The organism is Kribbella antibiotica, assembly GCF_004349055.1.
Classification (GTDB): domain Bacteria; phylum Actinomycetota; class Actinomycetes; order Propionibacteriales; family Kribbellaceae; genus Kribbella; species Kribbella antibiotica.
Map to the genome: position 1 here is coordinate 1 of NZ_SMKX01000053.1, position 50,283 is coordinate 50,283.

The following is a 50,283-nucleotide window of genomic DNA, read 5'->3' on the forward strand; positions in this document are numbered from 1 at the left end:
CGGGCCCAGCAGGAACGGGAAGAGCAGGTAGAAGAGCAGCTCACTGCACAGCGACCAGCTCGGCGGGTTCACGCTGATGAAGGTCTCGTGCTGCGGGAACCAGGAGTGGAGCAGGAACAGGTTCCATGACTTTGTCACCGCCTGCTGTTGCCGAGGGCAACACCGCCGAGAGTTTCCGGACCAAACTTCCGTCGCTGACCGGGATCCGCTTCATCGCGGCCGCCCTGGTCTTCTTCTTCCACGCGACCTTCAGCGATCCGCCGATGAATCCCTTTGCCGACAAGGCGTGGGAAGAAGGCTTCCGGACGCTGTTCAGCCAGGCCGGCTGGATGGGTGTGTCGTTCTTCTTCGTGCTCAGTGGTTTCGTGCTGACCTGGTCGGCGCGTCCCGGCGACACGGTGACGGGCTTCTGGCGCCGCCGGGTGCTGAAGATCTTCCCCAACCACATCGTGATGTGGGCGCTGGCGATGATCCTGTTCGCCGGTGCCGTGACGCCGGTCTCGACCTGGCTGCCGAACCTGTTCCTGCTCCACTCCTGGTTCCCGCAGCACGAGACCTTCATCAGCGTGAACCCGCCGAGCTGGTCGCTGTGCAGTGAGCTGCTCTTCTACCTGCTCTTCCCGTTCCTGCTGGGCCCGATCAAGCGGATCAAGGAGCGCACGCTGTGGTTCTGGGCCGGTGGCATGGTCGTCGGCATGCTGGGTGTCCAGCTCGTCACCGACTTCCTGATGCCGCAGAACCCGCCCACCCCGGAGGGCTTCGGCGTCTCGCTGTGGGAGTTCTGGTTCGGGTACAACTTCCCGCCGGTCCGGATGTTCGAGTTCGTCCTCGGCATGATCCTGGCCCGGCTCGTGATGGCCCGGGCCGTGCCGAAGGTCGGGATCATCCCCGCTGCCGTGCTCTGTGTCGTCGGCTACGTGGTCGCCATGGTCGTCCCGTTCCTCTACGGCCTCAACCTGGTCACCGTCATCCCGATCGGCGTTCTGATCTGCGCGATCGCCCGGGCCGACATCGACGGTACGCCGACCTTCCTGCGCAACCGCACCTGGCAGTGGCTCGGCGAAGTCTCGTTCGGGTTCTACCTCGCGCAGTACGTGGTGATGTACACGATCCGCACCCGGCTGATGGACGAGAAGCTGTTCAGTCCGTTCCCGGCGATCTTGGTGCTGATCAGCTTCTTCTTTGCGACCCTGTTGGTGGGCTGGCTCCTGATGGTCTGTGTCGAACGCCCGGTGATGCGTCGCTGGGCGCGGCCGGTCAAGTCCCGCACCAAGGAGCCTGCCGCAGTCTCGCACTGACCCCTGATTTCCCCTGCAGTCCGAAAAACACCGTAGATACAAGGAGATTTCGTGCCCACGATCGACGTCAATGGCACCCCCGTCCACTACACCTCTGAGGGCAGTGGGCCCGGACTGCTGTTCGTGCACGGCACGGCAGCGGACGGCGAGACCAACTGGGGCCACGTCCGCGAGCACTTCACCGAGCGGCACACCGTCATCACCCCCGACTTCTCGGGAAGCGGCAAGACGCCGTTGCACGCCGATGACCTGAGCCTGGACGAGCTGGTCGAGCAGGTGATCAGCGCGGCCGGTGCCGTGACGTCCGAGCCGTTCGACATCGTCGGCTTCTCGCTCGGCGCCGTGGTTGCGGCTGCGGCTGCGGCCAAGTACCCGGAGCGGGTACGCCGGCTGATCGTCATCAACGGTTGGGCACGCAACGACGACGCGCGTCAGCAGCTCGCCGTTGACCTGTGGCGCCGGCTGTCCGACCTCGACGCCGAGGCCTTCGGGGCGTACAGCGCATTGCTGATCTTCTCGCCGCCGTTCCTGGCCAGCTTCGGCGCCGAGGGCGTCAAGGCCACCGTCGCGGGGATCACGGCCGAGGCCGGGACGCTGCGTCAGATCGAGCTCGACCACCGGGTCGACATCACCGACCGGCTGTCGTCGGTCACCGCTCGCACCCTGGTCGTCGGTTCGACCCGGGACCTGCTGATCCCGGTCGAGCACTCGCGGGAGATCCACGAGGCCCTCAAGGACAGCGAGTACGCCGAGCTGGAGAGCGGTCACATGGTCGTCTTCGAGAAGACGCCCGAGCTCGTCCAGCTGATCGTCGAATTCCTCGATCGGGACTAGGACGTGTCTCTTAAGTCCCCGCCTACTGCGCTGCACCCGGCACGGCACCTCGCCGCACTGGAGAAAAGGCCACGATGGAAAAGCATCGAGGCCTCCCCTCCAGCACGCCGAGCTACCGCACCGGGCACATGCTCGCTACGGCGCTGACCTAAGAGACACGCCCTAACCGACCGAGTCACCCGGCCGGAGCGAGCCCGCCCCTTGCTCCGGCTGTGCAGTTCCTCTGCTCCTTTCCGCCTTCTCTGGTGAGGTATTCCGATGTCCGCCGATCACGTTGTGCTGCCCAAAAACAGCGATACACCGCCACAGCCCGCCGTGCACGGCCGGCTTCCCTCACTGACCGGACTACGTTTCATCGCTGCCGTCCTGGTCTTCTGCTACCACTCGTCGCTGGCGCTGCCGGCCCTGAATCCGTTCGCCGATCCGGATCTGGCCAGTGGCTACCGGTGGCTGTCCAGCAACGCCGGCTGGGCCGGTGTCACGTTCTTCTTCATCCTCAGCGGGTTCGTGCTGACCTGGTCCGCGCGAGAGGGCGACAAGCCCCGGCACTTCTGGCGGCGCCGCTTCTTCAAGATCTACCCGAACCACCTCGTCACCTGGATCCTCGCGATCGTGCTGCTGTCCGGCGCGACCACCCAGTGGTGGCAGGCCGTCCCGAACCTCTTCCTGATCCACGCCTGGATCCCGGAGTTCTCGGTCTTCCTCGGGGTGAACCCGCCGAGCTGGTCGCTGGCCTGCGAACTCTTCTTCTACCTGTGCTTCCCGCTGTTCCTGCGCTGGATCAAGAAGATCCCGGCCGCTCACCTGTGGCGCTGGGCGGCCGGAATCGCTGCCGCGATCATCGTCGTACCGGTTCTGTCGTACGTGTTGCTGCCCTCGAACCCTCCGATGCCTGAGGGCTCGCCGGCTTCGGTGTGGCAGTACTGGAGCGTCTACATGCTGCCGCCGGTGCGCTGCCTCGACTTCGTGCTGGGCATCGTGATGGCGCGGATTCTGATGACCGGCCGCAGGTTCCCCGTGCGCCCGCTTCCCGCGGCGCTCGCCTGCGTGGCGACGTACGCGCTGTCGCTGCACGTTCCGTGGCTCTTCACCCTGGACGCGGTCTTCGTCATTCCGATGGCGCTGCTGATTCCGGCCGTGGCGCTGATGGATGTCTCCGGGCGGCCGTCCGTACTGCGCAGCCGGCCGGTGGTCTGGCTGGGTGAAGTGTCCTTCGCCTTCTACATGATTCATCTGATCCTGCTGAACGTTGTCCGTGATGCGCTGAGAGACCAGTACTTCGGGACTGTGGCCGGCGTCGGTGTGCTGCTGGCGCAGATGGTGCTGACGCTTGGCGCAGCCTGGGTGCTGTATGCAGGTGTGGAGAAGCCGGCGATGCGCCGGCTGGGTCGATCTCGTAAGGAGAACGCATGAAAGCCGTCGTCATGGAGAGCTACGGAGCGCCTGAGGTGCTCACGGTGGCCTCGCTTGCCGAGCCGGTGGTTGGGTCAGGGGAGATCCTGATTCAGGTGGCAGCGGCTGCGGTGAATCCGGTCGACGTCGCCGTCCGGCGTGGTGACATCCCGTCGCCGGTGATGCCGGCTGTCGTCGGCTGGGATGTGTCTGGAACGGTCGTCGAGACAGGGCCTGGTACGACGCGCTTCCAGGTCGGCGATCGAGTGATCGCTTCGCGTTCGCAGCTCGGTACCGGTGCCGGAGTGACGGCGGAATTCGTTGCGCTGGATGAGAATCTGGCAGCCGTTGCCCCTAGCAACGTTGAGTTGGTGAATGCGGCAGCGCTCCCGCTCGCAGCTCTAACCGCCGAGCAGGCGCTCCGCGAACTGGAGCCGGGCTTCGACGGCCGGTTGCTGGTGAGCGGGGCGGCGGGTGCGGTCGGTGGGTACCTCGTTCAGTTGGCCGCGGTCCGCGGTTGGAACCCGGCCGGACTGGCTCGTGCCTCCGACGAGCACCTGCTGAAGGAGCTTGGAGCTGCGGAGATCTTCTCGGACGGTGAGGCGGAGGACGGGCCGCCGGCTGGAACGTTCGACGTGGTGATTGATGCGGCCGGCCGGCCGGAGAGCATCGCGGCGGTGCGGGACGGTGGGCAGTTCATTTCCCTTACCCCGTTCGCAGTTCCGGAGCCGGAGCGATCTGTCACTGTCGAGATCTACGGCGTGCATATCGACGATGGCGTCATGCTCGACGGGCTCGCCCGCCGAGTCGAGGTGGGGGAGCTGTCGGTACGGGTTGCGCAGACCTTCGGCTTCGCAGACGCCGCACGTGCGCACGCTCTCGTGGAGGCCGGCGGCACCCGCGGCAAGGTCTTGCTCACGCCCTAGTCCACAACGTCGTACACGGTCACACCGGTCGGCACGTACTTGACCAGGGCAACGTTCTCCCGAACGAGCTCCTCGGCGGTCGTCCGGCCGGTGCGCCGGTCGATCACCGTCCGCCAGATCTCGTTGCGCCGGAAGTAGTCCGTTCCGGCGCGCAGGAACCGCTCGCCCTGCGCAAACACCCGGTACGACGTCGCGGCCGGTACGTCGGTGAAGATCTCGCCCTCGAGATACCGGTCGCTGACGCCAACTCGGAGCTGGAACGTCTGGTCGGTGTCGTTGCGGAACTGCAGGTCCACGTAGTTGTAGACGATGCTGCACCCGACACCCCACGGCAGCACCCGGCCGTTGTCCGGGAACGGATCGAAGCTGTGGGTGGACCGCTGCGTCACCGTCATCGGCGAGTGCAGCACCATCCAGTGCAGCAGGTTCGCGAGCTGGCAGATTCCGCCGCCGATCCCCGGCCGTGCCTGACCGTTCGACAGGCGCATCCCTTTGAGGTAACCCTTGCGGCGCGTTGCGTTGCCGACCACCTGGTTGAAGGAGAACGTCTCACCCGGCCGGATCAGCAGACCGTCGACCTGCTCACACGCGAGCCGCAGGTTGGTCACCTTGTTGTGCTGCATCCACATCTCGGTCTCACCGAGCTGCCGCAGCAACAACGACTTGTGGCGCTTGACCCGCACCGGTAGCGCATCCGCCTGCCGCTCCCGCGCGTACGCCGTACTGGATCGCAGCCAGTCGATGCGTTTACGGGCGCGGTGATAGCGCACGGCCACCGGATACAGCGCCGGCACTCGCTCGCTCCAGCGCTGCCGCCGCACTTCCGGGGCGACTCGGGCGCGCTCTGCCGCACTCAATTCCTCGAGAACCATCTGCATTGTTCGTTCCCCCGAACGACTCGAAGTTGCGCTCTAATGACGCCCATGCTTCACCATTAGTTCGGCCGCAACTCGAACGGCCTCGCGGAACTGCGCGAGAGGCTCAGCCGACTTCCAGGGCCGTGCACACCCAGCGGTTGCGGCGGACCTCCATCCGGAGGGCGACTGCCCGGGAGCGTCCGCCGTGCCGCACGTGCGCAGCAACCTCGGCGACCTCCTCTGTCGGCCGGCACACCCGCACCGATCGCAGCGTGCACCGCTCCTTCGTGCCGCGGCCGATGGCGGTCGTGGTCAGCCCCAGCATGCGCACCTGGCGGTTGAGCTCGAGGAACACGTCCTCGTCGGTGAACCGAACCAGCTGAGCCACCGGACGGTCGCCCGCCAGCACCTCCGACACCGCCTGCGCCAACCGACCACCCCAGGCGCGTGCCTCCGGCAGACCCGGCCGGGTGTCCCGAGCCGGCGGTACGACGTTCAGTTGGCGCAGCTGCTCCTGCCGAAGCAGCAGCGTGTCATTGGTTGGTTCGCTGATCTGCATCTGGCTCATGTCACTGCTCCTGGTGTGTGGGCGGCACTCGGAGAACTTGGCCGGGAAGAATGAGGTTCGGGTCGTCGCCGATCACCTGGCGGTTCGCCGCGTACCACTGGTGCCACCGTGCATCGATCTGCTCACTGGTCGCGCGCGCCCCAAGCTCCTTCGCCGCGAGGTCCCACAGCGTGTCGCCAGGCGTGACCGTCACCCGCTTGGGCACGTTCACTCCACGCCCAGACTGCAGATCCGTGTACCGCGTCGAAGCCCCTGTCTCCGGCCGATCCGGCACCGGTACGCCTTGCGGCGGCAGAGCCGGCTGAGCGGCCCCCGGCTGCACAGTCGACCGGGGCTCAGTCGCACGGAAGGTGGAGTCGGCCTGCGGGGTGTTGCTCTCGGCCGACGAGCGGGGCGCGGCGGCGCGAGTGTCGGGGTGGGCCTGTGCCTCGCCGCCGATCTGTGCTGACGAGCGCGGCTCGGTGGCGCGGAAGTCGGAGGCGGACTTTGTGGTGGGGGAGTCCGGGCGGGCCTGTGGCTTGGTGCCGGTCTCCTTCGACGAGCGTGCCGCGGCGGCGTGGGTGTCGGGGTGGGCCTGGCCCTCGCCGCCGATCTGCGCCGATGAGCGCGGCTCGGTAGCGCGGAAGTTGGAGTCGGCCTGCGCCGCAGGGCGAGCCTGCGGCTGGGCGTTGGTCTCGGCCGACGAGCGGGCGGCAGCGGCGCGAGTGTCGGGTTGAGCCTGTGCCTCGCCGCCGATCTGGGCCGATGAGCGCGGCTCGGTAGCGCGGAAGTTGGAATCGGCCTGGGCTTCGCCGCCGATCTGGGCGGACGAGCGCGGCTCGGTGGTGCGGAAGTCGGCTCCGGTGAACTGGACGGTGGAGCGGGGCTCCGTGGCTCGCCAGTTGGCGGCGGGCTGCGTCGTACCGGTCTCTGGGGCCGTCCAGGTGTGCGGGGCTGCTGCGTTGGCGACACCGACGGTGAGCGGAGTGACGGCTGCGACGCCGAGGGCGGAGCGGAGGAGGGCTCGGGAGGTCGACGAGGTGATGCTGGTGGCGAGGACGCCGGCCACTCGGCCGATTGCGCCGGGGAGCTGCTCGAGGGCGGTGGCGAGCACCGCGAGGACGAGCCAGGCGTAGGCGACCCAGGCGACGGCACCGACCGCGAGCACGGTCAGCGAGTCCAGGTCGTTGGTGTTGAGCGCGGAGAATGTGCCGGCGGTCATCCACCGCAGGGCGAACCCGACGCCGACCAGGGCCCCGATCGACAGCAGGCTCTTGACTCCTCGAAGCATCCGGTTCACCTCGCTTCGCCTCCGACCTATGAGTTTGCGTTAGTTTGCGTTGGCTTGACCACTATAGACCGGAACTAGGCCAGGTTTGCAAGTGGATACGTCACCGAGCGTGCACGGTAGGTTGACCTGCATGCAGTGGGATGCGCTGTTCGAGGACCTGGAGTCGCAGTTCGAGGCGCTCCAGGAGGGTGACCTGTACGGCGAAGTCGCCGACCGGATCCGCGCCGAGGTCGGCAAGATCACGGTGCTCGACCGCCTCCGCGGTGCCGTTGACACAGTCGTCCGAATCGAACTCTCCGGCACCGAGCCTCTCCAGGGCCTGCTCACCCGGGTAGGCAAGGACTGCCTCCTGATCGAGGCCGGCCGCGAGGAATGGCTCATCCCCGTCGGCGCCCTGGTCGCCGTACACCGCCTGGGCCCTTGGGCTGAGCCCGCCGTAGGCGCAGTGGCCGGAAAGCTAGGCCTGGCCCATCTACTCCGAGGCATAGCCCGAGACCGCTCCCCAGTCACAGTCTTCTGCGGCGGCCTGCCCATCACGGGCACGATCGACCGTGTCGGCGCCGACTTCCTAGAGGTAGCCGAGCACCCCCTGGACGCCCCCCGCAGACGCTCAGAGGTCTACAACGTCCGCCTCATCCCCACCCAAGCCCTCCAAGCAGTACGACGGCGCTAGAGCTGCGCGTCCTCGGTCTGCTCCGCCTCTTCGCCGAACGGGTGAGAGTCGATGAACTGCTTGGTCTCGGTGTACAGCCGCTCGATGTACTTCTCGAGCTCGGTCGCCTCGACCCGCCACTGACCACGCCCGCCGATCTTCACCGCGGGAATGTCACCGCGGCGGACCAGTGCGTAAACCTGGTTGGCAGAGATGTTCAGCACCTCGGCGACGTCGGCGAGCTGGAGGAAACGCGGTGCCGGCATCGTGAGACTCCTTCAGGTAGTAGCGGGTTTCATTAGTTTGCCATGGTTCGCCCGAGGATGATCGCGTTTGTCCCCAGGCTGTGACAGCCTGTGGATGACCGCTCACGGTGGACTCGCGGACACGGCAGAATGTCCGCCGGAACGACGGAACAGACTGGGGAGCCGAAAACGTGGTCGACACAGCAGGGCGAGGTGGGTTCGGCGCGCCGTCGATCCCGGCGCAGCGCAACCAGCGGGCACGCTGGAAGGACGGTCGGCTGGTTCTGGGGGTGCTGCTGGTCGCGATCACCGCGCTGGCCGGTGCGAAGTTGCTGTCGTCAGCTGATGACACCACCACGATCTGGGCGGCCAAGCGGGACCTGCCCGCGGGGACGAAGCTGACCGGCGAGGACCTCACCACCGTGCGCGTCCGCTTCACCAGCGGTCAGGACGCCGAGCAGTACGTCGCTGCTGACGCCGAGATGAAGGGCCTGATCGTGGCCCGCGCAGTCGATGCCGGTGAGTTCCTGCCGCGCGACGCGGCCGTGACGCAGGCTGACAGCAGCCGCACTGAGCTGCCGCTGTCGGTGGCGTCCGGCAAGCTGCCGTCGGACACGGCAGATGGCGACCGGGTCGACATCTGGGTGGTGCCGAAGGACGACGAGCAGGCTGCCAAGCTGCTGTGGAGCAATATCCGCGTCCTGCAGATCGATGCGGTCAAGGGTGTCGCAGGCGGCTCGGCCCGGCGGCAGGTGCTCGTCGCGCTGACTCCGAAGGACCTGCAGAAGCTCCCGGCCGCGCTGACCGCGATGAGCCAGGGTGAGCCGACTCTGGTCCGGCGGGCGGCCTGATGGCGATTCCGGTCCTGCTCGCGGTGACCGGTGCACCGTGGGAAGCAGACGTCGTACGGCGGACTGAGCGCGCACCCGGCATTCGCGTCGTACGGCGCTGTGTCGATATCGCCGACGTGATGGCGGCTGCGGCGAGCGGTCAGGCACGCGCGGTCCTGCTCGCCGATGACCTGTCGCGGCTGACCTCGGATGCGGTGTCCGCACTGCACGCGCGCGGCATCGCCGTACTGGCGCTGGTTGACCCGAGTGAGACCGGCGAAGCGTTCGGGCCTGAGGACCGGCTCAGCCGGATGGGCATCGAGCGGATCCTGCCAGCTGACGTCAGTCCGGAGGACCTCGGCCGAGCCATCAGCGACGCGGTCGACGCCGGTCCGCCGATCGCGTTGTCACACTTCGCTGGCGGCTTCGTGCCGACCGGGGGCGAGACGCCGATGCAGACCCACCAGCCGGAGTACGCGGCTGGCACCGGTCGGATCTTCGCCGTCTGGGGCCCAACTGGCGCGCCGGGCCGCACCACTGTCGCCGTGGGCCTCGCCTCCGAGCTCGCAGCGCGCGGCATGCCCACCCTGCTCGCCGACTGCGACGTGTACGGCGGCACTGTCGCCCAGCTGCTCGGAATGCTCGACGAGACCTCCGGCCTGGCCGCTGCGGCACGCTCCGCGTCGAGCGGCACGCTGGACATGATGACTCTGGCCAAGCATGCCCGGCAGGTCGAGCGGCATCTGATGGTGCTGACCGGGCTCAGCCGCGCCGACCGCTGGACCGAGCTGCGCCCAGCCGCCGTGGAGTCGATCTGGTCGTCCGCGCGGCTGCTGTCGCCGTGCACGATCGTCGATCTCGGGTTCTGTATCGAGACCGACGAGGAGATCTCGTTCGACTCGCTCGCGCCGCGACGCAACGGGGCAACGGTCGCCACGCTCGAGGAGGCCGACGAGGTGATCGTCGTCGGCTCGGCCGACCCGGTCGGCCTGACCCGGCTGATCCGCGCGATCCACGAGGTTCGCGGGCTCGTCCCCTCGGTCACCCTGCGCGTGGTCGTGAACCGGATCCGCTCCGGCTCGCTGGGCAGCTCACCATCCGATGCTGTCGCCGAGGCTCTCAGCCAGTACGCCGGTATTCAGGCGTCGGCTCTGCTTCCGTACGACCTGAGCGCGGTGGACGCGGCGATGGCGGTCGGCCGCAGCCTGTCCGAGGCCGCGAAGTCCAGCAAACTCCGCAAGTCCCTGCAGCAGCTCGCCACCTCGATCGACGCAACCTTCGTCAGGTAGCTCAGGGTCAGCCCCAGGGAGATACGGGGGTTATCCCCACCGACAGATGCGAGCCGATCTGTCAGGCTGCTAGGTGTCCGCGAGAGGAGACCGATGTCCGACGTGCAAGGGCGGCCGGCGAGCACGATGAGTGCCGAGCGCCGCTACGGGATTGCGATCTCGGTCGCGCTCATCCTGGGTGGGGTCTACTGGGCGCTCACCGGTCTGACCGAGGGCACCAAGAGTGGGCAGAGCACCTACAAGCTCGCCGAGCATTCGCTGGTCGTCGAGGGCGGTTCGATCAGTGTCGAGATCCGGCCCGGTGACGGCGACGAGCTGAAGATCGATCGGCAGTTCGAGCGGAACGCGTTCGGGTCCGACCCGGAGGACTCGTTCAAGGACGGCACGCTGCGACTCAAGGAAGCCAACTGCGGATTCCTCTCCTTCAACTGCAAAACGTCGTACGTGCTGACCGTCCCGCGGGACGTGAAGCTGACCGTGAAGAACAACAGCGGCTCGGTCAAGGTGTCCGGGATGACCGGCGACACCGAACTGAAGACGAACTCGGGCGACATCGTCGCGCAGAGCCTGGGCGGCTCGCTGCGGATGGAGTCCAGCTCCGGCAGTATCGCGGCCGACGGTCTGACCGCGGGCAAGGTGACGACCAAGAGTAGTTCGGGCAGCGCCGACCTGGAGTTCTCCGAGGCACCGCAGTCGGTGGACGCGAAGTCGAGCTCGGGCGACGTCACGATCATGCTGCCCGCCGGCGACGAGAGCTACCACGTCGAGACCGACACCTCGTCCGGCGACAACGAGCGGAATGTGAAGGTCGACCCCGGCTCGACCCGCAGTCTCAAGGCCAAGACTTCCTCCGGCGACATCGACATCGAGTACAGCCACTGACAGTCACCAGCAGGACCACGTCGGTGAGGCCGGGCTTGTCCTGAGTAGGCTGACCGGCATGGCTGAGGTCGACGCGGTACCCCGTGGACTGCTGGTGGACTGGGGTGGCGTCCTGACGTCCGGTCTCGACACGGCGCTGCGGCGCTGGGCCGAGCTGGACGGTTTCGACTTCGACGCGTACGTCGCTGCCGTGATGGCCTGGTTGCCGGTCGAGACCGCCGAGGCGGCCGAGATCAATCCGGTGCACGCGCTCGAACGCGGACAGATCGCCGTACCGGATTTTGAGCGCAAACTCGCGAAAATCCTGCTCCGCCCGGACGGTACCGAGGTGCCGGCCGAGGGCCTGATGGAGCGGATGTTCGCCCATTTCGAGCATGTCCCCGCGATGAACGCGCTGGTCCGCCGCGCCAAGGGGCTCGGCATCCGGACCGCCCTGCTGTCGAACTCGTGGGGCAACACCTACCCCCGCGACACCTGGGACGGCATGTTCGACGACATCGTCATCTCCGGTGAGGTCGGACTGCGCAAGCCGGAGCCGGAGATCTTCCTGCTCGCGGCCAAGCGCGTGAACCTTCCGCCCGCGGAGTGCGTCTTTGTAGACGACCTCCAAGTGAACGTCGACGGCGCGCGTGCCGTCGGCATGACCGGCATCCTGCACACCTCGTACGACGAGACCCGGCGCGAGCTGGAGTCCCTGTTCGGAGCAGACCTGACGTGAGCACGACGACGACCACCACCCCTGCCTCCCGGCCGATCGATCGGCGCCGCGTACTGCTCTGGATCCTCGCCGCGGCGGCACTCGTTGCCCTGGGCGCCTGGATCGGTGGCAAGTACCACGGAATGATCGACCTGCGCGTGTACCGGCTGGGCGGTGACGCCCTGCTGCACGGACCGGCCCTGTACGACGCGAAACTGCCGGGGATCGGGCTCCCGTTCACCTACCCGCCGTTCGCGGCGATCGCGATGGTGCCGCTCGCGATCGTGCCGTGGGGTGTCGCGCTGGTCGTGTGGACGACTGCGTCCGTGCTCTGCCTGATGCTGATCTGGCGCGCGAGCCTGCCGAAGACCTTCTGGTCTTTCGTCACCCAGCGCAAGCGGACGGCCGTTCTGGTCGCGCTGACCATCTTGTCGCTGGTGCTCGAGCCGGTCTGGGCGACGATCGACTTCGGCCAGATCAACTTGATGCTGGTGGCAATGATCCTGCTGGACCTGATCCGGCCGAACGACGCCCGGCTGCGCGGTTTCTGGCTCGGCGTCACGATCGGGATCAAGCTCACCCCGCTGCCGATCCTCGCGCTGCTCGTGGTCACCAAGCAGTGGAAAGCGTTGCGGAACGCCGTTTTCGGCCTGCTGGCCACGATCGCGGTCGGCTTCGCCTTCGCCCCGAAGCAGTCCTGGCGCTACTGGACCGAGGTCGTCTTCGACGCCAACCGCGTCGGCGGCATCGCCTACTCCGGCAATCAGTCCCTCAACGGCTTCCTGCACCGCCTCGGCAACACCGCGAGCTGGGTGCAGCCGACCTGGTTCGTTGCCTCGGTCATCGTCGGCCTGGCCGTGCTCTGGCTGGCCCGCAAGTACTGGCTGGCCGACGAGCGCGTCACTGCGGTCTCCGTGATGGCACTGGCCGTCCTCTACGCCTCGCCGATCTCGTGGAGCCACCACTGGGTCTGGATCATCCCGCTCGGCATCAGCCTGATCCGCGGCGTCAACCGCGTCTGGGGCCTCAACCCCGCCGTGGTCGCCGGAGTCCTCTGGTACGGCCTGTTCGTCCTGCGCTCGATCTGGTGGGTCCCGTACCGCGACGACCGCGAACTGTCCTGGACCTTCTGGCAGTCGATCCCCGGCAACTCGCACCTGATCCTCGGCCTGATCGCGTTCATCGTCCTCGCCATCACCAGCCGAGGCCTCACGCGCTCCACCTCTCCAGAGAGCGCGTGAGACCCAACAGCTAGCTCGAGAAGAGCAGGAGCAGGCCGCCTGCGGTGTAGCCGACCATGACGATCAGCAGGGGGAGCTGACCGGCCAGGGCCTTGTGGCGGGGGAATAGTGCGACGGCGCGGTCGTGGGCGGAGATGACACCGAGCAGGTGACCGCCTACGACTGCCAGCACCTGGATGACCGAGATTGCTGTGCTGTGGTTGGTGATACCGGTGTTCACAGCCAGCAGTCCGGTGCCGAACACGTTGGCGCCGTTGCTGAGCGGGTCGCTCAGGTAGATGAGCGTCCGCTGGCCTTCCAGGATGAACAGCGTCAGGTAGTGCGCAATCACGTAGCCCAGGGCAATCGGTACGACGGAATGCGCGAACAGGCCAGGCAGCGTCGTACGGGAACTGTCGGACAGCCGTCCTGCGAGCAGGGTGGCACCTGAGTACGTGACGAGTACGAAGAGGATGAACACGATCAGTGCGGCCGTGCCGAGCCAGGTCATCGAGATATCCTGGTTCTGCGCCCAGCCGACCCACGCCGACGAGTTCGAGAAGCCGTCGTACGCCGTCGAGCCCAGGAGCGCGGCCACCATGCCCACGAGTCCCGGCTGAGCCTTCAGACCATCCAGGTTCTCTAGCGGACGCCGTACGACGAGAGAGCCATCGGTACGACGGCCCCAGGGGGACAGACGGGACATGAGCGTCGCGTAGACCTCGAACGGATCGCCGGTCGCGAACCACCGGTCACCGAACAGGACTGCGCCGAACATGGTGATCACCACGTAGAGCGCGAGCCACGCCTCGAGCACTGGGATGGTGGCGCGGTCCGGTGCGACCAGCTCTAGCCAGGTGAACGCGAAGATGCCCAGTGCGGCCGGCCAGAGTCCCAGCCGCGGCGGCAAGGTCAGGAGGCCCTTGGAGGGCGACTGCCGCAGCAGCTTGCAGAGCAGGAGGTGCAGTGTGCGCAGCGGGTTCAGCGTGCGCCAGACCGGGCCGAGGAGGATCGAGACCGGTACCAGCCCGACCCAGAGCAGGATGTAGATGAAGCCGAAGATCGGATTCGTCAGCCGGTCCACACCGAACACCAGCGCGACTCCGGCGTACAGGAAGATCGCCAGGCCGACCAGCCGGACCACCCACCGGAACCAGCCGGCATCGACCGTCCGGGTGATTGCACTCGGCAACGGCTTCCCGGACTCGTTGCCCCGGTACTTCGGGTTCCGCCAGGCGAGCCCGAGGATGACGAACGAGAGCGCGACGGCCACCGCCGCACCGCCGACCGCGAGGCCGAACGGTACGGGAAGGTCCTGCCGGCCGCCGATCCCGTGCAGTGGGAGCAGCAGCGGGGTCACGAAACGACGAGCTTCGCGACCAGCTTGCCGCTCTTGTGCGTCTCGACCTCGAAGGTGCCCTTCATATCGGCCGTGAACTTCACCTGCGCGGGCTTGCCCGGGGTGAGCTCGAGCTCCTTGTCGTAGCCGTGGATGTGCAGCTCTTCGTCGGCGTCGCTGACCGCAGTGACCAGAACGGTCTGACCGGCCTTCACCTTGATGGTCGCGCCGCTCGGGTTGACCTTGCCGTTGGCAACGGTGATGGCGATCGTCACGTCAGCCTGGTCACCGGACGGGTCGGCGGTGTTCGAGGGGCCGGAGTTCGGCTTGCCCGGCGTCGGCGTGTTCGGCGGTACGTCGGAGGTGGCCGTCGTCGGGGCGGTCGTCGGAGTGCTGGGGGAGCCGCCACTGGCAGTTTCGTTCCCGCAGGCGGCCAGGACGAACACGGCCAGAGCGGGCAGGAGAGCGGTGGCGGTACCGCGAGCGATCGTCGAACGCATGGGTCTGAGGGGCCTTTCAAAGGGTCTATTCGGTTCTTGGAGCACGGGACGCGCCCTCTTGCAGTACGAACGCGGAAGACTCAGTGTTCCCGTAGCAAGCAGTGTCGCAGCCCACTGTCCGTGGGTGCGGCTAGGGTGACGGAAAGCTATCCGCCAGAGAGGAAAGGTGACGCTCCATGCCTGATCGGCTGTCATCGCTGGATCTCACCTTTCTCCATGCCGAGTCACCGGCCACCCCGATGCATGTCGGCACCGTCGACATCTTCGAGCCGCCGGTGCACGGTGACGACGAGTTCGACTACGAGAGCCTGGTCGCGCTGATCCGCGACCGGATCGCCTTCGTGCCGCGGTATCGGCAACGGGTGCAGCAAGTGCCCGGGCGGTTCGCCGGGCCGGTCTGGGTGGACGACGAAGAGTTCGACATCACCTTCCACGTCCGGCGCTCGGCGCTGCCCCGGCCGGGCACGCATGCCCAGCTGCTGGAGCTCGTCGCCCGGATCATGTCGCGCCGGCTGGATCGCGCCCGCCCGCTCTGGGAGATGTATCTGGTCGAGGGTCTGCAGGGCGACCGGTTCGCGATCATCTCCAAGTCGCACCAGGCGCTTGTCGACGGCAACAGCACGGTCGACATCGGCCAGGTCGTGCTCGACGCGACTGCGGAGCCGAAGGAGACCCCGACCGATACCTGGCAGCCTGAGCACCCGCCGTCCGCTCTGGAGCTGCTGGCCGGGGTGTTCGCGGATGCCGCCAAGCACCCGACCGCGGCCCTGGAGCTGGCTCGGGCCGAGATCGCCAGTCTGACCGGTTCGACCTCGGTCCGGGAGGTCCTCGGTGGCGTGGTCGGCTCGCTGGCCGCGCGTCAGCACGCTCAGGAGAGCTCGCTGCATGTGAAGACCTCCGGCCAGCGCCGGTTCACCACGGTCGAGACCAACCTCGAGGACTACCGGACCGTCCGCGCCATGCACGGCGGCACGGTCAACGATGTCGTCCTCGCGGTGGTAGCAGGCGCCGTACGGGCCTGGATGATGACGCGGGGCGAAGGTGTCGGCCCGACGCGGCATGTGCGTGCGGTGGTCCCGGTGAGTATTCGCGACGACGATGACGAGGAGCCGACCTCGCTTGGCTCCCGCGTGATCGCCTCCGCGGTGACGCTCCCGGTGGGGGAGAACTCGCCGGTCATGCGGCTGCACCAGATCTCGTATCAGACCAAGGTTCACAAGGACACCGGTCGCGCAGTCAGCGCCCGCTCGCTGGTCGGCATCGCGGGTTTCGCGCCGACCACGCTGCACGCGCTCGCCGCCCGGGTGGCCACGGCCACGGTCCGTCCGATCGACGATGTCGTGATCACGAATGTGCCCGGCCCGCAGTTCCCCCTGTATGCACAGGGCGCTCCGATGCTGGCGTCGTACCCGGTGGTGCCGTTGATGCCCGGGCAGGGCCTGTCCGTGGGCGTCACGTCGTACGACGGCAAGGTGTTCTACGGGCTGAACGCGGATCGCACCGCGATGCCCGATCTGGCTGTTTTCGCCCAATGTGTGACCGATGCCCTCGACGAACTGGTCGACACCACCAAGGGCAGCCACAACCGGGCTTCGCGGGGCCGCAAAAAGCCCCGCAGCACCACTAAGAAGGCAGGTTCATGAGGATCTACATCCCATCCACGCTGCGGCTGCTCGATGACGCCTGCCACGCCGCTGAGTTCGGCCCGCAGCCGCTCACTGTGTACGCCGTCACCCCGGCGCTGCGCGAGTGGTACGCCGAAGCCGAGGACGAGGATCTCGAGTACGCCGCGATGACCCAGGCCGCCCGCGCCTCGGTCGGCCTACTCGCAGACGACCCCGGTACGCCGCGCCGCCGGGTGGTGGTGTCCGCCGAGGTGAGCGCGATTCCGCCGGCCGACGGTGCCGCCGAGCTCGGTGACGCCCGCCTGGAGCTGCACGTAGTCGTGCCGTGGCGCGCTGTGGCGGCCGTCCATCTTGATGCCGCTGACGCTGACGCTGCCGGAACGGTCGGAAAAGCCGCAGAATTGTGGCCAGCTGCGCAGAACGGTGACGACGACGCCCTCTTCGCCCTCGACTCGTGCGAGGCTGAAGATCTGATGTGGTACGCAACCCAGGAGATCCCGGATCTCCTCGCCGCGGAGGGACCCCGCGGCGGACTTTTAGGGAGCTGATGACATGCAGGCGATCTGGAAGGGTGCCATCTCGTTCGGGATGGTGACGATCCCGATCAAGGTGTTCTCGGCGACCGAGGAGAAGGACATCTCGTTCCGTCAGGTGCACGTCGCCGACGGCGGCCGGATCCGCTACAAGCGGATCTGCTCGATCGACGGCGAAGAGGTGCCGTACTCCGACATCGGCAAGGGCTACGAGATGCCCGACGGCCGGATGATCGTCCTCGAACCGGACGACTTCGCCGACCTGCCGCTGACCAGCAAGAAGGTCATCGACGTCCTGGAGTTCGTCCCCGCCGACCAGGTGGACCCGCTCTACCTCGGCAAGTCCTACTATCTGGCCGCCGACGGCGGCCCCGGCGCCAAGCCCTACGTCTTGCTCCGCGACGCCCTCGAAGGCTCCGAGCTCTACGCCCTCGTGAAGGTAGCCCTCCGCTCCCGCGAAAGCCTCGGCCTGCTCCGCACCGTCGACAACATCCTGATCCTCCAGGTCATGCTCTGGCCCGACGAGATCCGCGACGCCGCCTTCGCCGCCCCACCCGAAGACGTCGAGATCCGCTCCCAGGAAAAGGCCATGGCCTCCTCCTACATCGACACCCTCCGCGGCGAGTTCAACCCCGACCAGTACCACGACGAATACCGCACCGCCCTCGAGCAGGTTGTCGAAGCCAAGGCCGCCGGCGTCCCGCTTCCCGCCGAGTCCGACGAGGAAGAGACCGAAGGCGCCGAGGTCGTAGACCTGGTAGCCGCCCTCCGCGCCTCCGTAGAAGCCGCCAAGGCCCGCCGAGCCGCCGCAGGCGAAGCCCCAGCCAAGAAGGCCCCGGCCAAGAAGACCGCCGAAGCCAAATCCCCAGCCAAGAAGACCGCCGCCAAAAAGGCAGCAGCCAAGAAAGCCGAACCCAAAAAGGCCACCAAGAAGTCCGCCTGAGCAGCGTGGGGGTATCACCATGACCGAACGCACCGAGGTCCCCAAGGACCTCGCCGACATCCCCGTGGACCCGGCGCATCCGCTGGTGGTGCCGGGAGCGTTTCTGCTCGAACTGTTGCCGATGCCGGTTGCGGATGTCGACCGAGCCAAGGCCTTCTACGCCGACAAACTCGGCTGGACCTGCGACGTCGACATCAGCCCCACCGACGGCGTACGGATCGCGCAGTTCACTCCGCCCGGCTCGTACTGCTCGATCTTGCTCTCCACCGGTCTCCCGCAGGTCGACATGCCGGTCGGCTCCCAGCGCGGCCTGCACCTGGTCGTCAAAGACCTCGAAGCAGCACGGCAACAACTCGTCGACCGTGGCGTCGAGGTCAGCGAGATCGAGGACCTGGGCGGCGTCTACTACGCCTGGTTCGCCGACCCGGACGGCAACACCTGGGCCCTCCAGCACATGCCCTGGCGGGCTTAGGGCTGGGAGGGGGTTGGGGGTGCACTGCGGCGGCGCTCAAGGAGCTTCAGGGCGGCGACCAGAGCCAGGAGCCCCGCCAAGGCGGCGGCTCCGGCTAGGAGGCCAAGCCGCAGGCCAGCTGGGCGGTAGACGCATGCAACGCCGGTCGCCTGATCGCTGACCGGCACGGCCATCAAGCCCGCCACCTGGGTTGGTTTGCGGGCCGCCTGACCATCGACCTGACACTGCCAGCCCGGTGACAGGACCGTTCCCATCACTACCCGGCCCTGTGTGCCAGGCGTCAGCTTGACGTCGATGTTGTGGCCACCGACGCGGACCTCGGCCGGTTGGCTCTGCCCGAGCCGGGAGACGGCGAGCTCGAGTTTGCTGCGGTCGAGACAGCCGATGGCTCCGACCGGCAACTGAGTCGAGACCGCCGTCCGGAGTCGTACGCCGAAGGCACCGTTCGCGTCGGGTGAGCCGACCGGAAGCAGCGCGCCGCCGCTGTAGATCCCCGGCCGCTTCGCCATCGGCGGCAGGATCGGCGTCCACCGCCCGTCCAGCAGCGCTTCACCGGCGAACTCGCGGCCGGACAGATAGAGCTGGGATCCAGGTTGGCAGCGCCCGGAGAGCCGGAACTCCGCTGGGGTCGGCGCTGCCGCAGGCAACTTGATCGTTAGCAGGCGAGGGCGCCGGTTGCTGATCGCGAGCTGGGATCCGGCGGCGGGCAGGACCGTCAGCTTCGGGATCGCGTAGACGTCGCCACCGAGTGCGGTCTCCTGCAATCCGAACGGCCCGGGATCGGCCGAGATCCAGGGCTTGCCCGGTCGGACCGTGACGAATGGCGACACCGAGCTCCGCACCAACTGCAGTCCACCCTGGTCGTCGCTCCGGACGCGTGCACCGACCGAGAAGATCGCATCGATCACGGGGTTGGCCGGATCGATGACAGCCCGTCCGAACGCCCAGTACCCGAAGCCGAGGTTGATCAGCTCTTCCGACAGCTCGTCCGGGATCGTCGAACTGTAGTACTCCGGGCCCTCGCCGCCGATCAGCATCGGATCGTTCACGGTGCTGACTGCACCCGCCGACACCCGCTGCCGCGGCCAGTCTTGCGCTGACTGCACCAGTGCTCGAGCCTGTTCCTGACGCGCACCCCAGGCCGGCGTGACGGTGTACTTCTCCGCCCGTGCCTTGTCGATCGCGTACGTCGAAGCAGCCCCCTCGCCGAGGACCGCCACCACGAGCACGGCTGCGGCCACTCGAACGACCAGGAGCGACGGTCGCCAACGCCAAGCCGCCCAGACCAGAACTGCCACGATCAGCATGACCGGCACGACGACCTGCGTGACTGGAGTCGTCGACCACGCGCCGAAGGCGGCGCCATACAGGGCACCAACGAGCACCACCGGTACGGCGATCGCCAGGACGTTCCGCAATCCGGCGGCCAGCGACAGCCAGCCGATGGTCACTAGCATCCCGGCGACGATGAACGCCTGCCGGAACGGGTTTCCGTTCGGCGAGTCGAAGCCGTGCCAGATCTCGTGCGTGATGCGGACCTGCATGCTGACGAGCGTCAGCATGACGACGACCGACCAGACGATCCGCTCGCGTCGAGCGATCCGCCGGTTGAACGGAAAGCTGAGCGCGGCGAGCAGCAGTACTGTCCCGATCGCGAGTCCTGGCGTCCGCCCGACGCCTTCGGACGCGGGCAGCAGCCGGCCCAGGAACGACAGCCAGCCGATCGGGTGGAAGGTCTCGTCCGGGCTCGGCCGGGCGTACCCAACGGACTTGAAGGTTGGCACCAGCAGCGGTGCGGACAAGCCGATTCCGACGACGACCACCACCAGGCAGCGCACGGAACCGGTGAACCGATGCCGCCACGAGCCGCCGTCGGGATCTGACAGCACGCGGGCGATCAGGACCAATGCGGCACCTAGCGTGGCCATATAGACCGTGTAGAAGTGCGAGTACCAGAACAGGGCGATCACGAACGGCGCCACCAGCAGCGGCATGACGGTGCGCCTCTGCCGGACCCACTCGCAGAGCAGGCAGATCAGCGGGAACGCGATCAGTCCGTAGAGCCAGCCCGTCATGTAGCCGCCGTCGTCGAGTGCCCAGCCGCAGGTGGCGTACGAGACGCCGGCCAGCGCGGCTAGCCAGCTCGGCGCGCTCGGGCGCAGCATCCGCAGGTAGGCCGTCATCGCGGCGGCCGCGGCTGCAATCGCCGCGAGCATGATCACGTAGAGCGCGAGGTCGATCTTGTTCCGCGGGAACAACAGGACGATCCAGGACAGCGCAGCCCCGTTGTACGCCATGAAGTCGCCGAGGTATGGGACGCCGTACCCGCTGGACCAATTGAAGAGGAAGTCGCCCGGCGCGGCCCCGGTGAGCAGGTCGCGCAGATGGGCATGCATCGGGATGAACTGATGGCCCAGGTCGAGAATGTTGCGACCGTGCGAACCGAACGGGTAGGTGCCACGGAGCACGCCTCCGAGGATCACCGCAGCCACCGCAGCCACCGCGGCCAGTGCGGCCCCCGGCACCGCCATCCGCCCTCGAACTACCACTCTCACACCAACCCTCTGCTCGTTCCGCGGTCCGACCGTACCGGAGTTCGGCAGCCGGTGAGCGCTCCAACACATGCCCTGGCTCGCCTGTGCCGCTACGGGGAGAGCGTCCAGATGAAGGCCAGGTAGCCCGCGAAGGTCACTGAGGTGGCAGCAAGGAACGTGAAGATCAGCGCGGCCTTGGTGGTCTGCGTTCGGGCCAGGGCTCGGGCGGCGGGGAGTAACAGCAGGAAGGCCGGGAGGATGAGGCGGCCCTTGGCGTTGTAGTAGTTCGAGGCGCCGATCGAGGAGATCAAGATGAGGGCGCAGTAGAGCAACAACGGCCAGGGGAGGCGGTCGACCGCGTTCAGGGCCAGCAATAGGATCGCGGCGACCAGGACGAAGGTGACAACCGTGAAGTCCAGGGCCGACGCGGTGGTGAGGGCCTTCTTGGCAACTCGGTACGCCGAGGTGCCGTAGTCGAAGGACGATCGCCAGATGGTCTTCTGGATATGGAACCAGCCGTCGATGCGACCGGTCTGGTTGCCGACCCAGAGGATGTAGCCCAGCCACCCCAGGGGAGCGGTCACCCCGGCGATCCACGGTCGCCACCCGTCCTGGCGACGGACAACCGCTATCAGCGCAACCAGCCCGACCACTCCCACCAATGCGATCGCGGATGGCCGTGTCAGACCCGCCAGTGCGGTCAGCACGCCCGCAGCGACCCAGTTGCGGCGCAGCATTGCCAGTAAGGCAAAGGCGCTCAGTGCCGTGAAGAGCGATTCGGTGTACGCCATCGACTCGACCAACGCGTGCGGTACAACGCCCCACAGCCCCGCAAGCAAGATCCCAGTACGCCGGTCCGCCAAGTGGTTGCCGACGGCAAAAATCCCCCAGGCCGCGACCAGCGAGGCCGCCACACTGATCAGAATCGCGTTCTGGGCGGTGGAGAACGGAGATACCCAGCCGACCCCCCGCACCAGCATCGGATAGAGGGGAAAGAGTGCCATTTCCTTCCCGCCCGCCACGGCGTCGTATCCCTGGTCGGCGATCAGCACATAATGTGTGCCGTCGAAGTCGCCAAGCACCTTGCCGAGGCTTTCCGGCGTGCTCCTGCTCCAGATGGCCAGTACGACGAATGTCAGCACGCGGGTGGCGGCGTACAGGGCAACGGCCGGCCAGGCAAACCGGGCTGCGACCGCCCACGTGCGACCGTTCGGCGCCGACGCGGCGTGTGCATGCATGTCCGGTTGCCTTCCTCGAGTGCCGCGACCGCTCGCGGACGCCGGGAGCCTATCGGACGGGCCTGCAGGGCGTGGCGCGCGTCGGCTGCCGCGCACCCCTCGCTGCAACAGCGAGGGGCGCGTCGTCTTCGGCCCGCATCCAGAATTGATCAGAGCCAGTACGACGATGCCGGGCTGGCGAACGCTACGGGAGCGGATTCACGGTAAAGGCCGGGTCCGCTTCGGCTGTGGTGGCAGCCCCCTTGCTGACGCCTGCGGACTTGGCCGGCGTCGACGAGGTAACGGTGCTCGCAGTGATCACGCGGACCTGGAAGTCCTGGTTGTAGGTCGCGAACGCCCACTTCGGATCGCCGCTGTCGGTGTAGACGAACGGTGTCGGGTCAGGGGCGTACTGCTCGGTGAACTTTGTGACGATCTTCTTGAACTGCGGCCAGGTTCCGCTGCCCTGGGCAACTTCCTGCGCGAAATAGTTGTTGCCGTCAGACCCACGGACGAGGACCTCGACCAGGCCGGTGTCCGGAGAAATGATGGCCCCCGGCGAACCTTGCCAGGTTTGGCCCGCGTCACCGATCTGTTCCCAGGTTCCCGGGAAGGCGGTACCGGCAGCGCTCTGCTTCTGCGTTGCGATCCGGCCGTCGGCGTCCCGGGCAAAGACTCGGAGCAGGTCGCCGGGGTAGCGGACGATCGCCGGCTTACCGGTGAAGCCCGAGCCCCCGAGACTGCTGAAGGCCGACAGTGTTGTGCCGTTCCAAGCCGCTGCCCAGAAGGTTCCGTCGGCGTCCTTGCCGATAACCGTCAGGGTGTTGTTGGGGCCAGGACCGACGACAGGTGTGCCGGTCAGGACCGGAGTGCTGCTGCGCTTTTGCCAGGCAAGGAAGCCATCGACGCCCTCGACCTTGGTCCAGAGGCCGCCGGCATCGTCTACCGAGAACAGAACCATCTTGTTCGTTACTGGACTCTTGCGTGCTGCGACGCCGGTGGCCATCAGACCAGCGCGGTCGACAGTGACCAGCGGAGCATTGGGCGTGGTGGGGATGAAGCCCAGGGCACGGCTGTTCGCGGCGCGCACAGTGATGTCGAGCTTGCCGTCGGCGCCTTGGACCAGGGCCGGCGCACCCACATAGGCGCTGGTATCGGGGAGCGGGGTCCAAGCCGTGCCGCCGAAGTCGGTCGGATCGGTCTGTCGGCCCCACTTCGCGCGGCCGATGTTGTCGGTGTAGCCGTACTCCAGTGATCCATTGCTGGACTGCAGGACGGTCACTGGAGAGTTGTTCTCGGTCGGTGCCGGCGGAGTGGCGGGGACGAACGACTTCGTCAGCTTGCAGGCGTTCGAGGTCCCGGCTACATCGATGAATCCGTCCCAGCCTCCGCCTTGATCGTTGGCCTCGAACACCCAGCCCGCCGGTACCGGATCGATCCGGTACCGGTAGTGAAGTAGCGTCTTGCCTGCCCGAATGCCGAGGATCGTGTCTCCTCCGACGGTGAAGAAGCTACCGAAGGTGTCCCAGGACGTCTCGCCGATCACACGGTGACTGATGTAGCGATCACTGGTGGGTTCGAAGTGATAGCGGTGCAGGACCCCGGCAGGAGTGCGGGCGTAGATGACGCCGTCGCCAACGGCCGTGATTGCGTTGTAGACGCCCCAGCCGCTAGCCACGGGCTGATGTGTGAAGGTGCCGTCGGCCGCGTTGTACTTGGATCGGCGCAGAGTTCCGTCGTCTTGCAGGTAGTAGAAGTCGCCGCGCGCGTCGATGGTGATCTTATTCACTCGGGACTGCACGGCATAGATGTTGAACAGCGTTCCACCGATCGGCTTGGCGAACACGTCGAATGCGGTGCCGTTCCAGTGGTAGGCGAACATCCCGCTGCCGTTCTCGGCCGGCCTGATGCCGTAGATCCATCCGTCCGGCCCGGCCAACAGCTTGGAAAAGGTGTTGAAGCCGGTCGCGATCTGAGCCGGGTTGCCGGTGAATGCCGGGGTAGTCGTGCTGCTCAGGTCGTTGAACTTGTAGAGCATCAGTTGGCCGGTGGGTTTGATGGCGAAGACGTTCTGCGTTGGTGTGCAGGTGATGTTCGCGTCCTCGGCGAGCGCCCGGGTCGGGGCGGTGAGCGTGATGACGGCCGTCGAGAGAGCGACGGTGAGCGTAGCGGCGGTGATTTTCCGGCGCCATCGAGCCCCGGTAGCGCGTGCGGACCGAGCAGTGAACATGGGTACCCCCAGGATTGCGGCGATGCATGCGAGAAGCCCGCCCCGAGCCGCATGCTCCAACAGACCGGCGGATGTACACCCGTAGCCGGTCGGAGAGCAGTCTATGGCCGATTTGTCGATGCGTCGGATGTCAATACGTGCAATCTCGTCGGGCTCGATGGTGCGTTGAGTGACCAACTGTTACCGTCTGGCTGTTTGTGGTGCTCGGGGGAGCAACATGACTTTCACCTGGGGGTAGTTCCACATGGCCGGATCGCTGTCGCGCGCCCAAAGACGACGTCGCCGATCGTGGGGCAAGGGTCTCGCGCTACTGCTGGTGGCAGCAGTGCCGATGAGCACCATTGACTTCACCCCCGCGGTAGCCGCGGACAATCCCGCCGGCGCCAAGCCCGGGAAGCACAAGCCGCAGCCGGCTCCGCAGCAGCGCGAGGGCTCGGCTGCAGGTCAGCCGCAGGTGATCGGGAACGAGGTCAACAAGACCGTTCCGGCCAGCCTCAAGTCGCGTTATCCCGAGCGGCAGTTGAGCACGGCGCAGCCGAAGGCCACGAACGGCATCAAGGTCGTCTCGGCACCGGTCAAGCCTGTCCTCGGTTTCGATCGCAAGACCAGCCGGGAGATTTCGAACGAGCGCACGCGGTTCCGGACCACCTACGCGAATGCGGACGGTACTGAGACCACGGCGATCTCCGACACCCCGGTCAACTACCAGCGGCCGGATGGAACCTGGGCCCCGATCAAGGTCGCGCTCGACCGGCTGCCCGCCGTCGAGGGCGACGGGTGGCGTTCGTCGGGTGACACCGTTCGGTCGATGCTGGCGGGAAGCCTCATCCCGGATCGGCCGGTAGCCGAGGTGACGCTGAGCGGCGGCGAGAAGATCGGCTGGGGTGTGCAGCAGACCGGCCGGATTGCCGGCACTCCGGTCGGCACGGACACAGTCCGGTACGCCGGGTTCCAGCGCGGCGCCGATCTGGAACTGACTGTGCAACCGGCTGGCCTCAAGGAGACGATCGTCCTCCGATCGAAGGCCTCCGAACGCTCCTTCGTGTTCCCCCTGTATCTGCAGGGCCTGACCGCCACACTCAGCGGTGCGGACGTCGTCCTGACTGATGCCCAGGGCAACCAGAAGGCCCGGATTCCGGCCGGTTTCATGGTGGATGGCGTCTCCGCGACCTCGAGTGCGGTCACCTACAGCCTGGTCGAGAGCAACGGTCGCCAGGCCCTGAAGGTGGACGTCGACGGCCGGTGGCTGGATGATCGGGCGCGGGTCTACCCGGTGCGGATCGATCCGCCGGTCCAGGAGGTTAACGCCGACGGTGACGGTGGCATGACCGTCCGAGACTCCGGCAGCTATCTGAGCAACAGTGACTTCATGGTCGGCCGGCGAGACGGTAACCGATCAGCGGCTTACCTCAAGTTCACGCTGCCCGACGCCCTGAAGTACCACACGGTCTACGGAGCGCAGCTCCAGGTCAACAGCTACTTAGCGCCGTCCTGTGCGCCGCGACCGGTCACTGTTCACGGGGTCACCCAGCCGTGGACGGCGAGCACCGGCCTGAGCTACCCCGGCCCGGCGGTCGGCGCCGCGCTGGCGAGCAGGTCGTTCGCGCAGGGCTACATCGCGGGCGGGACGACCACCACGAAGTGCGCGCCGGTCGCGACCCTGTTCAACCTCGGCGCGCCGGGCGCCGCATTGGTGCAGCGCTGGGCCAACGACTCGAGCACGAACTACGGTCTGTCGCTGCGTGCGCCGGTGAACGACGACAGTTCGTGGAAGGAGTTCGCCGGAACCAAGTCCGCGAACAAGCCGATCCTCTTCGTCACCCACACGCCGTACAACGCGAAGTACACGATCGGTGGTGCCCCGAACCCGCCGGTCATGCAGAGCACCGACGGCAAGATCAAGATCACAGTCAAGAACCTCGGTGCCGAGGACTGGGCACCGTCGCAGTACTACCTGAAGACCGTCGTGCTGAACATGAGCGGCCAGCAGCTCTACCAGTACCGCGGTGCCGACCTTCCGAAGACCTTGGCCCGGGGCGCGAGTGTGACGCTCGACGCGACGATCAAGAAGATGACTGCCGGTACGACGTCGCGGCAGTACCAGGTCTACTTCACTATGGTCCGGGTCAAGGGTCCGGACTTCAGCACCGAGAACGTGAGCCCGGCCAAGATCATCATCGAGGTCCGGAACCAGCCGCCTGTGGTCGACGGGCTGTCACCCGACAACGGGTACCGGACTCAGACGCTCACCCCGCAACTGTGGGGCCGGGCCTTCGACATCGACGCATCGACGGCGGGGATCACCTACAGCTTCGAGGTCTGCGAGAAGACCGCTCTCGGGACGTACACCCCCTGCTTCAGTTCGGGCTATCAAGCCGCCGGCAATTGGGACATTCCCGCCGGCAAGCTGGCGTGGAACAAGGAGTACGGCTGGCGGTTGTCTGCCAAGGACAGCCAAGGCGCCGTGACGGTTTCGCCGGCGGGAACCGACCGGATGGCACTGCTCACCGACATCCCGCAGCCGGCAATCACGTCGCGGCTGGCGAACGCGCCGTACGGCACCGACGATCAGCCCTTCGACGCGAACCTCGGAAACCACCTGAGCTCGGCGATCGATGCCTCGATCCCGGTCGCCGGCCCCGAACTCGACGTCGTTCGTACCTACAACAGCCTGGACCCGCGCCGTACCGGTGTCTTCGGTGCCGGGTGGTCCAGCAAGTACGACCTCAAGCTCGTGGTCGAGAGCGACAACAACGTCCTGGTGACCTACCCGGACGGCCAGCAGGTCCGGTTCGGGAAGAACCCGGACGGGACCTATGTCGGTCCCGCGAACCGCCAGGCCCGCCTGACCTTCGACAGCACGATCAACAACTGGATGCTGAAGGACGGTGGCGCGAACAGCTACACCTTCTCGCTGTCGGGCAAATTGACGCAGATCAAGGGCCGCTGGGGCAAGCCGATGCTGTTCGAGTACGGCAGCGACGGCAAGCTCTCCAGAGTTGTCAGCCAGCAAGGTAACAACCGCTCGCTGTCCTTCAGCTGGGAAGGCACACACATCGCGTCGGTCAGCACTCAGCCGATCGACGGCGCACCGCTGACCTGGACCTACAGCTATGAAGGCGATCTGCTCAAGTCGGTGTGCGAGCCGGATGGTAAATGCACGACATATGGCGCGTCCCAGGGTTCGCACTACCGGACTGCGGTGCTGGATACCCAGCCTGACTCCTACTACCGCCTCTCCGAGGAGAGCGACGGGCCGGCCGCCAGCGAGGTCACGCTGAACTTCGGCAAGGACAACGGGACGTACAAGGGCGTCGACCACAACGTCGCGGGTGCGCTGGCCGGATCCAGCGACACCTCGACCCGGTTCAAGGGTGCGCTGGGACCGTCGTACGTCGAGCTTCCCAACGGCATGGTCCGGCGGAACCGTAACCAGTCGATCGAGATGTGGTTCCGGATTACCGAGAAGGGCGTCACGAACCCCTTACTCGGCTACCAGAACAAGAACGTGGAGGGCGACTCTGCGGCCGGACTGCCGATTCTGTACGTCGGAACCGACGGCCTGCTCCGCGGACAGTTCTGGGGCGGTGCGGCCGCACCGATCACCACGGCGGGCCCGGTCGACGAGGGCCGCTGGCATCACGTCGTACTGTCGGCGGCCGGTTCGACCCAGACGCTGTACCTCGACGGTCTCGTCGCAGGGACGGCGACCGGGCGGACGATCGATCACCTCGGCATGGTCTACAACCAGCTTGGGGCCGCTTTCGCGAAGGCTCCGGGCGCCTGGCCGGGCTGGGGATCCGCGACGCGGAACTATCTGCGGGGCGGGATCGACGAGGTCGCGGTGTACTCCCGGCCGCTGACGGCCGACGTCGTCGCGGCGCACTACAAGTTGGGCAAGAACCCGTCGGACCAGTTGACGACCGTCACGATCCCCAGCGGGAAGGTCGTGTCCGCCGCCGTTTACGACACGGCCACCGAGCGGGTGAAGGAGGTCACCGACGACAACGGTGGGCTGTGGAAGATCGGCGAGCCGGTCATCAGCGGCGGCGCGAAGGATCTTCGCCGGACCGTCGTGGTCCGGGACCCGGCCGATCGCCGGTACCTCTACGAGTACGACGGGATCGGCGGCTGGCTGCTGCGTTCCGGCGTACCGAACGGGCTTGGTACGCGTGACGAAGACCTGCCGAGAGCGCCGACCCCGACGCCGACTCCATCGAACTGCAACACGCCGGATCCGGGCGACCCCGACTTCTGTGTGGTCACACCCGGCTCCGGGTCGCAGGATCCGATCTTCGACTGGCATGGGCTCGACGGCATCGCGATCCGGAGCTTCGAGTACGACAAGTCCGGACAGCTGATCAAGACGACCGACGAGATCGGCGACACTGCCACTCTTGGGTACGACATCAAGGGCAACAACACCTCGCGGACGACCTGCCGCAACCATGGTGAGGATTGCCACACCAGCTACACGACGTTCCCGACCACCGGACTGACTGATCCGCTCGATCCGCGCTGGGGCCGGCCGATTGAAACCCGCGACGGACGCTCGGCCAACTCGACGGATGATACCTACAAGTCCACCTTGACCTATCTGGCCCAAGGCGACGTCGTGTCGCAGAAGTCGCCGGCGTCCGGCACGGTCAAGAACACCTACACCAACGGAACCGAGTTCGGCCCCGACGGGCAGATGCCGTCGGGTCTGGTCCTGACGACAACCGATGCACTCGATCAGACGACGAACTACAGCTACTACGCCTCAGGACAGCTCGAAGCGATCACGACACCGAGCGGGCTGAAGACCTCGTTCACCTACGACTCGGTGGGCCGCAAAAGCGCTCAGACACAGACCTCGGACGCCGAGCCGGCAGGGGTGACCACGAAGTTCAGCTACGACAAGGCGTCGCGGCTGACCTCTACCACCGGACCGGTGACGACCGACAAGGTGACCGGAGCCAAACACCAGCAGAAGGTGTCGCTCAGCTACGACGACGACGGCAATGTCGTCGCCGAGGAGACCGCCGATCTGATCGGTGGCGGCGAGCCGCGGCGGACGACGTACACGTTCGACGACCGGAACCGGCTCCAGCGCCAGACCGACGGCGTGGGGAACGAGGTCAGTTACGAGTACGACGGTTTCGGCAATCGGACCGCGATGATCGATGCCAACGGTAACCGGTACGAATACGCTTTCACAGCGCGGAACAAGCTGGCCGAAGTGCGGTTGCGCGACGCCGACGGGACCGGCGACACCGGTTACAAGGTGATGCGCTCGTTCGGCTACGACCAGACCGGCCGGGTCGTCCGTGAGACCGACACGATGGGGCGCACGACGCGCTACCAGTACTACGGCGACGGCCTGCTGAAGTCGACGACGCTGGAGGGTTTCCACAACCCCGACGGCACGACCCGAGACGTCGTCCTCGAGGCCAACACCTACGACGGTGCCGGAAACCTGCTCACCCAGGCCACCGACAACGGCAAGTCGAAAACCACATTCACCCGCGACAGCGCGGGACGAGTGCTCACGAGCCTGGTAGACCCAGGTGGGCTGAACCGACGGACGACGATGACCTACGACCTCGGCGGCAACATCCTGTCGACGGTCGAATCCGGATCGTTCTCGAACACGCGGGTGCTGGTCAGCGGCCTGGAGCGCAAGACGACGTACCGGTATGACGGAGCGAGCCGCCGGACCGCGCAGACCGTCTGGCTGAACAGCAACACCGGTCTGACCACGACGTGGGCCTACGACCAGCGTGGCCTGCAAACCAGCGCCACATCGGCGCGCGGTAACGAGACCGGCGCGGTGGCGGCGGACTTCACCACGAAGTACGGGTACGACGAGCTCGGCCGGCAGAACGTCATCACGCTGCCGAAGGTGGCGGTGGAGGAGAACGGTCAGGCCGCGACGCAGACCTCGCCGGTGACGACGGTCGGGTACGACGCCTACGGCGCTGTCACGTCGACAAAGGATGCCTTGGGCAACGTCGGCCGCACGGTCTACAACCAGATCGGCCTGCCGATCGAGACCACCGGACCGACCTACACGCCGCCGGGCGGCACGGCGATCACGCCGAACGCCAAGACCGAGTACGACGCCAACGGCAATCCGGTCAAGACGACCGATTCGCGCGGTGCGCAGACCTTCCTCACCTACAACCGACAGGGCCGGCTGGTGAAGAGCGACCAGCCCGCTGCAACGAACGACAACCGGGCGGTCTGGACGTACGAGTACACCGGGAACGGTGCGCCCAAGGCTGTTGTCGATCCGCTCGGCAGCCGGGTCGAGTCGACGTACGACGATCTCGACCGGGTGATCACCCGGACCCAGGCCGAGCGGAAGCCGGTGACCGACAACTTCGTCACCAAGTTCGCTTACGACGATGCCGACCGGGTCACATCGACGACCTCACCGACCGGCGCGACCACCACCACGACGTACGACTCGATCGGACAGCCGATCAAGGTCACCGATCCGTCGAACGTGGTCACCCAGTTCGGCTACGACTTCGTCGGCCGCCAGGTGGAGCAGGTCGATGGACTCGGCCGGATGAATGCCTCGACATTCGACCTGAGCGGCCGCTTGGTCGAACAGGGCGACTATGACGCGGCGAACACGGAGCTGCGCAAGACGTCGTACACGTCCGATGCCGATGGCAACGTTTTGACGGCGAAGTCGCCAGCCGGTGGGCTGACGTCCTTCACCTATGACGCGCTGTCGCGGTTGACCCGGCAGCAGGAAACAGTGACCGGGACGCAGTCGATCACCACGACGTTCGGGTACGACGCGGCCGGGAACCGGTCGCGGTACACCGACGGACGAGGCAACTCGACGTACACATCGGTCAACAGCCTCGGGCTCACCGAGTCTGTGATCGAGCCGTCGACCGTCGCGCACCCGGCTGCGGCGGACCGGACCTGGACGACCTCGTACGACGCCGCCGGTAACCCGGTGCGGGTCGCCCAGCCGGGAGGCATTACCCGGACCCGGACGTTCGATGCTTCCGGTCGCCTTACCGAAGAGGCGGGCTCCGGGACCGGTGCCTCCGCAGCTAACCGGAGCATCGGGTACGACGTCCTCGGGCGGGTGACCTCGATCAATGCTCCGGGTGCGGCCGACACGTACACCTACGACGACCGTGGTCAGCTGCTGTCCGCAACCGGGCCCTCCGGCGACGCGACGTTCGCCTACGACGGCGACGGCGCGCTGACCAAACGGACGGATGCCGCCGGGACCGCGGACTTCGCGTACATCAAGGGTCGACTGAGCTCGATGACCGATCCGGTGACCCGAACCGAGCAAACGCTCGGCTACGACAACTCCGGTGCGCCCAAGAGCATCGGCTACGGCCTCGGCCGGATCCGCACCTTCGAGTACGACGGCCTCGGCCGGCTGAAGTCCGATGCGCTGAAGAACAGTGCGGGCTCGACGGTCAGCTCGGTGGCCTACAACTTCGACCTTGATGGCAATGTCACCGGCAAGACGACGACCGGTGTCCAGGGTGCTGGAGCGAATACCTACACCTACGACAGCGCCGACCGGCTCAAGACCTGGACCGTCGGTGGCAAGACCACGTCGTACGAATGGGACGAGGCAGGCAACCGGGTCAAGGTCGACGGAAAGACCGCCCGCTTCGACGAGCGCAACCGCCTCATCACCGACAGCACCACCGACTACAGCTACTCCGCCCGCGGCACCCTGATCTCGAAGACCACGGGTTCGGAAACACAGACCACCAAGTTCGACGCCTTCGATCGCGTCGTCGAACAGGGCGGCCGCAGTTACCAGTACGACGGCGCCGACCGTCCGATCAACGCCGGCGGAACCAGCCTCAAGTACGCGGGCCTCAGCGACGAGGTCTCCTCCGACGGCACCCAGATCTACGGCCACGACCCCGGCGACAACGTCATCTCGCTGGCCCAAGGCCAAACCCGCCGTCTCCTCCTCTCCGACCGCCACACCGATATCACCGGCGGCTTCGACCCCGCAGACGGCACCCTGGCCGCGCTGCCCGACTCCCGAACCTACGACCCCTTCGGCAAGAACCTCGCCAGCACCGGCCTCACCTACGGCGTCGGCTACCAAAGCGACTGGAGTGACCCCTCCACCGGCAACGTCAACATGGGCGCCCGCTGGTACGACCCCAACACCGGCACCTTCAACTCCCGAGACACGGTCGGCTACTCCGGCGGCCCCGCCGCCGACGCCAACCGCTTCGCCTACGGCAACACCAACCCCCTCACCAACTACGACCCCACCGGCAACAAAGCCGTCGACCCGTACGGCGAGATAGGCCAGGTCTGCAAGTGGGTCCCGGCCAAGCCGAAGCCGCCGCCGCCACCGCCGCCTACGAGGGGCATCAATCCCCAGAAGTTGAGGGCCTGGACGTCAGTACTTGGTGGTGACGGCCCGAAGGAGCTCCGTTGTACGTGGACGGGCAAGATTCCCGACAACATCTGTGAGGGTCCGGGGCGGCACGGCCAGAAGTGCCCCAAGAAGCCGGCATGCCCGCCCACATGCCCACCAGGCGGCGACGGCGACGACGGCGACGACGGCGACGATCCCGCAGACCCCACTCCCACGCAGCGGAAGCCTTCACCCCCGGACCCGGCAGTCAAGGCGCGCCAGCAACTCGAAGAGAACGTCAAGCAGAACAAGCAACCCAACGCCCCAGCCGCTGTCGATCCCGTGATCGCCCGGCAGAACCCAGCCGGCGGCGGTACATCCAAGAACCTGATCCAGGACACTCGCGGCTCAGCTGACGATGTCTACAAAAACGCGGTCAAGGATGCCGGCAACCCCGTCCAGAACGCGACCTTTAACGGCAACGGCCCCCGAATGAGTTTGAAGGAGGCATTCAAGGAGCTAGGCAACGGAATCTGGAACAACAAGGGCGCCATTGGCCACGGCCTGCTGGACGCCGTGGGCCTGATCCCCGGTCTAGGCGAAGTAGCTGACCTCGCCAACGCCGCCTGGTACGCCGCCGAAGGCGACTACGTCAATGCCGCTCTCAGCGCTGCCTCCGCTATACCAATAGCTGGGTATGCTGCAACTGCGGCCAAGGCCAGCCGCTACGTCAACAAGGGCCTCAAGGCCGCTAGAGAAACTCGTGGAGCCGGGGGACTCGGGCATGATGTGGCGAAGCAGGTGCGACGAGGCGGACGTAAGGATGGTCAGACCGTCCTGGCTGGGCACGGAACTTACACTTATGGCAACGGTCAGATCACCGTTCCCGATGGCACCTACTTGCGTATGTACTCCAAGCATGGTGAGGGTCTCAGCTTGAAGAATGGTACGAGGATCGAGGGAGGCAAGCGGGTCAAGCCGTATGAAACATTCGGGCCAGGCGATAAGATCGACAACTATAATCTCAAAGCCCCCGACAATCTCGTCATCTATGAGAAGTCGATCACGGTAGAAAGGACGACGCTGCTTAGTGATCTGCTGAAGCCAAATATGGGCGTCTGTCACTGGGCGGCCTGCAGGAATGTAGAAAGTGCCTGGTAAAAGTGACCTACTTCGCTGACCTGTCGCGCTATACGTATGGTCCGGGCTGGCGCCGGATGCTCAATGTTGGCTGGCTTGAGCGCGGACACGACTTTGCTGTGGGGCAGGTTGAATCAGGAGTTCTGGATCGGCTCACAATCTTGGCTGAGCATCAAGAAAATGTTATGCGCGGAACGCATGACTGCCAATTCTGCACCCTTGAATCCCCTTTACATTTCCCGGCACCGGTGGCACGTGGGTTTGTCTCTTTAGGTATGGGTGAACTGCATGTGAAGGGGAGGTGGGGTGTGAAGTATGCGGCACCATCGCTGATCATTCACTATATTTCAGCGCACAGTTACCTCCCGCCGCAGGAGTTCCTGGACGCGGTTCGTGTGGATTAGCCTCGAATTCCAGTGCGCTTGATGCTGCTCCGCTGACTCCGTAGGACTGTTCGGGTCGATCCTGGCTCGTTGGAGGGGTTGCGGCGTTGACCTGAGGGCTCGTACTTGAGTTGGCTCTGACTGTAGCCAATGGGTCGTCCGTAGACCATTGGACTGAGGGGCCGCCGTGACTGGAGTGGCAGAGGTCGCCGTTGACCCGGCAGTTCGCCGGGGCGCGGGCCCCATGGCTACGGCATTCGTAGCTGCACCCATGACGCGACGGGGCAGTTGACGAAGTCACCAGTGAAGCTGGCGGCGAGGTGTCGATGACCTAGCGACGCGCACGGCAACTTCGCGTCCACCACGACCTGCCGCGGTCTCGGAGGGACGGACTGTCGGACTGAGTGCAGTGCCTATCGCCCGGTGTGAGCCGGGCAGCGAGTCCTTCAGATCTCCAGCATTGATGTGGTGTTGGGGAGCGAATTAGCCCGAGCCTGAGACGCGCTGCGGTAACGGCCGCCAGTAGCCCCCTGCGACCGTCCGCCGCGCATGCGCCGCTCGACCCTGGCAATTTCTGTCCCCATGCCAGACGTGGCCGCTCTTCTACGCTCTCTCGGCGAAGTTCAGGAGTCGGGCGTTGAGTTGGTCGGGGAACTCGCCGGAGAGGGCGTGGGTGGCTTCGGGCCAGAGTTCGGTTTCGTTGTGGGGGATGAGGGTCTGAGCTCGGCGGGCTGCTTCGAGGGGGTCGTGTACGACGCTGCGGCCGCCTAGTAGGGCCAGGACGGGGACCTGGAGGCTGCGGAGGAGGTCGTCGGTGCCGTAGTTCGGGATGGGGAGGTGCATGCGGTAGGCGCGCATGCCGGTGGTGAGGAGGCGGGCGATGGGTTGGGTCATGTCGGGGTCGCCGGAGACCCAGCCGAGGAAGCGGTCGCCGAAGGACTGGGGGAGGCCGGGGAGGAGGGAGAAGCCGCCGAGGAGGAACTTCTTGGAGAAGTGGGCCAGGACGTTGGCCGGCTCTATGAGGGTCGCGGTGGCTATGCGCGAAGGGGAGTGGAGCGCGAGGTTGAAGGTGAGCCAGCCGCCGCCGGATAGGCCGGCCACGTGGGCCTTCTCGATGCCTAGTACGTCGAAGACTTCGGTGAGCCAGGCTGCCTGGTCCGCCGATGATGCGATCGGGAGGGTCTGGATGCTGCGGCCGGGTTCGCCTAGGGAGTCGATGGCGTAGACGGTGCGTTCGGCGGCTAGGGCTGGGATGTTCGGCTCCCACATTGCGCTGGTGGCGCCGCGGCCGTGGAGCAGCACGAACGGCGTTCCCTCGGCGGAGCCGAAGCGGTAGACGCGGACTTGGCCGTAGGTGGTGGAGACGTCGCGGGTCTCGCGCTCACCGGGGATTGCGGCGATCAGCTCGTCGTACAGGGCGAGGTAGCTGGCTTGGGCTTGCGCGCTTGTGAAATGTCCTACTCCGGTCACGCAAAAGAACGTACTCCACGTCATACCTGTCAGGTTCGTGGTACTGGGTTGGACATGGCACCATGAAGACGCCAGCTGAGATCCAGTAGAGCCGACCGAGGAGCGCCGTACCCGATGGATGCCGTCACCGCAGTGCCGACCCCTGTGAACGAGCCGGTGAAGGGCTATGCGCCCGGATCGGTGGAGCGGGTGAGTCTGGAGGCGAAGCTGAAGGAGTTCAACGCCGCGGGTGCGATTGATCTGACCTGCACGATCGGTGGTGAGCAGCGGCTCGGTGGTGGGGCCTCGATCCAGGTCGTGCAGCCGCACAAGCACGCGCATGTGCTGGGCAACCTGGGCAACGCGACCGAGGCCGACGGCAAGGCTGCCGTGGACGCGGCGCTGGCGGCAGCGCCGGCGTGGCGGGCACTGAGTTTCGACGACCGGGCGGCGATCTTCCTGAAGGCGGCCGACCTGCTGGCCGGGCCGTGGCGAGACACACTGAACGCGGCCACCATGCTGGGGCAGTCGAAGACGGTGCAGCAGGCTGAGATCGACGCGGCGTGTGAGTTCATCGACTTCCTGCGCTTCAACGTCGCGTTCGCGCGCAACATCATCAACGACCAGCCGATCTCCTCGCCGGGGATCTGGAACCGGGTCGACTACCGCCCGCTCGAGGGCTTCGTTTACGCGATCACGCCGTTCAACTTCACCGCGATCGCCGGCAACCTGCCGACCGCGCCGGCGCTGATGGGCAACACGGTCGTCTGGAAGCCGTCGCCGACGCAGCAGTTCGCGGCGCACTGGACGATGCGGCTGTTCGAGGCTGCGGGTCTACCGGCTGGTGTGATCAACCTGGTCACGGGTGACGGCATCGAGGTCAGCAAGGCTGCGCTGACTCATCCGGATCTCGCCGGGATCCACTTCACCGGTTCGACCAAGACGTTCCAGTCGCTGTGGGGCACGGTTGGCACGAACATCGCGTCGTACAAGACCTACCCGCGGCTCGTTGGCGAGACCGGTGGCAAGGACTTCATCCTCGCGCACCCGTCGGCTGACCCGGCCGTGCTGAAGACCGCGATGGTTCGCGGCGCGTTCGAGTACCAGGGCCAGAAGTGCTCGGCCGCGAGCCGTTCCTACGTGCCGCGCTCGGTCTGGAACCTCATCAAGGACGACATTGTCGCCGAGACCGAGTCGCTGACTCAGGGCGATGTCTCCGACCTGTCGAACTTCATGGGCGCTGTGATCGACGACCGCGCCTTCGCCAAGCACAAGGCGGCGCTGGACCGGGCCGCGGCGACCGACGCGCTGCAGGTCGTTGCCGGTGGCACCTATGACGACTCCGAGGGCTATTTCGTCCGGCCGACGCTGATCGTGTCCGACGACCCGACCGACGAGATCTTCACGACCGAGTACTTCGGCCCGATCCTCGGCGTGCACGTGTACGACGACGCCGACTACGCCGCGGTGATGAAGGGCATGGAGAACTCCGCGCCGTACGGGCTGACCGGCGCGATCATCGCGCAGGACCGGTACGCGGTCGCCGAGGCGGCCGACTACCTGCGGTTCGCGGCGGGCAACTTCTACGTCAACGACAAGCCGACCGGCGCGGTCGTCGGCCAGCAGCCGTTCGGTGGCGCCCGCGCCTCCGGCACGAACGACAAGGCCGGCTCGATGTGGAACCTGATCCGCTGGGCCTCCCCGCGGTCGATGAAGGAGACCTTCGCGCCGCCGACGGACTACCGCTACCCGCACCAGGGCTGAGCTACGACAGATCCCCGGGAGACCCTGGAAGTGCTCAGGGATGTCCCGGGGATCTGTGCTGAAGGGGATCATTCGAGGCCGAGGGAGCGTCTACCAGATATGCATGAGACCGATCTGCACCTCGACCCCAATGAAGCCTCCGACCTGTGCCGCGTCTTCGGCCCCGACGAGCTGGCACGGCGCGGCTGGGAGCGGGCGTTCGTGACGGTGCTGGACGAGGCGAGCGCGGAGAACGCGATCGCCCTGCTCGCGCATACCGCGGGCGCGCCGCTCGACGAGGGCTGGACGGCGGTCCGCGTGCCGGCCGACGCAGGCGTGCACAACGGCAGGACTGAGGACGCCGAGGCCTGCGCCTCCCGCGACGGCTACGTGTACCTGGTCGGCTCGCAGTTCGGGAAGAAACGCGGTCCGCTGAGCGCCAAGCGGTCCTGGATCGCCCGCGTCAGCGAGGAGTCCATCGGTCGCGCCCTAGACACCGGTACGGCGGCTGAGCTCGAGGTGGTGCGCATGCGCTTCGGGCTTCATCGCGCGATCAATGACGCGCTGGCCGGCCTGGACCTGATCCCGCTCGGCCCGCTCGGACAGGCGTCGTACGTCGATGCCACGATCGCCAAGGGGGAGTTGAAGAGCTGGGGCGGGACTGTCCATGTCACCGATCACCCGGTCAACATCGAGGCGGCCGAGTTCGCCGCCGACGGTCGACTGCTGCTCGGCCTGCGCTACCCGGTCACCGCCGACGGCCACCCGATCGTGGTCGAGCTCGACAACGTCGACGAACTGTTCGCCGATGCGAACGCCGTACCGAGGTGTGGCAAGGTCTGGGTCCTGGACAACGTCGGTACGCCGGAAGCCCCGGCCGGACTGCGTGCGCTGGACACCCGCGACGGGGTCGAGTTCGACGCGATCATCGGTGACCTGGATGCGATCGGCAAGTCCGCCACCGTCCTCGACGACCACCCCGAAGGCGCCCTCGCCGACTCCGAGCACGTCCGCTTCGAGCTACCGGCCGAGTCGGGCCCGGTCGGCACCAAGACGATGCACCGCTTCGGCGACATCCGCCGGATCGAGGGCATCGCCGTCGACCACGAGGGCCACGCCCACTACGTCATCGACGAGGAAGGCCACGTAGCCCTCCGCACTCTCGTCTTCGAGTGATTATTTCGTCAGGCCGCGGCGGACGGTGATGTAGAAGGTCGTCAGGTCGTCGATTAGGGTCTCGATCTGCTTCTCGGCGGTGAGGTCGGCGTCGAGGAGCCAGTCGGAGATCAGGTCGAACATGCCGCCGACCAGACCGATCGCGACCCCGTGCCGGACGACTCGCAGCTCGTCGGTGGGCGGTCCGTCGTACGCGTCCCAGAGTTTTTCGAGGAAGCCGGCCGCCCAGCGGCGGTTGGCGCGGCGTTCGCGCTCGACGCTCTCCGAGATCCCGGACGCCATCCCGAAGGTGACCCGGGTGACGCGCGGGTCGTCGACGAGGGCGTGCACGAAGGTCGCGAGCAGCCGCGGCGCCTCCTGCTTCTCGTTGCCGGTGGCTTGCCGCGCGGCGTCCACCATCCGCTCCTCGAGCCGGTCCGAGGTCCGCCGCAGGACAGCGACGTAACACTCCTCGCGACTCGTGAACAGCTCGTAGAAGCTCTTGGTGCCGATGTAGGCCGTCGTACAGATCTGCTCGATCGACGTGCCCAGATACCCGTTGTCCGCGAACAGCTTGAGCGCTGCGTCGAGCAGCTGCTCGCGCCGCTCCGCCCGCCGCTGCTCGGCGTCCAGGCCCCGAATGGTCCGACTCATGCGCTGGACGTTACCCCCGCTCCGGGTTCGGCAACCTAGTGAACCGGTTTTGAATATGAGCTCTTGTTTATAACCCGGAGTCGTGCTCAACTCTCGGTTACCCGCCGGTTACCGAACGATACGTCACGGGGAGTACTACATGTCCAATCGCCTCCGCAGAGTCCTGACAACTCTGCTGGCGGGCGCTGTGGTGACAACCGCCCTGGTTACCACTACGCCCGCCAATGCTGCACCGGCCGCAGCCTCCTGCACGCCGTCGGCCGCCCATCCGAACCCAGTCGTACTCCTGCACGGCCTCGGTGGCAACGGCCCCGGCAACTACGCCTACCTGCAGCCGTACCTGGCAGCGAAGGGCTACTGCACCTTCACGCTCACCTACGGCCAGGCCTCGCCGGTGATCCCGGTCGGTGGCACCGTCTCGATCACCGAGTCCGCCGCCCAGATCGACGCCTTCATCCAGCAGGTCCGGCAGTCGACCGGTGCTGCGAAGGTCGACATCGTCGGCCATTCCGAAGGCGCCTTCCAGAGCCTCTACGGCCCCAAGGTCCGCGGGTACGCCGCCCACGTGGGCAAGGTGGTCGCGCTCGCGCCGCCTACCCACGGCACCACGTTCGCCGGTCTGGTGAGCGTCGGCGACTACCTCGGCCTGCGGCCGCTGGTGGATCAGGTACTGCGGGACTTCGGCTGCCCGGCGTGTGACGAGATCATCGTCGGCGGATCGGCCGTCACGAAGCTGACCGCCGGCCCGATCGCCCAGCCAGGCGTCAAGTACACCGTGATCGCGAGTCGCTTCGACGCGCTCGTCACACCGCACGAGACGTCCTTCGTCCGCGAGCCCGGCGTGACCAACAAGTTCGTCCAGGACACCTGCCCGCTGGACCTGGTCGGCCATGTCGGCCTGGCCTTCGACCCGACCGTCGCGCAGATGATCTCGAACGCGCTGGACCCGGCTCACGCCAAGCGCGTGATCTGTGGTTTCGGTCCGCCGCTCTAGGCGCTCAGCACCTGCAGCGGTGGGTCGACGAGCAGCGCGTACCCACAGGCCACGCAGATCAGTTCGGTAGTTTCGTCGTGGTGGTGATCGACGGCGTCGACACGTTCGAACGGCATCGTGCCGGCGCAGATCACGCAGTACTGGGCGATGTCGGAGGACAGGATCTTCTTCTGCATCTGGCTCACCTCACCTGTCAGCGTGCCACTGCCGGATCGGTTGATCCGGCAGCGACACGGATGAGCCTGCTACTTGGTCCACTCCTGGCCGAGCTCGTGCTCCTTGACGAGGCCCTTGCGGACGGCGTCGACGACGAACGGCTCGATCTTCTTGCCGATCAGCGGTACGGCGACCTTCACGTCGAGCGTGATGCCCTGGGTGGTCTGAGCTCCGCCCGGGGTGATGTCCGCAGTGCCCTTCAGGCTGACCGGGGTGTTGGTGATCTCCCCGGCCACGTCGGCCTTCCGCGACCCGTCGGCGGCCGCGGCGTGCCACGTCTCGGTCTGTACGACGGTCAGCGTCCCGCCGACGAACTTGCGGGCGATGTCCGGTACGTCGTCCGACGCCATCTCCCGGGTCACCTTGACGATCGTGTCGGCGCCGGACTGGCTCACCTGCACGTCGTACGACAACGCGTTGGTCTTCTCGCAGGCCTGTTCACGGAACGTCTTGTCCGTGACGACTGCGAACACTTCCTCGGGCGTGGCGTCGTACGACGCGGACAGCTTCAGTTCCATCGGGCCATCATGGCATTACCCATCGGTCACCAACTAGCTGCGGGCATGTCCGGCTCACGCATTTGGGACGTCACCGTCGTGCCAAGGACCGATCCCCGGCGCGTCCTGCCACCAGTGACCGAGGCGGCCGGAGGCAAGCCGGGCGAAGTAGTGCAGCCGCCCATCTGCGGACTGCGTGGTGGCGCCGTCCGCTGTGATGCCGTCGGCACCGATCACCGTGCCCTCCCACGGACCGTTGCCTGGGTACCGTGACCAGCCGTGGGCGATGCGGTTGTCAGTGGTGCGTGCGAAGTACACGAGCTTGCCAGAGGCATCCAGCGCGCTCACCGGATCACCAGCAAGGGTGGCAGTGAGCGGTAGGGAGTCGTAGCGCCACGGACCATTGCCAGGGGTGGATTGCCAGCCTGTAATGACACCACCCGCAGCAGTCCGGGCGTGGAACGTGAGGCGTCCGGAGATGTCCTGCGACACGGCTGGTCGCCCCTCTATGACGGCCACTGCGCCGTTTCCGCCCTGCCTGATGAGGTCGATGCTCCACTGGTCGTTGCCAGGCGCGTTCTCCCAGCCGTGCACGAGGTCACCGTTGTGACCACGCACGAAGTACGTCAGCTTGCCGGACGGATCCTGTACGGCGGCAGGGTCTCCGCTAACGACGGCTCTGTTGCCACTGGCATCCAGGACATAGGCCGCAGTCCAGGTGGTTGCTCCGGGCGCGCTCTGGCGGCCGCGGATCAGGTCCCCCTCGCTGGTGCGGGCGAAGTACGTCAGGCGACCAAGAGCATCCAGTACGGCGGCCGGCGTACCGGTCAGCGTGGCTGGTGCGGCAACCGCCGTGTGTGTCCAGGTGCCGTCCAGCCGGCTCCACCTGAGCTGGCCGCTGCTGGTGATCCCCAGCAGGTTCATCCTGGCGGCCGGGTCGACCGCACTGGCGACTGCGCCAGTCACGCCGGCCGGGAGACTCGTGACATCCCAGCTGGCGCCGTTCTCCCGGGCGTACCCGATGGTGCCGTCTGGGCGGACGGCCTGGACTGTTATGCGCTGGTCGGCGTCCTGACGTGACCAGTTCCCTGGTGTCGGCAGTCCGGTCTTGCTGCGCAGGAAGCGGACGTTGTCCAGATAGACCGTCAGCGGATTGGCTCGGCGGTCGACCCGGAGGTGGATCGAGGTGATCCGGGGCAGGTCACTGATCAGACCGGTCAGCGGTACGACGACGCGCTGCTGCTTGCGCGGTGCCAGATAGAACGGATTGCCGTTGTCGAGTTTGACCGGGTCGTGGAAGTCGCAGTACATCGCGATCAGGTCGTCGGAGTCGTTGTAGAGATCGAAGGCGACCGCCTCGAGCTGAGACCAGTCGTTGCGGCCGATCGACTGCTCCGGATGGCCTTCCTTCAACGTGTACAGGAAGACACCTGCCCACGCCGGGTCGGCGACGTTCGCATTGAAGACCAGCTTGGCGCTGTTACCGCCCGTTGTCGGATGCTGTTTGCTGAACGTCGCACTGGCCTCCTGGGTGACCAGGCGGGCGACATCCGCCGGAGACTCGAAGGAGTTGATGACGATCTCGTGCGGAGTGGCGACAGCGGCGACCTTCACGGTGCGCGAGAAGTTGCTGCCAGCAACGGAAAGCGTGATTTGGTGCTCGCCGGCCGGCAAGTCGAGAATCACCCGATGCGTCGCCGACGGACCTTGGGCGGAGACCGCCGTGCTGGTGGTTCCGTTGATCTGGACGGCGGCGTCCTTCAGCGTGATGAGCTCGACCACGACGTGTCCGGCGGTCGGCTTGTCAATGCGGACCAGAGCAGGCGTCGTACCGAACAGCTGTGCGACCTCGGCGCCGACCTGCGCGCGAACCTTGTGGAACAAGGCCGGATCATCCCGGTACGGCGCCAGCCAGTCATGCAGGACGTCGTGGTGGGAACCCAGCCCACGCTCGGGTTTCGGCACACCCCAGGCTGTCGCGAGGGCGGCCGCCTTCCGGTCGTAAAAGGCGAGGTACTCGAGGTCCTCGAACCCTTCACGCATCCACTCGAGCCGCACGGTCCCGACCGGTCCGTCGATGCCGACGGCGTTACCGGGGTACATCAGGAAGCCGTCGCCCGGTGCGGTCTCCAGTCCGTACGCATCGCTCCAGCGGTCGCCAACCTGGTAGCCGTCACCGGTCCACTTGCCGAAGACCGTGCTCGACCAGTGCAGATAACCTTCAACGCCCAGATCGTGCTGGATCCACGGCAGCAGCCGGTGGCCGACAGCGCTGTCGGCGATGAAGGTGCCCGGCAGCGGGTAGTGGTGACCGACTGCGTTGTACCACCAGACCAGATCGCCGCGTTCCTTGAGCCGGGCAACGATTCCCGGCAGCTCCGGCTTCGGCACGGTGATCACGAAACACCAGGCGTGGACGAAGTCGAGCAGCTTCTGCTCGGGCAGATGCTCCAGTGTCAGCACGTGCGGGACCTCGGGTGCGATCGCCTTCACCTGTGCGAAGAGCTTGCGCACGTTCTCGTAGGCCTGATCGTTCATCGGTTCGTCCGCGTAGTAGAAGTACCCGCGATCGATGAGGCCCTTGGAGCGCAGGCCCGCGACCACCTGGCGGAGCTTGTTCTCGTCGATGGTGAAGCCGCCGGCGGGGGTGTCCGCGGTGACGTAGAGCGGGATGCGGTAGCGGATCACGCGCGGGTCGTTGAGGTACTGGTCGGCGCCGGCCAGGAATGCGGCCGGCTCGGGGTCCTGACCCGGACCCGGTGTCAGCAGACCGTCGGTCGTGTTCGGGTGCTGGAGTTTCGGCTTCATCGGGACCGGGATGTCGTTGGACAGCATCCGGTTCTTCAGCTGGAAGTCGTAGTACTTCTTCAGCAACGGCTCGTGGCGCGGGTCGCCGAACGGTACGCCGTGCGCGCGGGCGACCTGCTGGTACCAGATGGACACGGCGGTCGCTGTACTCCACTGGTCGGGCAGTTCGAAGTTCCAGACCTCAAGATCGATCGGTACGACGACCGGCGCCGTACCGCCGGTGATGGTGAGCGAGCCGGTGTAGTGCCCGGCGGGGGCGCCCTTGTGGATGTTCACGGTGAACCAGATGCCCAGGTTGGCGTTGGTACTCGCGGTGATGCGTCGAGTCGGAGTCAGCGGGACGAGCGCGTCGGGGTAGACGCCAGGGCCCCAGCCGCCAGCGTTCGGCGTGGCCCGGTCGACGGCGATGTAGCGCTGCTCGAAGACCTCGATCCCGGTCAGCTTGGCGCCGCCCGGTCCGGTCAGCTCGCTTGCGGTGACGCCGATGTCGGTGCTGCCGGTCGTGGTCCGCACGATCACCTGGCCGGACTCGTATTCGTTCCGCGCCGCGTGCAGGCGGATGGTGTCCGTCGATGGGCCGAAGGCGCGATCGCGCTTGATCTTGTCGGCGGGCGAGGGCAGCCAGACCGTCAGCGGCGCGGCGGTGGTGCCTAGCCTGGTAGCGCCTGCGGTCTGTGCGGAGAGCGGGACTCCGGCGACGACCGCACCGGCTCCCATCCAGCCGAGCAGTTGCCGGCGACCAAGGAGGTGCCTGGGAGGAGTTGACCAGGCAGGAGTTGAGCGACGCGGGGCGGTGTCGGACATCGGAGCTCCTTATTTATGACGGACTCCATAGATATAGAGCGCGTCATGCTCCCTGGCAACCACCCTTCGACTCAGGTCGAAATCATCGGTCGGGCATGGACCGGAAGCGGACCCGGCCCGGAACCGATCAGTGCGTCATCGACCATCTCGGTGGCTGCACAAAGAGCACCCAGTACGGCGCAGTCCGCGCCGAGCGTCGATGCCTCGAGCCGCGGCATCCGCAGGCAGAGCAGCTCGAGTTCCGAGGCAAGGAGCGGCAGGATCAGATCGCCGTACGACGCTAGCGAGCCGCCGAGCACGAGCACTTCGGGATCGAGGATCGAGACCACGGCACCCGCGGTGTTGGCGAGCATCCGGACATAACGCCGTACGGCGGCGATCGCGGCGGGGGAGCCCTCGACGGCGGCGTTGAGCGTGTCGGCGACCGGGTCGGAGGTCGGGCCGGTGGTCGGCGCGACCCCACTCTGCTGCAGGTACTCCATCGCCCCTTCCCACTTGAGCGCAGGAAACCGGCTCAGGTCACCCGCCACCCCACCGAACCCGGCATGCGGCCGCCCACCGACCACCAATCCAAGCCCCGTCCGCCGTCCCGCCTGGAGCAGTACCAGGCTCTCCGGTCGCCCGGGTCCGAGTTTCTGTTCGGCGAGGGCGGCCAGGCGGCTGTCGTTGCCGACATCGACCAGACAGCCGGGGAGGAGTTTGGCGAGGTGAGCGGACAGGTTCACACCTGTCCAGTCCGAGATCGCGGCCGAAAGCAGGACGCGCCCGTCGCCCACACGACCGGTGCTTCCGATGACGGCTCCCCAGACCTCATCGCGGTCGCGCCCGACCTCCCGCAGGCATTCGTCGATCGCGGAATCCAAGATCCGCAACCGGCGGCGGGCGTCGAGCTCGGGGGTCGTGAAGCGGCGGGTCTGCGCCAGCGGCCGCCCGCTCAGATCCGAGACCGCGACCCGGAGGTTGAACGCCCCGATATCCGCGCCGACCAGCACCCCCGCCTCAGCCCGGTACTCGTACCGCGCGGCCGGTCGCCCACGCCCCCGGACCACCGGCGCTGCCTCACTCAGCCAACCGCTCGCGACCAGATCGCGCGTCACCTCACCGACCGACGCCCGGGCGAGCCCGGTCTCCCGCACCACTTCGGTCAGCGTGTCCGTCCCGGCCCGGACCGCGGTCAGGATCGCCAACTCGTTGATCCGCCGCAGCCCACCGAGATCGCTCATGCCGCCGAATTATGCCGGAGACCGACCCAAATCACTCCGAGTTCATCCAAAACCACGTATTCGCCTTAGCCGGAACCCCAGCCGTCTGGAACCCGGTCAACACGCGAGCCTGGTTCTCCTTCAAAGCCAACCCGTCTCCCAACACGCCCTGATCGACCAGCGTCGCCAGCGCGCCGGCCAGCCGCTCTCGCGCTGGCCCCGCAATCCCTGGCGAGTACGCATCGGCCAGGATGTCCAGTACGGCGTACGGCGCCTGCACGCTGTAGCCGTACTCGCGTCCTGGGTCGTCACCGAGCGGCCCGTAGTCGTAGAACTCGGTGAAGACGATGCCCTCGGCCCCGCGATCCGGATCGATCAGCAGAGTCAGTGTGAAGACGCAATCCGACTCCCGGTGGACACGCAGCAGCGTCGCGCGCCACTGCGAGCCGCCCTGCTCGATCTCCACCGGGCGAATGCTGTCAGACCGGAGCATTGAGCAGGTCCAACGCGGACTGCTGACGAGCCCCATCCAGCTTGTCGACCGGCCCGTACCAGCGCAGTCCGTACTGATCCATCGCTGTCCGGTCCGCGGCGTACGCGCGATCTTGCTGGCGCTTGAGATACGCCGAGTACGGGTGGTCGGACAGTGCGGTGTTCAGCTTGGTCAGTGCGCGCGCGTAGATGCCCTTGAACGACGGACCATCGCCACCACAGTCGCCGCCCTCGCAGGGCTCACGCAGGATGCCGTCCGCGGTGTGGAGGCCGCTAGCGGTCGTTGACGCATTCGCGAGCTGCCGAGCAGTGGTCAGGTACGCCGAGTTGTTCGTTGCCTTCGACAACTCGACCAGCGCCGCGATCGGCACACCCTGGTTGTAGGTCCAGGTGGTATCGCCGTTGTTCTTGCACGTGGACAGGCTGATGCCGTCGTTGACCAGGTTCGAGCTGTTGATCATCCCGGTCTGCTGGAACCACGTCCACCCACTCTGCGCCCGCTGCAGGTACGTCGTGTCACCCGAGATCCGGTTGTGCAGCGCGGCGCTGAGCTGGATGTAGAGCGCGTTGGTGATCGCGTTCTTGTAGGTCTTCGCCTGACTCCACCAGACCCCACCGCCACAGACGTTGTCCCAGTACGCCGCCATGTGGTCGGCGTCGGCCCGAGCCGTCTGCAGATAGCGTGCTTCCCCGGTCAGGTCGTACGCCGCGATCCAGGCCAGCCCCCACCACCCGGTGTCGTCGATGTAGTCGTTGCGGAACTGACCCTGCTGCGCATTGAGGTTCTTGTCGTACGTGGTGCCGATCGCATACCGGTAGCTGTTCATCCCGCTGACCCGGATGTTGTCGATCAGCGCGTTGAGGGCGTTTGCGTTGTTCCACCAGCCGGTGGTGCTGAACAGGCCGGTGGACCGGTTGTAGTCCTGCATCAACGCCGTCGCGGCCGCGGTACGGCGGTCCCACGCGTTCCACGTCGTACGGGCCCAGGGGGAGCAGGTGATGTCGGCGCGGTCGCCGGCCTTGCCGCAGACTCGCAGTGCGCCGACGCCCTGGTTCGCCCAGTCGTCGACGTTGAACATCTGCGTGCGCCAACCGGTCTGTCCGCTCGGCACCGAGGTGGCGCCGAGCTTGCTGCCACCGCTCCACGTGCGGCCGCCGTCCATCGAGCGGTCCAGCCAGACCTCGTCACCCGGGCTGCCGTTCTCGACCGACCCCCAGCCCATCGCGTCGGCGTCGTCGAAGTAGAGCCGGAAGGTGCGGCCGAACAAACTCGACGACACCGATGCCCGGGCCGCTGGTGCCAGCGCCGGGTCGCGGGCGTCGCAGTACTTGTTGCAGATCGTCGCTTGCGGAGCCATGGGGACCTCCGGTGTCGCGGGCGCTGGTAGTGGTGCACCAAGTGGGGCGATGAGCAGACTCAGGCTGGAAACGATTCCAACGATCATCACGAAACTCCCTGGGGCGGTAGGGGGTAGGCGGTGAACCGAAAGTAAGTGGCAGCTAACGCGGCGTCAAGACATCAGCAGCAACGCGGCGAGCACCCCAGCGGCGAAGACCGCGGTGGCGGCGAGGGAGACCTGGCGTCCGCGCTGACAGCGGCGGACGATCGCGGTGTGGTCGAGGTCGATCGCACAAGGGTCGAAATCGGCGGGATCGGCGGGCGCGAAGACGCTGCCCAGCCGGTCCAGGAACGACCGCTCGGCCGCCTGCCGGGCAGCCTCCTGCACGACGCGGCGCCGCAGGTATCCACGCGGATCCCGAATCGGCAGCGACAACCCTGCCGGTACGGCGCTCTGCACCACGCGATGCGCGGTTGCGATCCGCTGGGAGCGCCGGAGTGACGGCGGCAGGATCAGATAGGCCAGCCGGGTGAGCGCACGGTAGTCATCCAGCAACAGGGCCTCGACCAGCTGCCCATCCCGCGCCGGATCTTGAACAGTCCGTGTCGGACCTTGGACAGGTCCCGGGACCAGCGGGGTTTCGATCGTGGCGGTCATGCGACTCCTCGTTTCGGCGTACCCCAGGTCCAACGAGCCAATGCCTGACCGGTCACGGAGTGCCTGAGATAGCCTCCAGCCATGGCTGACGAGGTTGTTGCAGGGCGTTGGGGCGGGACCGATGTCGACTTCGGTGAGGAAGGTGGCCGGCTGACCTACGGCAGCTACTTACGGTTGCCGCAACTGCTCGACCAGCAGCGGCTCGAGTCGGATCCGCCGGCGCACGACGAGTTGCTGTTCATCACCATCCACCAGGTCTACGAGCTCTGGTTCAAGCAGGTCCTGCACGAGCTGACCGCCTCCCGCAACGCGATGCTGAACAACGAGCTCTGGCTCGCCCAGCACCTGCTGCGCCGCGTCCACACGATCGAGCGCACCCTCACCCAGCAGGTCGACATCCTCGAGACGATGACCCCGCAGGACTTCGGCGAATTCCGGCACCGGTTGTCGCCGGCGAGTGGATTCCAGTCGGTGCAGTTCCGCGAGATCGAGTTCCTGTCCGCGGCCAAGGACCCCTCCTTCGTACGGCGCTTCCGCGGGCTGACCGACGCCGAAACCGCCCGCCTGGAGTTGCGGCTCGACGAACCAAGCCTCTGGGACGCCTTCCTCGCCGTACTGGGCCATGCCGGTTTCGCGACCGACACCGAGGACTCGATCGGCGACGCCCTCCGCAAGGCCGCCGGCGACCGCGCCCACTACGGCGCGGTCTGGGAGCTGGCGGAAGCGCTCCTTCAGCACGACGAGTTGGCCGCCGCCTGGCGCGCGCGCCACGTCGTCATGGTCGAGCGGATGATCGGCACCAAACCCGGTACGGGCGGCTCGTCCGGAGCGACGTACCTGCGCAGCCGTCTCGATCTTCGTTACTACCCGTTGCTGTGGGATCTCCGCTCCAGCCTCTAACGTCCTTCGGGTGAAGCTCTATTCGCAGGTTGGCAGTCAGCGGTTCTGGCAGATCTTCGGCGACCTCCTCCTGGTCGCCTGGGTCTACGTCTGTGTGAAGGTCGGCCTGCTGGTCTTCCGCATCACCAACGCCCTCGGCACCCCTGGCCGCAAAACCGCCGAAGCCGGCGACGGCCTCGCCGCGGACCTCCGCCGCTTCTCCGTCCCCATCGGCAAGGTCCCCGCCGTCGGCGACGAACTCCGCTCACCCATCGACGGCGCCGCCGCAGCCGCCGCGCGCCTGGCCCAGGCCGGTCGCGACCAGGCCCACGCCGTCGAACAACTCGCCTACGTCCTGGCCGCCGTCACCATCGCCCTCCCCATCCTCTTCGCCCTGCTCATCTGGCTCCCGCGCCGCCTCCGCTTCATCCGCCGAGCCACCGCCGCCCAACGCTTCATCAACAACGCCGCCGACCTCGACCTCTTCGCCCTCCGAGCCATGGCTAACCAGCCCATGCACAAACTCGCCCGGATTTCCGACGACCCAGTCACCGCCTGGCGCGAGGGGGACTCGGCGATCATCCGCCAGCTCGCGGCCCTAGAACTCCGCACTACCGGCCTAAAACCCCCACCTGCCTGACCGCCCCCACCCCTCCCGCATCTGCTGGGTCCACCCGTGAGCTTGCGGGTTCTGCACCCGCATGACGGTCCAGAACCCGCCATCTGCTGGGTGAACCCACCGCGTGGTCCCACCTCCCCAGCTCAGGGGCCAACCCCCGAGCTGGTGGGTTGCACCGCCGGATTCTCGGGGGCCAACCACCCATCTGCGGGGTTGACCCCTGAGACGTCGGGCCGGCCAGCCTGTACGGCGCGTACGGCGCGTACGGCGCGTACGGCGCGTACGGCGCGTACGGCGCGTGCGGGGCGGGCGTCGTACGGGTGTGCGGTGTTGGTGGTTCGCGGTTGCTGCGGTCTCGGGGGTTGGCCCCTGAGGTGGTGGGTTGCACGGTCGGATTCTGAGGGGGCAACCCACCGGCTGAACTGGTCCCCGATTGTTGGACTGGCTGGTTAGAAGCCTAGGCCGCGAGGGCTTGGGCCCGGTATTGCACCGGGCTCAGGCCCTCGAGTCTTGTTGAGATGCGGTCGTTGTTGTACCAGCGGATG

40 protein-coding genes are annotated in these 50,283 nt (G+C 66.7%); 21 read left to right on the forward strand and 19 right to left on the reverse strand.

Annotated features, from left to right (window positions below):
- Positions 1–125 precede the first annotated feature (125 nt).
- The 4 genes from E1263_RS19330 to E1263_RS19345 all read left to right on the forward strand — a co-directional run bounded on the left by E1263_RS19330 (position 126) and on the right by E1263_RS19345 (position 4,450).
- Complete coding sequence (locus E1263_RS19330) at positions 126–1,298, forward strand: acyltransferase family protein (protein WP_132169273.1); 1,173 nt, start codon at positions 126–128, stop codon at positions 1,296–1,298.
- Between the two features lie 51 nt (positions 1,299–1,349).
- On the forward strand, positions 1,350–2,132 hold the full coding sequence (locus tag E1263_RS19335) for an alpha/beta fold hydrolase (protein WP_132169275.1): 783 nt from the start codon (positions 1,350–1,352) through the stop codon (positions 2,130–2,132).
- Between the two features lie 258 nt (positions 2,133–2,390).
- Positions 2,391–3,545 carry an acyltransferase family protein gene (locus E1263_RS19340; protein ID WP_132169277.1) on the forward strand — a complete coding sequence of 385 codons (1,155 nt, stop codon included), beginning with the start codon at positions 2,391–2,393 and terminating at the stop codon, positions 3,543–3,545.
- Positions 3,542–4,450, forward strand: a complete 909-nt coding sequence (locus tag E1263_RS19345) for an NADP-dependent oxidoreductase (protein WP_132169279.1) — start codon at positions 3,542–3,544, stop codon at positions 4,448–4,450. The genes E1263_RS19340 and E1263_RS19345 overlap by 4 nt, the downstream gene beginning before the upstream one ends.
- On the opposite strand, the gene E1263_RS19350 is transcribed toward E1263_RS19345, so the two are convergent.
- The 3 genes from E1263_RS19350 to E1263_RS19360 all read right to left on the reverse strand — a co-directional run bounded on the left by E1263_RS19350 (position 4,447) and on the right by E1263_RS19360 (position 7,145).
- Positions 4,447–5,328, reverse strand: coding sequence for a VanW family protein (locus E1263_RS19350; RefSeq protein ID WP_238161330.1), 882 nt, complete (start codon positions 5,326–5,328; stop codon positions 4,447–4,449). The two genes, E1263_RS19345 and E1263_RS19350, sit on opposite strands and share 4 nt — an antisense overlap.
- A gap of 103 nt (positions 5,329–5,431) precedes the next feature.
- Positions 5,432–5,875, reverse strand: a complete 444-nt coding sequence (locus E1263_RS19355; RefSeq protein WP_132169281.1) for an Rv3235 family protein — start codon at positions 5,873–5,875, stop codon at positions 5,432–5,434.
- Between the two features lies 1 nt (position 5,876).
- The gene (locus tag E1263_RS19360) at positions 5,877–7,145 is read right to left on the reverse strand and encodes a LysM peptidoglycan-binding domain-containing protein (RefSeq protein ID WP_202868959.1); all 1,269 of its coding nucleotides are present in this window, start codon (positions 7,143–7,145) and stop codon (positions 5,877–5,879) included.
- A gap of 130 nt (positions 7,146–7,275) precedes the next feature.
- Here E1263_RS19360 and E1263_RS19365 point away from each other — a divergent pair, with 130 nt between their 5' ends.
- A complete protein-coding gene (locus E1263_RS19365; protein WP_132169282.1) occupies positions 7,276–7,818 on the forward strand; it encodes a hypothetical protein in 543 nt (180 codons plus the stop codon).
- Here E1263_RS19365 and E1263_RS19370 read toward each other — a convergent pair.
- Complete coding sequence (locus E1263_RS19370) at positions 7,815–8,063, reverse strand: helix-turn-helix domain-containing protein (RefSeq protein ID WP_132169284.1); 249 nt, start codon at positions 8,061–8,063, stop codon at positions 7,815–7,817. The two genes, E1263_RS19365 and E1263_RS19370, sit on opposite strands and share 4 nt — an antisense overlap.
- Before the next feature lie 170 nt (positions 8,064–8,233).
- Here E1263_RS19370 and E1263_RS19375 point away from each other — a divergent pair, with 170 nt between their 5' ends.
- From E1263_RS19375 to E1263_RS19395, 5 genes are all read left to right on the forward strand, one after another.
- Positions 8,234–8,893 (forward strand): SAF domain-containing protein, encoded by a 660-nt coding sequence (locus E1263_RS19375; protein ID WP_132169286.1) that lies wholly within the window; start codon positions 8,234–8,236, stop codon positions 8,891–8,893.
- A complete protein-coding gene (locus E1263_RS19380) occupies positions 8,893–10,161 on the forward strand; it encodes a CpaE/TadZ family protein (RefSeq protein ID WP_132169288.1) in 1,269 nt (422 codons plus the stop codon). Before E1263_RS19375 ends, E1263_RS19380 begins: the two co-directional genes overlap by 1 nt.
- 93 nt (positions 10,162–10,254) lie before the next feature.
- The gene (locus tag E1263_RS19385; RefSeq protein WP_132169290.1) at positions 10,255–11,043 is read left to right on the forward strand and encodes a DUF4097 family beta strand repeat-containing protein; all 789 of its coding nucleotides are present in this window, start codon (positions 10,255–10,257) and stop codon (positions 11,041–11,043) included.
- A 58-nt stretch (positions 11,044–11,101) separates the two neighbouring features.
- On the forward strand, positions 11,102–11,761 hold the full coding sequence (locus tag E1263_RS19390) for an HAD family hydrolase (RefSeq protein WP_132169291.1): 660 nt from the start codon (positions 11,102–11,104) through the stop codon (positions 11,759–11,761).
- The gene (locus E1263_RS19395) at positions 11,758–12,981 is read left to right on the forward strand and encodes a glycosyltransferase 87 family protein (protein ID WP_132169293.1); all 1,224 of its coding nucleotides are present in this window, start codon (positions 11,758–11,760) and stop codon (positions 12,979–12,981) included. The genes E1263_RS19390 and E1263_RS19395 overlap by 4 nt, the downstream gene beginning before the upstream one ends.
- Positions 12,982–12,991: 10 nt before the next feature.
- Here E1263_RS19395 and E1263_RS19400 read toward each other — a convergent pair whose 3' ends face one another.
- Positions 12,992–14,320, reverse strand: a complete 1,329-nt coding sequence (locus tag E1263_RS19400) for a hypothetical protein (RefSeq protein WP_132169295.1) — start codon at positions 14,318–14,320, stop codon at positions 12,992–12,994.
- A complete protein-coding gene (locus E1263_RS19405; RefSeq protein WP_132169297.1) occupies positions 14,317–14,799 on the reverse strand; it encodes a cupredoxin domain-containing protein in 483 nt (160 codons plus the stop codon). The genes E1263_RS19400 and E1263_RS19405 overlap by 4 nt, the downstream gene beginning before the upstream one ends.
- A gap of 176 nt (positions 14,800–14,975) precedes the next feature.
- Between E1263_RS19405 and E1263_RS19410 the strand changes: the two genes are divergently transcribed.
- The 4 genes from E1263_RS19410 to E1263_RS19425 are packed head-to-tail and all read left to right on the forward strand — an operon-like array spanning position 14,976 to position 18,372.
- Positions 14,976–16,442: a WS/DGAT/MGAT family O-acyltransferase gene (locus tag E1263_RS19410; protein WP_132169299.1), complete on the forward strand. Its 1,467-nt coding sequence runs from the start codon at positions 14,976–14,978 to the stop codon at positions 16,440–16,442.
- On the forward strand, positions 16,439–16,972 hold the full coding sequence (locus tag E1263_RS19415) for a DUF6912 family protein (RefSeq protein ID WP_132169301.1): 534 nt from the start codon (positions 16,439–16,441) through the stop codon (positions 16,970–16,972). Before E1263_RS19410 ends, E1263_RS19415 begins: the two co-directional genes overlap by 4 nt.
- 4 nt (positions 16,973–16,976) lie before the next feature.
- Positions 16,977–17,900 (forward strand): non-homologous end joining protein Ku, encoded by a 924-nt coding sequence (gene ku, locus E1263_RS19420; RefSeq protein WP_132169303.1) that lies wholly within the window; start codon positions 16,977–16,979, stop codon positions 17,898–17,900.
- Between the two features lie 19 nt (positions 17,901–17,919).
- Positions 17,920–18,372, forward strand: coding sequence for a VOC family protein (locus tag E1263_RS19425; RefSeq protein ID WP_238161331.1), 453 nt, complete (start codon positions 17,920–17,922; stop codon positions 18,370–18,372).
- On the opposite strand, the gene E1263_RS19430 is transcribed toward E1263_RS19425, so the two are convergent.
- The 3 genes from E1263_RS19430 to E1263_RS19440 form a co-directional block, all read right to left on the reverse strand.
- Complete coding sequence (locus tag E1263_RS19430) at positions 18,369–20,903, reverse strand: YfhO family protein (RefSeq protein WP_165956682.1); 2,535 nt, start codon at positions 20,901–20,903, stop codon at positions 18,369–18,371. The two genes, E1263_RS19425 and E1263_RS19430, sit on opposite strands and share 4 nt — an antisense overlap.
- A 113-nt stretch (positions 20,904–21,016) precedes the next feature.
- A complete protein-coding gene (locus tag E1263_RS19435) occupies positions 21,017–22,144 on the reverse strand; it encodes a glycosyltransferase family protein (protein ID WP_202868960.1) in 1,128 nt (375 codons plus the stop codon).
- Positions 22,145–22,328: 184 nt separating this feature from the next.
- Positions 22,329–24,353: a tachylectin-related carbohydrate-binding protein gene (locus E1263_RS19440; protein ID WP_132169307.1), complete on the reverse strand. Its 2,025-nt coding sequence runs from the start codon at positions 24,351–24,353 to the stop codon at positions 22,329–22,331.
- 331 nt (positions 24,354–24,684) lie between these two features.
- On the opposite strand from E1263_RS19440, the gene E1263_RS19445 reads away from it, so the two are divergent.
- Both E1263_RS19445 and E1263_RS19450 read left to right on the forward strand, forming a co-directional pair.
- Positions 24,685–33,867, forward strand: coding sequence for a putative adhesin (locus E1263_RS19445; RefSeq protein WP_165956683.1), 9,183 nt, complete (start codon positions 24,685–24,687; stop codon positions 33,865–33,867).
- 2 nt (positions 33,868–33,869) lie between these two features.
- A complete protein-coding gene (locus E1263_RS19450; RefSeq protein WP_132169311.1) occupies positions 33,870–34,250 on the forward strand; it encodes a DUF7919 family protein in 381 nt (126 codons plus the stop codon).
- A gap of 582 nt (positions 34,251–34,832) precedes the next feature.
- On the opposite strand, the gene E1263_RS19455 is transcribed toward E1263_RS19450, so the two are convergent.
- Positions 34,833–35,699 carry an alpha/beta fold hydrolase gene (locus tag E1263_RS19455; RefSeq protein WP_165956684.1) on the reverse strand — a complete coding sequence of 289 codons (867 nt, stop codon included), beginning with the start codon at positions 35,697–35,699 and terminating at the stop codon, positions 34,833–34,835.
- A 114-nt stretch (positions 35,700–35,813) separates the two neighbouring features.
- Here E1263_RS19455 and pruA point away from each other — a divergent pair, with 114 nt between their 5' ends.
- Positions 35,814–37,442, forward strand: a complete 1,629-nt coding sequence (pruA, locus tag E1263_RS19460; protein ID WP_132169315.1) for an L-glutamate gamma-semialdehyde dehydrogenase — start codon at positions 35,814–35,816, stop codon at positions 37,440–37,442.
- 99 nt (positions 37,443–37,541) lie between these two features.
- Positions 37,542–38,597 (forward strand): hypothetical protein, encoded by a 1,056-nt coding sequence (locus E1263_RS19465; protein WP_132169317.1) that lies wholly within the window; start codon positions 37,542–37,544, stop codon positions 38,595–38,597.
- Here the strand turns inward: E1263_RS19465 and E1263_RS19470 are convergent, their stop codons facing one another.
- A complete protein-coding gene (locus E1263_RS19470; protein ID WP_132169319.1) occupies positions 38,598–39,230 on the reverse strand; it encodes a TetR/AcrR family transcriptional regulator in 633 nt (210 codons plus the stop codon).
- 139 nt (positions 39,231–39,369) lie between these two features.
- On the opposite strand from E1263_RS19470, the gene E1263_RS19475 reads away from it, so the two are divergent.
- A complete protein-coding gene (locus tag E1263_RS19475; RefSeq protein ID WP_132169321.1) occupies positions 39,370–40,224 on the forward strand; it encodes an esterase/lipase family protein in 855 nt (284 codons plus the stop codon).
- On the opposite strand, the gene E1263_RS19480 is transcribed toward E1263_RS19475, so the two are convergent.
- The 7 genes from E1263_RS19480 to E1263_RS19510 all read right to left on the reverse strand — a co-directional run bounded on the left by E1263_RS19480 (position 40,221) and on the right by E1263_RS19510 (position 48,240).
- Complete coding sequence (locus E1263_RS19480) at positions 40,221–40,400, reverse strand: hypothetical protein (RefSeq protein ID WP_132169323.1); 180 nt, start codon at positions 40,398–40,400, stop codon at positions 40,221–40,223. The genes E1263_RS19475 and E1263_RS19480 overlap by 4 nt on opposite strands.
- A 69-nt stretch (positions 40,401–40,469) precedes the next feature.
- Entirely contained in the window at positions 40,470–40,958 is a 489-nt protein-coding gene (locus tag E1263_RS19485; RefSeq protein WP_132169325.1) for a DUF2505 domain-containing protein, read from the reverse strand.
- 54 nt (positions 40,959–41,012) lie between these two features.
- Positions 41,013–44,549, reverse strand: a complete 3,537-nt coding sequence (locus E1263_RS19490) for a DUF8189 domain-containing protein (protein WP_132169327.1) — start codon at positions 44,547–44,549, stop codon at positions 41,013–41,015.
- Positions 44,550–44,620: 71 nt separating this feature from the next.
- Positions 44,621–45,772, reverse strand: a complete 1,152-nt coding sequence (locus tag E1263_RS19495; RefSeq protein WP_132169329.1) for an ROK family protein — start codon at positions 45,770–45,772, stop codon at positions 44,621–44,623.
- A 31-nt stretch (positions 45,773–45,803) separates the two neighbouring features.
- On the reverse strand, positions 45,804–46,217 hold the full coding sequence (locus tag E1263_RS19500; RefSeq protein ID WP_132169331.1) for a hypothetical protein: 414 nt from the start codon (positions 46,215–46,217) through the stop codon (positions 45,804–45,806).
- 13 nt (positions 46,218–46,230) lie between these two features.
- Positions 46,231–47,601, reverse strand: a complete 1,371-nt coding sequence (locus E1263_RS19505; protein ID WP_238161332.1) for a glycoside hydrolase family 76 protein — start codon at positions 47,599–47,601, stop codon at positions 46,231–46,233.
- Positions 47,602–47,754: 153 nt separating this feature from the next.
- A complete protein-coding gene (locus E1263_RS19510; protein ID WP_132169333.1) occupies positions 47,755–48,240 on the reverse strand; it encodes a hypothetical protein in 486 nt (161 codons plus the stop codon).
- Between the two features lie 81 nt (positions 48,241–48,321).
- On the opposite strand from E1263_RS19510, the gene E1263_RS19515 reads away from it, so the two are divergent.
- Both E1263_RS19515 and E1263_RS19520 read left to right on the forward strand, forming a co-directional pair.
- Positions 48,322–49,140, forward strand: a complete 819-nt coding sequence (locus E1263_RS19515; protein WP_132169335.1) for a tryptophan 2,3-dioxygenase — start codon at positions 48,322–48,324, stop codon at positions 49,138–49,140.
- Between the two features lie 10 nt (positions 49,141–49,150).
- Entirely contained in the window at positions 49,151–49,759 is a 609-nt protein-coding gene (locus E1263_RS19520) for a hypothetical protein (protein ID WP_132169337.1), read from the forward strand.
- Between the two features lie 436 nt (positions 49,760–50,195).
- Here the strand turns inward: E1263_RS19520 and E1263_RS19525 are convergent, their stop codons facing one another.
- On the reverse strand, positions 50,196–50,282 hold the full coding sequence (locus E1263_RS19525; protein ID WP_420323368.1) for an IS3 family transposase: 87 nt from the start codon (positions 50,280–50,282) through the stop codon (positions 50,196–50,198).
- Between the last annotated feature and the right edge of the window lies 1 nt (position 50,283).

Coding starts and splice junctions, on each gene's coding strand:
- E1263_RS19380 (WP_132169288.1), top strand. CDS start 8,893: ATGGCGATTCCGGTCCTGCTCGCGGTGACCGGTGCACCGTGGGAAGCA.
- ku (WP_132169303.1), top strand. CDS start 16,977: ATGCAGGCGATCTGGAAGGGTGCCATCTCGTTCGGGATGGTGACGATC.
- E1263_RS19510 (WP_132169333.1), bottom strand. CDS start 48,240: ATGACCGCCACGATCGAAACCCCGCTGGTCCCGGGACCTGTCCAAGGT.
- E1263_RS19515 (WP_132169335.1), top strand. CDS start 48,322: ATGGCTGACGAGGTTGTTGCAGGGCGTTGGGGCGGGACCGATGTCGAC.
- E1263_RS19430 (WP_165956682.1), bottom strand. CDS start 20,903: ATGGCGGTGCCGGGGGCCGCACTGGCCGCGGTGGCTGCGGTGGCTGCG.
- E1263_RS19480 (WP_132169323.1), bottom strand. CDS start 40,400: ATGCAGAAGAAGATCCTGTCCTCCGACATCGCCCAGTACTGCGTGATC.
- E1263_RS19505 (WP_238161332.1), bottom strand. CDS start 47,601: ATGGCTCCGCAAGCGACGATCTGCAACAAGTACTGCGACGCCCGCGAC.
- E1263_RS19330 (WP_132169273.1), top strand. CDS start 126: ATGACTTTGTCACCGCCTGCTGTTGCCGAGGGCAACACCGCCGAGAGT.
- E1263_RS19485 (WP_132169325.1), bottom strand. CDS start 40,958: ATGGAACTGAAGCTGTCCGCGTCGTACGACGCCACGCCCGAGGAAGTG.
- E1263_RS19405 (WP_132169297.1), bottom strand. CDS start 14,799: ATGCGTTCGACGATCGCTCGCGGTACCGCCACCGCTCTCCTGCCCGCT.
- E1263_RS19490 (WP_132169327.1), bottom strand. CDS start 44,549: ATGTCCGACACCGCCCCGCGTCGCTCAACTCCTGCCTGGTCAACTCCT.
- E1263_RS19465 (WP_132169317.1), top strand. CDS start 37,542: ATGCATGAGACCGATCTGCACCTCGACCCCAATGAAGCCTCCGACCTG.
- E1263_RS19445 (WP_165956683.1), top strand. CDS start 24,685: ATGAGCACCATTGACTTCACCCCCGCGGTAGCCGCGGACAATCCCGCC.
- E1263_RS19370 (WP_132169284.1), bottom strand. CDS start 8,063: ATGCCGGCACCGCGTTTCCTCCAGCTCGCCGACGTCGCCGAGGTGCTG.
- E1263_RS19360 (WP_202868959.1), bottom strand. CDS start 7,145: ATGCTTCGAGGAGTCAAGAGCCTGCTGTCGATCGGGGCCCTGGTCGGC.
- E1263_RS19495 (WP_132169329.1), bottom strand. CDS start 45,772: ATGAGCGATCTCGGTGGGCTGCGGCGGATCAACGAGTTGGCGATCCTG.
- E1263_RS19440 (WP_132169307.1), bottom strand. CDS start 24,353: ATGTTCACTGCTCGGTCCGCACGCGCTACCGGGGCTCGATGGCGCCGG.
- E1263_RS19390 (WP_132169291.1), top strand. CDS start 11,102: ATGGCTGAGGTCGACGCGGTACCCCGTGGACTGCTGGTGGACTGGGGT.
- E1263_RS19435 (WP_202868960.1), bottom strand. CDS start 22,144: ATGCATGCACACGCCGCGTCGGCGCCGAACGGTCGCACGTGGGCGGTC.
- E1263_RS19365 (WP_132169282.1), top strand. CDS start 7,276: ATGCAGTGGGATGCGCTGTTCGAGGACCTGGAGTCGCAGTTCGAGGCG.
- E1263_RS19425 (WP_238161331.1), top strand. CDS start 17,920: ATGACCGAACGCACCGAGGTCCCCAAGGACCTCGCCGACATCCCCGTG.
- pruA (WP_132169315.1), top strand. CDS start 35,814: ATGGATGCCGTCACCGCAGTGCCGACCCCTGTGAACGAGCCGGTGAAG.
- E1263_RS19355 (WP_132169281.1), bottom strand. CDS start 5,875: ATGAGCCAGATGCAGATCAGCGAACCAACCAATGACACGCTGCTGCTT.
- E1263_RS19385 (WP_132169290.1), top strand. CDS start 10,255: ATGTCCGACGTGCAAGGGCGGCCGGCGAGCACGATGAGTGCCGAGCGC.
- E1263_RS19410 (WP_132169299.1), top strand. CDS start 14,976: ATGCCTGATCGGCTGTCATCGCTGGATCTCACCTTTCTCCATGCCGAG.
- E1263_RS19415 (WP_132169301.1), top strand. CDS start 16,439: ATGAGGATCTACATCCCATCCACGCTGCGGCTGCTCGATGACGCCTGC.
- E1263_RS19350 (WP_238161330.1), bottom strand. CDS start 5,328: ATGCAGATGGTTCTCGAGGAATTGAGTGCGGCAGAGCGCGCCCGAGTC.
- E1263_RS19475 (WP_132169321.1), top strand. CDS start 39,370: ATGTCCAATCGCCTCCGCAGAGTCCTGACAACTCTGCTGGCGGGCGCT.
- E1263_RS19470 (WP_132169319.1), bottom strand. CDS start 39,230: ATGAGTCGGACCATTCGGGGCCTGGACGCCGAGCAGCGGCGGGCGGAG.
- E1263_RS19340 (WP_132169277.1), top strand. CDS start 2,391: ATGTCCGCCGATCACGTTGTGCTGCCCAAAAACAGCGATACACCGCCA.
- E1263_RS19345 (WP_132169279.1), top strand. CDS start 3,542: ATGAAAGCCGTCGTCATGGAGAGCTACGGAGCGCCTGAGGTGCTCACG.